A 57,460-nucleotide genomic window follows, 5' to 3' on the forward strand; every position below is an offset into this window, starting at 1 on the left:
AGAATAGGTCGGCCAGTTCCCGTTTCCGAAGAGGCCAGCGATGCTCGAGATGTTGATGATGGTTCCCCCGTCGTGTTCGACCATTCGTTGAGCGGCGATCTGGGAGCCGAAGTAGGCTCCTTCGAGATTGACAGTCATCAACTGTCCATAGTCCTCTTTGGTGACTTCGAGGAAATCATCGGGGTGCCAGATCCCGGCGTTGTTGACCATTACGTCGATACCACCGAACTCGTCGGCGGTGTCTACTGCCGTTTCGAGGTCCGTTCTGTTCGTGACGTCACAGTTTACGAACGTCGACCGCGTGTCTGTCTCCTGTTCGATCTGTTCGTGCGTAGGGGTCCCCCCTTCCTTTGGCTCTTGTTGAATGTCTGCGACAATGATGGAGTGCGCCCCGTGGTTAGCGAACTCACGGGCGATGCCCCGGCCGATCCCTGAACTTCCGCCGGTTATGACGGCTGTCTGGCCGTCGAGTAATGCCATGTTGGAACACCGTAGTACAATTGGCGACGAGGGAGGTTAAATTCAGGCGGCCGGTTCCCGAGTACTCACATAAACATCCTGTCTTCGGGGTTCTCCTTGGTCGAGAGTGACCGTTCACCGTCGTCGAGGGGTTCTATCCGTTTTATCGTTATGAGGACTCGCAGTCGTGGTGGTCTCCCCCAACGTCTGCTGGGGAGCGTCACGAACTACGTCGTCACGCACGCTGCTGTCCCCGTTCACGTTGTGCCAACAGCCGATCAAAAGACATGATTTCGTTGGACGAATGACGATTCATTGATTCAAGAGGACACCCTCCTGGGGGGAACGAAGTAGGCCAGGTAGGTCACATTGCAGTGCTAGACTCCTTTCTGGAGGTCATCTCGTCGGGGACGAGTCGATAGAACTCGAATGGAACGTCCTTCACGGGGCGACCGAAGATGTCCACGAGCGGGATATGGACCCGTCGAAGTCCTTCGAGCGAATCCGTTGCGACCGACGCTTCGGTGGTCTCTTTCAATTGCCCTTTGGCGATGACGCTCTGCCAGTTCTCGTCTTGTTGTCCGTAGACCACGAACGTAACGTGACTGCCGGCTACATCTCCCTTGTCACTATCGGGGCCGACGGCGAGCCTGAAGTAAAAGGTCGTATCGGACTTATCGTAGCCGTAGGAGACGGGGACGGAACGCGGCGATTCGTCGTCCGAACTTGGAAAGGAGATGACGCCGGTGCCGCCGGTACCGAGGAACGCGTTGCGCTCTTCGGCGTCCATCGCTGTCGGTTCTGTATCACGCATGGTGGATACTACGAGAGACGTCGGGATAAGTTCCCCCCTGAAATAATACGGACCAGCGGATCTTCGACGTACAACTCGTTGCGTATTCGCCGAGAACGAATGTCGAAATAAGTAAGTACGCTGACGAGTAGGACGCGGATTTGAGCGTCATTGGGGACAGGGTATGACTGGAATCGAGAAGGGGCTCTTGGGTGGCGTTACCGAGCAGGTACTCCACCAGAGTGACATCCCGGTGTTCGTTGTCCGGGGTGAAGATGCAGTTTCCGAGAAGAATGAGGGGTATTCCCGGGATCTCATTCCGACGGATGGGAGCGAAAACGCGGAAGCAGCTACCCCGCAGGGAGTAACTTATCGATATCAGCTTCGGTCATTCCGCTGGTGTATACGTATTCAACGTGCTCCATAGGGAACTCCACGTGATGAAAACTCAAATAGACTCCTCGGTTATGAGAATCGACTGCGGGATTGGTCCTCTATAATACGCTCGAGAGTGAGTATCCAATCGTGGTCGACGATCCGCACAGCCAGTCGGCCGATTCAGTCTTGTCAGCCTATGACACGTCTGCTGATGGATTGGCTACTGGGGAGGCCAAGCAGCAACTCGTGGAGTACGGCGAGAACGAGGTCGTCCAGGTGAGCGAGCGCACTCGACTATCTATCCTCGCCGCGCAGTTCGACAGCGTCCTCATCTGGGTGCTGGTTGCTGCGGCTTTCCTCTCGGTCTGGGCCGGCCATACCATCGATGCTGTCCTCATCATCGTCATCGTCATCGCCAACGGGATCTTTGGCTTCGTCCAGGACTACCGCGCCGAACAGAGCCTCGAAGCGCTCCGGGAATTGACTGCTCCGAGGGCGACCGTCCGGCGGGATGGGATGACGGCAGAGATCGACGCGACCGAACTCGTCCCCGGTGACGTTGTTGAACTAGAAAGCGGAGACGTCGTGCCTGCCGATGGGCGGCTCCTCGAAGAGACGGATCTAGAGGTCGATGAGGCCGCTCTCACGGGCGAGAGTGTGCCCGTTTCGAAGTCCACGGAACCGGTCGATCCCAATGCACCGCTTGCGGAGCACACCAGTATGGTGTACAAGGGAACGAACGTCACCCGCGGGAGGGGTGTCGCAGTCTTGTCCACAACCGGAATGGACACTGAGGTCGGCGCGATTGCCCGGGAACTGGCAGCCACCGAGGAGACGCGAACACCCCTCCAACAGGAATTGGACCAGCTCGGCCGTCGGCTCGGCCTCGGCGTGCTGGTGCTGGCTGCGCTCGTTGTTCCACTGTTGTTGCTTCGCGATACGCCAATAATTCAAGCCGGTCTTACCGCGGTGTCGCTTGCGGTTGCCGCCGTTCCGGAGGGGCTGCCGGCTGTCGTGACGCTGACGCTCGCCCTCGGGGTGCGGACCATGGCGGAGGAAAGCGCCCTCGTCCGAAGACTACCGGCCGTTGAGGCGCTAGGTGCCGTCGACGTTATCTGCACAGACAAGACGGGGACGCTCACCGAGGGGCGGATGACCGTCAGCAAAGTGTGGGTGAACGACACCGTTGTCGCTCTCGACGAGACCGAGGATGAGTTACTGGACGAGCGGGTAGAGCTGCTGTTACAGGCTGGCGCGCTCTGCAACGACGCGACCCGAGACGAGGGCGACCCCACCGAAAAGGCGTTGGTCAAGGCGGCTGAAGATCACGGATTCGATGTCGAGGCGTTACGCGAAAAACAGCCCCGCACTGATGAGATTCCTTTCTCCTCCGAAACAAAGTGGATGGGGACTGTTCACGACAACCAGGGGTATGTGAAGGGGGCACCGGACGTCGTTCTCTCGAAATCTTCGTGCGTGCTGACGGCGGACGGAACGGTTGCTCTCACGGCGGAAGCAGCCGACTGCGTTCGAGAACAGGTTCGGACGTTCGCCGACGACGCGCTCCGCGTGCTGGCCATCGCATACGCGGAAGATCCGGCCGATATCGAGAGCGACCTCGTGTTCGTCGGACTGGTCGGTATGATCGATCCGCCGCGAGAGGAAGTTGCTGACGCCCTCACGGCGACCGCGCGCGCCGGCATCGACGTGAAAATGGTAACCGGTGACAACGTTCGAACTGCCGCCGCTATCGCATCGTCGCTCGGGATGGGCCGGGAGGTGATGGAGGGACGTGAGATCGAAGCGATGGATGACGGCACGCTCCGCGAACGTGTTGAAGCGGTCGACGTGTTTGCCCGCACGTCTCCCGAACACAAGGTGCGCATTCTGCGTGCGCTCCAGGCGAACGGGCACGTCGTCGCGATGACGGGCGACGGCGTCAACGACGCACCGGCGTTGAAGAACGCCGACATCGGCGTCGCGATGGGCGTGCGCGGAACTGACGTGGCCAAACACGCGAGCGACGTGGTACTACTGGACGACAACTACGCGACCATCGAGCGAGCTGTCGAGCGCGGGCGAGCGATCTTTGACAACGTCTGGAAGTTCGTCGCCTACCTGCTCAGTGCGAATATCGCTGAAGTCGCAATCGTGTTTCTCGCGTCACTCTTTGGCTACCTCGTGTTACCAGCTGTCCAGTTGTTATGGATCAATCTGCTCACCGACGGATTACCGGCGTTGGCACTGGGTGCAGATCCACAGAGCGGCGACATAATGGAGCGACCGCCGCGTGATCAAGACCGAGGTATCGTCGATCGCCGAATGCTCGGGCTCGTCGGGGGAACCGGTACAGTATCGACGGTAGTCATGCTCGGGTTGATGTTCTCCACCCTTGATGGGGCGGTCGCCATCACGCCGTACGCGATGACGATGGTGTTCACGGGATTTGTCGCCCTCGAGTTCGAGAAGTTGTACGTCATCCGCTGGCTCCGAGAAACGCCGACGTTCTCAAATCCGTGGCTCGCACTCGCGGTCGGGGTATCGTTGGTGCTGCAGTTGGCCGTCCTGTATACCCCGCTCAATCAGTACTTTGGAACGGTTCCGCTGGAACTCGCTGACTGGATACTTATTGGTACTGTACTTGTCGCCGCGCTTCCCGGATACTTCGTCGTCGTCACCGCGATTAGACAGTATCTCCCTCTGACGTCGACCAACTGTGAATCACCTGATTAGCTGATTGAAAGCGGTAAGCACCCTTCCTCAAGGAGCCGCCGAAGGCGGCGAGTAGGCAGGGGTAGTTCACAGGATCTCTCGATGCATGGTTCGTATATCGACGGGCAGATGCCGACACGCGATTTTTAGGGTGAACCCCCCTTTATTGAGACATGGCTACAGTCCGCCGGCTCGTCATCGATGTATTGAAACCACATGACCCGCCTCTGCTGGAATTCACAGACCAGGTCGCGGAAACAGAGAGTGTCGAGGGAGTGACGTCGTCTCTCATCGAACTGGACCAGGAGGTCCAGAATATCAAGCTCACATTCGAGGGGAAAGACATCGATTTCGCGGCGATCGAAGAGACGATCGAAAACCTCGGTGGGTCGGTCCACTCCGTGGATCAAGTTGCCTGTGGTGAATATGTCGTTACGGATCGGCGCACGTTACAGGATGCCTGACTACCAGTGACGTCGATTCGACAGCTCCTGAGGCGTCTCCTCGGGAAAGAGGATGTCCTCGCGATCTCACGTCGCTACTTCATCTCGAACGGGTTCGACGGCACGCTCACGAGTATCGGGATCATTGTCGGCGCCGTCCTTTCGGGAGTACCCGACGGGCTCACCGTCATCAAGATCGGGCTGGGTGCGGCGGTCGGTCTCGGGACATCCGCAGTCTGGAGCGTCTGGGAGATTGAGCGTGCCGAAACCCGAGCTGAAATCAAACGTATCGAACGAGCGATGCTCACGGACCTCGACGATACCCGCATTCAACGGGAACAGAGTGGTGCCCGCCTCATGCACGCCATAGCGAGCGGGTCAGGACCACTTATCGGGATTCTCATCCCGTTAAGCCCGTTCGTTGTCGAGGGGGCCGTTCTCACGATGCAAGAGGCCGCGCTCGTCGCGGTCGGCTTAGGAATTAGCGTGTTAGGCGTATTTGGGGCGTACATGGGCTCGATTTCGGGACAGCGCTGGTACGTTGCCGCCGCTCGGATGGGACTCGCCGGACTGGTCGTTGCAGTCATCAATTTCTTTCTTCCGGGGTAAGAAACCTCAGTCCACCTGCTTTACCCAATCGTCCCTTCCAAACGGGCACCTGCTGTTTTATTCACGCTCCTACTATAGTACCACATGATCTCACGAATTCTCGTCCCAATGGATGGTTCAGAAATGGCCCACGAAGCACTTGAATACGCTCTTGAGAACCATCCTGACGCGGAGATCACTGTCTTGCACGTTGTGGGTGAACCGTCGCCCATGTGGGGTGAAGCAACGGGGCTTGCGCTCGAGGATGATCTTGAACAGGCGGCAGAGGACCTCGCAGAATCGGTATTCTCTTCCGCCCGAGAACTTGCAGCAGATTACAATGGCGAGATCGATACTGAGGTTCGCCTCGGGATGCCAGTCCGAGCGATTCTGAACAGAGCCGACGACTTCGACCTGATCGTAATCGGGAGCCACGGCGGATCGGTGGCCGATCGACTGTTCGTCGGCAATGTTGCACAGAAAGTTTTCCGTCGGTCGCCCGTCCCTGTAGTAGTCGTTCGGTAGATAACTCCGTTACTGACTACCTGAACTGTGTCTCTTTCCCGCCTTATGCTCGCTTACCCAGTTACTCGAACGAGACGAATACTGCGTTTTTTCGCCGACGAATGGCTGGATGGGCGCCGTACTCGGCATCGATTCGTGAACCGCCTGTAACCTCCTCGGCGGACCCATGGGAGGCCGCCCGGGGTTACCGGAACTGTTCATTGCGATTATTGGCGGTGCTCTATACGGTGTGATCGGCGGAGCAATCACGGCAGTCATTTATAACGCTGTAGCAGGGGTAGCGGGTGGCATCGAACTCCAAGTATCGTGTTGCTACAGGCATCAAGCTTCGACTAGTACCTTGACTAGATCTCTATACGTCTTGGTACTCTTAGAATCCAACTCGATCAAAGTGTATGTATTCTAATAGCACTGGTCTGCTAAGAGCTCTTATCAATATGGAGTCGATTCATCTACTTGATGGGGAATAAACTGACCATCCGTACTTTTGAACCCTCGGACGTTTCCCGAATCCTCGACCTACACGAGAACGCGATGCGCGATATCGGGGCGTACGTTGAAGGCGTGCCCGAAGAAGATTTGAACGCCATTGAGAGTACATATCTACAGAACGGCGCATTTCTCATTGGAGAATACGACGGGGAGATCGTGGCGATGGGCGGAATAAGACCGGTTGAAGGCCATCTCACAGAGATGCTGGAAGAATTTGACGAACAAACAGCAGAACTCAAACGACTACGCGTAGATCCATCGGTGCAGGGGAAGGGGTTCGGCCAAAAGATTCTGAACGAACTCGAACAGTGTGCTCAAAAACGGGGATTCTCAGAGATTGCTCTCGATACTACGAATAAGCAACCCCGTGCTCGCCAATTATTCGAAAGTAGTGGATACGAATTGGAGATCAAGACGGATGTCGAAGCATTTTCCGAACCAATGACCGTATTCGTTTACCGAAAAACTCCGCTAATGGGGTAGGAGATAGAACTCACAGTGATAATGGGGAGTAAATGAAAGACCACAAGATGGGCTGGGACTAGATGGTATTCATAACCAACTAATGGCGGGCTGAACTGAAATGGCTCGACTAGATTTCTTACCTGAAGCGAGAGATATCACTACGAAAGAGTTGGTGTCTACCTTCCAGACACTGGCAAACCAAACACGTGTTGAAGCGCTCTGGGCAATCTGGGCCACAGAAAAGGATGTAGAGCCGTTTTCCGAAATCAAGGACGGCGTATCCGCGAGGGATAGCGGAAATATAAATTACCACCTTGATCGCCTTGAGGGGGAGCTCATCACGCATACCCCAGATAGGGGGTATTCCCTCCAACCACCAGCATACTTCATAATAAACATCGCAATGTGTGCAACTTCTTCAGGTTTGCCGAATCGGCCCACAGGAGTTACGTCCTCCCCGAACGGGGGGTCACGTAGCATATCAGTGTCAATAGCCCCAGGCGAAATCGCGTTCACCGTAATTCCATGTTTGACTGCTGATTGGGCATAGAAGCGGGTCAGCCCAATGAGACCTGCTTTTGACGCTGCAGAGTGTGGACCTACATATCCCCCATTTCGGGCTGAAATAGACGAAATATTCAGGATACGCCCCCATCCTTTGTCCTTCATTTCTGGTATACACGCCTCAATCGGAAACCTGTCCTCTTGCTAGAGTCATGAATTCTTCACTGCTGATGCTCCGGATGCCGAGGTAATTGAAGAGGTGGGTATGGGGCATCCATGATTTCCCGGTATCATAGACAGTGGTGTCGAGTCCGTTCTTTCGGTGAACAGTGCTGCACTGAGTCCTGCTGGGCCACCGCCGACCACGATTACGTCACTCATTCGATCATTCACTGCCACTGATTTGAACTTAGTTCCCTCCGAAACCGCAGTTTAGTAGAATATTTATTAGCTCTGAACGCCCACCACATTGACCAAGCTAATTAATATAAAATTATAAACCAAAAAGAATTATAGTGGGGATACTTCCGTTCTGGGCGACTCTCCATTTTTGATGACTGCGATCGTAGCAATAGACGGAGGACAGAAGATGACGTATTACCACCAGACCGCTTCCGCCCACCACATCAAAGTTACCGGCGCAGAGACCTCCACGGAAGTGCTACCAAACGATGACCAGTTCCGACTGCTTTCCGAGCTACGTAACTAATCATGCTATCAGGATTGATCGCCGCAAATCAAACTGAACGATGAACCACTCATTCAACGACATAGATCGCACACACAATGTCACTACAACCGTCTGAAACCGAGCAGGTAGAATCACTCCTGACTGATTGGCTGCGTCGACACAGTATACCTGGAGCCAGTATCACCATATTTGATTCCGACTCGGAGCAATACGCAAACGGGGTTGGTGTGAGAAACCTAGAAACCACAAAACCCGCCACCCCAGATACGTTGTACGCGATGGGGTCTGTGACAAAGCCCATCACCGCCCTAGCCGTATTCCAATTGGTGGAGAACGGGGAACTGTCGCTCTCCGACGCGGTCAATGACTATGTGGAACATTTCTCTAACGTGTCTGGGCCCGCAATCACGGTTGGTGAATTACTCTCTCATACATCTGGGATGCCAACAACTGGTCCCGACCGCGCTCTCATCAATCAAGCAACCAAAGGAGTGCCTGCTGGGGTCGCTACTGAAGAGGACAGAGTCCGGTATCTTGAGCAAGCAAGCGAATACCGGGTCTCCGACGAAGAGCGATTTTTCTACAATAATACGGGCTATAATGTCCTCGGGAGAGTGATAGAGGAAGTTGCCGGTCGTTCCTTTTCAACGTATGTTGATGAGGAGATCTTCCGACCGCTGAATATGGAGCGGGCCACGTTCAACGAGGACACATTCAGTGACGCCGATGAAAAAGCGCTTGGCTATCAGATAACAGAAAGTGGGGCCACCCCGGCACCACTGCCGTTCGAGGAACTCCTGATTCCATCCACTGGATTGATCGCATCTACACGTGATATCGCCCGGTTTATGCAGGAGATGATACGTGGAGGAGGTGATGTTTTCGAGGGTACCACTCCAGAATTGGTAGATCAGATGCAGGCAGAACAAGCGATCAAACAGACGTTCCTAGATGGCACTAAACGTAGGTATGGACATGGTTGGATGCGTCAGTCACTCGGTGGGGATGAGGTTGTCGGACACGGGGGTGGAATCAGTGGCTCTACAGCCTTCGCGGGATATCTGACTGAAGCCGAGGTTGGCCTCGCAATTGCATGTAATGCTTCGCCAGAAACCCACCCGACGGATATTGGGTTAGCTATTCTGGCATTGCTATCCGGGTACTCTCGGACGAAAGTCCCTATATTTGCACTTCGAGAGAAATGCCAGGCTGTGACTGGACGTTACGAATCCTTCCAAAATAGATTTACTACGATTGTTGACCTTGCGGACGGCGGAATCTCTCTCCACACGCCTGAACAAAGTAAAGAAGAGGGAATCCGAGCATTCCCGCACCATCTTGATCCGGGGGAACACAGCTTCTATACAGTCACGAATGATGGGTCGAAAAGAGACATCGAATTTGATCTCGATTCTGACCCGGCGAACATGTACTTCAGACGGGGCCGTTTGAAACGAGTTGTCCGGTAGTGGAAAAATATTCAAACCGCTAAAAAGTCGTGTGTAAAATGTTAGATAACCGGGGTTTTTCACCGTGGAATTGGCTTTCCGTCTATTGAATCCACGGGCTGCGTAGGGGTCGTCATTTAGAATGGCCAGTGTGAGTCAGAGCGTAGTGTGACCTCCAGAGTGATTCTCTAAGCAACCTCGTGTCAAGAAGATTATTCCGCTGTACGACAGTCTTCGATATCTGCGATCAGGGCTTCAGCTTGTGCTTCTGCCGTTTCGGAGTTCCCCTCCGGGGTATCCGTTTTTCCATTCGAATCGAGGTTGGGAGTACCTGCTCCCAGCCCTCCTCGGCGTAGCTGTCGTCGGGTGCTGACTCGAAGAATTGAACGAGTGAATCGAAGGACTCGAGCCGGAACCGTAGCTCACTGGCTCGGCGTGGGTGGACGAGTCGCCGCGACGGAGTGCCAGCTGGACACCACTGGAGAACACACGATTCACCGCCAGAAAGTATCCCATCGGCTGTTTGGCGCTAGTGTTCGAACAGCGTTGCGTTAATCTGCGAGCGTGCACGCTGCAGTGTAGCGAGAGGATCTGCACCCGGTGTAGCTGCTGTCCCGTTAGCGTCGTCTACAGCCTCAAAAAGCCGATGGAGGCGAGCGTCGATGTCTCGAAGCGTCGTGTCCCCGATCGGAGAGTACGTCGCTGATCCGGTCAGCAACTTTCGCGGTCTGTCCCTCGCCCGTACCGAAAACGATCAGGAATGATGCCATGTCCGAGAGTTCGACTGGCCAGGGCAAAACAGTGCCGTCTGTCACATTCACAACACTACTATGGTGGGACAGAGGACGATCAAGTGTCTACTGAGTAGTATAACGATAATGGCGCCGGCAACAGAGAAATCCCGTCGAAAGACGTAGGTTATGGGTGATGGAATACCCGCTGCTCGTATACGACGACGACTGCGGCGTGTGCACTCGTGCAGCGGTGTTCATCGAAAGGCGGTCAGACGTAGACGTCGTCGGGTTTTCCGAACTGACGTCTGAGCTACGGAGCCGCCTCCCGGAGGACTTCGAACGCTGTGCTCACTTCATTACCGCTGATAGCGTCAACTCCTGTGGGGAAGCGATGGAGCGCGCCTACGAACGGACGGGGCTGCCACCATCTGGACTGTTGCCGCTGTTCAGGCGTATCCCGGGATACGGGTTTCTCCGCGAGTGCGTGTACCAAATCGTCGCCGGGCACCGTCCATTGATCAGCCGATTGCTACCGTAATCGAGAGTCGCACTGTTCCGTGTATCGTCTTGTAGAGCGGGGGCGAGTAGTTGGGGGTGTTGGCGTCACTGGCCTCATCTGGAGGGTCTGGCATGCGCCGCATATTCTCCAGGGTCACAACTTCCGAGAGATCCGATAGCGAGCGTCGTGACCATGACTATGTGGACCGTCATCGCGTCGCCGGATCTGTACAGAATACTGGGCGCATGAACTGTACCACTCGTGAATCCTCCCCCGAATTTTAGCCCTCAGGCGAAATATTGTGGATCGATACCATGCTTGAGAACAATGTTGCGATCGTCACCGGTGGTTCCACAGGGATCGGAAAGGCAACTGCTGCCAAATACCGGGAGAATGGTGCCCAGGTCGTTATCGCAAACCGCTCGGCCGAGACAGGTCAAGAAACAGCTGAGGAACTCGGCTGTGACTTCACCCAGTGCGACGTCGCGGAGTACGAACAGGTCAAAGCGCTCGTCGAGGCAACCGTTGAGAAGTACGGCAAATTAGACGCGATGGTGAATAATGCGGGGATCGGCCGAGTCGGGACCCTCGAGGATATGTCACACGATGATTGGCACGACGTAATGCGCATTAATTTGAACGGCGTCATGCACGGGACGCGAGCCGCGTTGCCGCACCTGAAGGAGTCCGAAGGAAGCGTCATCAACATCGCGTCCATCTATGGTCTCGTCGCTGGCCCGGCAGCGACGGCCTACGCGACGGCGAAAGGCGGTATCGTCAACTTCACGCGGTCGGTTGCAGTCGACTACGCCAAGCAGAACGTGCGAGTCAACAGCATCTGTCCGGGCTTCGTCGAAACACCGATGACTGAACCCGCCTTCGGAGAGGAAGAGTTCTACGAGTACGTTCACGGGCAGACCCCGATGGGGCGGGTCGCTCAACCAGAAGAGATAGCCGGCCTCGCAATGTTCCTCGCCTCCGATGAGGCCTCCTACATAACGGGAGCGAACGTCCCTGTTGACGGTGGGTGGACAGCACAGTAAGGGAGCGCCCAAATAGCATTCGGACCGGGTCCGCTGTGAACGGCTTCGAGGGCAAGCCCCGATTCCCCCGCAGAACTGACGCTCTAGCCGACGAGGAATAAGTCGAGAAATATCCGGATGATAGAGAGAAAGATCGCCGCCTCGACGGCGATCGGGATTGCGGTTACAGACGAATCAATGAGTGAGCCTATCAGACCCGATATCGCTAGTTCGAAGACTGCATTTTAGAACGTGAGTACGACGATAAGCCCCGGAAATACCGCCATCACGGTCCCGACGATGTCTTCCAGTTACTACTTGGTGGGCGGGGGTGTGATAGTATGCGATACTTCTACGATGCTCTCCCTGTATCCACTTCATTCAACTATTTGACCGGATCGTCAGTCGTTTGAAACTCGGGGAAGCCGCGGTCCGGAGACATCGACGCAGAAGCATTCGTCACTGACCCGGGAACAGCAGCAACCGTCCGACCACGAAGACAAAGTACAGTCCCAGCAGATAGCCGCCCTCAGTCCGCGTGAGTTCTCCGTCATTCACGTACAGTGTCCACCCGAGCAACCCAGCACCAGTCACGAGCTTGAAGGGCAGGTCCCAGAGGACGATCGCCGGTGGGACGTAATAGGTGGAGATTGCACCACCGATGCCAATGCCGAGGAGGGGATTGACGATGTTGCTCCCGACGAGCGTTCCGAGTGCGACGTTGGGCGACCGTCGACGGATCGCGTCCATGACGATCGTTAACTCCGGGAGTGCGGCAGCCACGCCGATGGTAACGATCCCGACCATGGATCCGCCGAGGGCAAGCATATCGATGACCGCCTCGATGACCGAAAGCATGAGCGAGGCAGACAGTAGAACGAGGACGAGCAGACTGATTGCGATGACGGCATCTCGACGAGGATTGACGCTCGGCGGCTCTCGAAGCGTCTGGGTCCGCTCCCGACGGATGACTCTCACTCCGACGTAGACCACGTAAAGAGTTACCAGCAGGAGCCCGTCCAGCCGACTGATCGTCCCATCCCAGGCGAGAGCCATAGTCACGACGAACACGCCCAGCATGGGCAGGTAGCTCTCGCGGACGAATGTCTCAGTGAGATCGAGGCTGCCGTACCCGATGAGGAGAATTCCGACGAGGAGGAGCTGCTGGACGGTCGAAGAGCCGGTGTTCCCGCCGATGACGACGGCAGACGTGGTTTGGTAATCCAGGGCACCGGAGAGGATACCCAGTGATGCGATGAAGTGGGAGCCGATCTCCGGCAAGCTCGTTCCCACAGCGAGAATCGTCAGTCCGACGAGCGCCTCCTCAACGTCGTAGTACTCGGCGAGCGCCAGCAGCCGGTCGATAGCACGACTCGCCGCAGTCACGAGCGTGTACAGTGCGACTGCGCCGATAGAGACCAGGGTCAACAACTCACCCGAAACCGGCATGTCAACGCTCGGCCAGCCACGTATCGTCCCACTGTCGTTCGTAGTCAGGGTCGAACTGCTCGGCGGTCCAGACAGGGCAGTTTTCGCACTCCCAGATCCTCCAGACGGACCCGTCCCGGGTCACGACGCCGACTGACGCCCAGGCATGGCGGTCGCATGTTGCCTCCTCGGGCATGGGTATACAGTCGGCAAACAGCGAGAAAAACGTTCACAATTCACTACAGTTTTCTGAACCGAACGGGAAGACGCGATGACTTACTTGAGGGGGGCTCTTCCACTGACGTCATCAATCGGACCGCTTTACAACGAGAACTGGGACATTGGCGGTCCGCAACACGGTGGAAGCAACGCTGCCGATAAGCTGGCGCTTGAGATTCGAACGGCCGTGCGAACCCATGACGATGAGATCGATATCGTTCTCATCGACGTATTCACGGATACCGGCAGCGACCCCCTCAAACGATTTCGTCCGTTTGACGGCAGTCTCCACAGTCACCTCTGGAGCAGACTCCTCGATCTTGTTCGCAACGCTATCTACGGCCTCTTGGCCTCTTGCGTCGAGGCGTTCGAGAAATTGCTTTTCGAGTCCCCCTGCGTTAAATTCACCTCCTGCAGCCTGCAGATCTACCACGTTCAACACGTGAACGTCTGAACCGTCGCGCTGCGCAAACGCTATCCCATGGGGGATCGCCACTTCGGCGTTTTCGCTACCATCGGTGGTAATAAGGACGCGTGAATACTCGGCATCTGTTTCGTCGTCACTGCTTGGGATGACGAGCACTGGGCAGTCACTCCGGTGGAGGACCTGCTCGGTAACACCGCCCAGGAGACGCCGACCGAGTCCGGTCAATCCCTGTCTCCCGACGACGATGAGACCAGCGTTCTGCTCGGTTGCACACTCGCAAATCTGACTCGTGGGCCTGCCTTCGGCCAGTTCAGTGGTCACAGACAGCCCGAGATCGGATGCGAGGTCCTCGATTTCTGTGACGGCTTCCTTCGCCCGTTCGCGCAACCGGGTTTTCTCGGCAGCCGATTCCGTGAGTCGGAGTGCCTTCTGGTTGATTACGGAGAGAACGGTGACGCTCGCGCCGAACGCTTGGGCAATTTTGAGCCCGCGTCTCGCTGCTCGCCTCGCTTCTTCACTCCCGTCTACAGCGATTATAATCCGGTCATACATCATAGATGGGATTTTGGGGGCTACTCTATTCATCGTTTGGTAGAGTGACCGGACCGGGCTAGATGTTATCAGACCCTGTCCCGTAGTCCCACAGGAAGATCAATGAACTTCGATGAATTCACCGGACAGATACAGCATCGGCTCGAACTCCCCAGGACAGGTGAGGCAGTTCGTGCGATCCGTGCGACGTTGATGACGCTCGGGCAGCGAATACCAGAGGGAAATGCCCAGGATCTCGCTGCATCCCTTCCGATGGAGATCAAGTGGTACCTGACCGGAGCGGTTCACGAGCACGGCCAGCGGTTCGACTGGCAGGAGTTCGTCTCGCGGGTCAGCGATATAGAAGGCGCTGAGAGACCCGACGCGGCCTACCACGCGCAGGTCATCGTCGACCTAGTGGCGTCCCAGGTTCCCGACTCCGACTTCCAGCAACTCCGCGACCAGCTTCCGGAGAGCCAGAACGACGAGAACTGGCGCAAACTCTTCGAGGTCGTCGACGCAGGCGGTTGGGAGGAGGGAGAAGGGGCACAGCCAGATGGAGGAACCCCGCTAGGAAACAGTAGCGAAGGCGAGTGAGAATCGAACAGAAGAGGAAACAGAGTTTGGACGATGAATGGACAGCCGTTCGATAAACAGGTTTCTCACCGGGCTTCTACGGGTAAACGAGCGCTGTTTCCCGAAGTGAAATCACCGCCTTTCAGAGCTACTCTGGTTGTCGGACCGTCATCACGGGTACTGGTGAGGTACGGACTGTTTTCTCGGCGACGCTCCCGAGGAGATATCGCTCGATGCCGCTCCGCCCGTGAGTCCCCATCACGACGAGATCGACGTCGTGCTCGTCTACGTACGTGCGGATCTCCCGGTAGGGACTTCCGTGTTCGACGGCCGTTTCGACCGCGGAAACGGACGCCGCCGTCGCTCTCTTCTCGACGATGTCAACCGCCGTTCGCGCTTGTTCTTCGAACGCGTCGAGCACTCCTGCAGAACGCATGTCGATCCCCAGTCCCATCGTGTCGACGAACGAATTTGGGACTGATGCCCAGCCCTGCTATTTTCCCGTCGAGAAACGATCCCCCTGTCAGGACAGACCGCTAGGACGGGTAACTTCTCAAATCGCTCACTCACCCGGTGTGAGCACTCTCACGGACAAACAGATAGACTGAAAGAAGGACGAACACTGAAGCGATGACGCCCGTGAGGAGTCCAACTACGAAGCGCTGCATGCCACCGAAAAACCAGATCGAACCGAGGTATATCGCGAACCCCGCGCCGAGAAGATAGAGAATCGGACGCCAATATGATGTGAAGTAGACGACAGGCCAGGCGAGAAGAGCGAGGCCGATGAGGATGAATTGCGTCGCTTGCTCTTCAGAAACGGACGGCACGAGGATGCCGAGGGCTAGATGGACGCCTGCGAGTATGATCGCCGTGAGCAAATGTGTCCAATTGAGTACGTCTATTTGACACCGTGATTCGACCACCATTCGAGTCCGGATCCCTGCCTGTCGCTACGTCGTCCAGACAGGAAAACTCTGAGTTGAGCAGTACACGTGTAGTCCGCAACCGATCGGTAGCGAAGCGAGAGAGAGCCTATACAAGATGATAGATATGCCCAGAACGACGAGATCGACACATCATGGGAAGCCACGACCGGGAGGACGATTTCCCGCTCCCTAAGGGAAATGTGTCAAGGCTGTCATGCGACGGCCGCCCGCTCTCGCCTCCTTCGTCCGGTGGCTACACTTCTTTACGGCTCGTGACTTCCGTGGGATCGAGACAGAAGAACTCGAACGTCACTTCTCGCAACGGTCGGTCGAAGACGTCGACGTATGGAATCATCACCCGCTCTAGTCCTTCGAGTGTCTGATTCGTTATCGCTTCATCTGTCGTTCGCTGGAGGCAGCCTTTTGCGACGACGCTCCGTCAGCCGTCGTCGGTTTCGCCGTATGTGACGAAGGACACAGCGCGATCAGGCAATGTCCTTCTCTGACCTCCGTCCCCAGTCGCAAGTCGAAAGTAGAACATTGACTCGGCTGCGTTATACCCGTAGGATACGGGCACGGCGTACGGAAACTCGCTGTCTTCCTGTGAGAGCGAGATAACACCCGTCCCGCCAGATCCGAGAAAGTTGTCGCGCTCGTCAGCACTCATCTCGACCTGATCCTCGTCCTCCATGTCAACACTCACGTAACCGGGCCGGAAAAAGTCATCTCCGGTCCAGTAAAGTTCACGACGCTCCCGGAATTCAACTCGGTCCCGTATTTGACGATACTGTGTCGTCTCAGCGTGTGGCTGACCCCACAGCTATTTCTCCGTTTCTACGGAATTAGACGGCATGAACGAACCGTTATTCGGCTATCTCGTGCCAGAGACGGTGGGGCTGTTCACCGACCGGTACGAGTTGACGATGCTACGTGGCTACCGGGACGCTGAGCACACGCCCGAGGCGGCATTCTCCTTGTATTTCCGGAGTCTTCCCCGAGATCGAGGTTACGTAATCGCCGCCGGCCTCGAACAGGCGATAGCATATATTCGCGGCCTATCGTTCGGAGAACGGGTGCTCTCCCATCTCCGCGAGGAAGGATTTCCCGAGCCATTTCTGGACTATCTCACGGAATTCGAATTCACTGGCGACATTCGTGCGGTTCCGGAGGGCACGGCAGTATTCCCGAACGAACCCATGCTCGAGGTCACTGCGCCGATAGACCAGGCGCAGCTGTTCGAGACGCTCCTGATCAACCAGATCGGATTTCAGAGCCTGATCGCGACGAAGGCAGCCAGAATGCGTGACGTCGTCCGCCGGTATGGCGACGATCAGACGCTGGTCGATTTTGGCGGGCGACGGGCACATGGAACAGACGCCGGACTCAAGGCTGCCCGAGCAGCCTACGTCGGCGGCGCCGACGGTACGTCGAATGAGGCCGCCGGTGAAGCCTTCGACCTCCCGGTCTCCGGGACGATGGCTCACTCGTGGATACAGAGTTACCCGAGCGAGCGAGAATCTTTCGAGGCGTTCGTAAATGTCTACGGCGAGGACTCTGTCCTGCTCGTCGACACGTACGATACAGTCGTCGGTGCCCGGACTGCCCTCGAAGTTGCCCGGGATACTGGCGTCGACATCGAGGGAATCCGCCTCGACTCGGGCGATCTCGTGGCTCTCTCGAAGGAGGTCCGCCAGTTCCTGCCCGACGAGATGGCTGTGTTCGTCTCTTCGGGCGTCGATGAGTACTTCCTTCGAGAGTTCTTCGAAGCGGGGGGCGTCGCTGACGGCTTCGGGCCAGGGACGGCATTAACGACGAGCGCGGATGCGCCGACGCTCAATCCGGTATACAAACTGGTCGCCGTCGGAGACGACGGTGAGATGGAACCCAGTATGAAACTCTCTAAGGGGAAGGTGTCGTATCCGGGTACGAAGCGCATTCAGCGGTTCGAAAGCAACGACGGGTTCGATCGAGACGTACTGGCCCTGGCTGATGAAGATGTCGGAGGACGGGACGTACTCGTCGACATTTTGCGTGACGGTGATCTCGTCTATAAGTTCCCGAGTCTCGAGGACATTCGACAGCGAACGCTTGAAACCCTCGACCGGCTACCGAAGTCAGTCCGCGCTATCGAAGCCCCGGCCGAGTACCCGGTCGATATCAGCGACGAACTCGAGACAGTGACCGAGAAGCGACGGTTGGAACTCCGTCGAGAAATGGGGATATAACCGATATCCGTCGTTTTGATCACCAGATATCGTCTTTGTCTACAGCGAGAGGGCCCGTATCGCCCGGCGTTCATTCGACAGAAATCGGAAGTACCGGATCGGAAACCGGTCAACTGACAGGCCCGACCCAGAATCGATATGACTCCTGCACGAAGCCGTACCTTATTAGTAATATACACAAGAGTTGTCCTCACCGGTAAGCTCGAATTGTGAAATCGAAGTATCGGGACGGCAACGTGAGAATAGACATTCTGTCAGTTGGTCAATAGTCGTGGCGTCTGCTCTTTTCGGGTTCGATTACAACGATAAGTATGTAATTCCGGTCGGTAGTGTCGCCGATACGTTCAACCAGACCGGGAAAAGTAGGATTCACCCGAGGACGTAATCGAGTCGCGGGTAGCGCTCGAGGAGCGTCTCACCGCCGACGTCGATGTTCTCGAGGTACTGGTCGAGGCCGAGGATCCGGCCGGCGCCGAAGGCGGCGACGGCGAGGAACACCAGCATGTAGGCGAAGTCGCCGTTGATCAGGCCGTGTTCGACGCTCCAGTTCCCGAAGTAGAACAGGAGCATCATGAGCGCGCCGAAGAACGCCGCCAGCCGGACGACGGCGCCCACCAGCAGGGCGAGCCCGATCAGGAGCTCGCCCCACGGGACGGCGACGTTCACGATCTCGACGAACCACGGCGTCGCAGCCATCCACGCGAACACACCTTCAAGGGGGTTGCCGTTGGTCGCCGCGACGTTGGCGAGGTAGCCCTGAGCCGACCAGCCCGCTTCGAGCACCTTCTCGAGGCCAGCGTACAGGAACGCCCAACCCATCATGAGCCGCAACGCGAGGACGAACCACACGCTCAGTCCGTGCGCGCGTCTCTGGACGGTGACTGATCTTGCTCTCGAACACGTTGGGGCCGACTGTTGTCTTTTGTGTAGCCATCTTACTCACATGTAGAGAGAGGCGCCGCGAGATGATATACTAGATAGGCAATTCTCTGCATCAGGGAATCCGGAGTTCCTACCGACGGGGACGAGGGAGACGACGCGTCGTTTCTCGTGTACGTCGACCCAGTGACGCAGCGTGTGAGCGTCATCTGACGGTGATACGATCGGTCGGCGCTATTAATAGTATACCTCCCGACAGACGAGCCATAAGTAAACTCCGACGGATCGTCCTCGACGTGTTGAAACCGCACGACCCGCCGCTACTGGAGTTTTCGGAGCGTATCGCGAACGTCGAAAGTGTCGACGGCGTCACGGCGTCGCTCATCGAACTTGACCAGGAAGTCCAGAACGTTAAACTCACTATCGAAGGAGATACCCTGGAGTACCCCACCCTCGAAGAGGCGATAGAGGAACTCGGTGGGACCGTCCACTCCGTCGATCAGGTGGCCTACGGCGAGTACGTCGTTGAGGAGCAGCGAACGCTCCAAGACGACTGAGTCCGTGCCCTCGAAACGCCGCCTCTTGCGGACGCTGCTCGGTCGTGAGGACGTCGTCTCGATCTCCCGTCGCTACTTCGTCTCCAACGGGTTCGACGGGACGCTGACGAGCATCGGCGTCATCGTCGGCGCAGTTTTGTCTGGCGTTCCCGATGGTGCGACGGTCATTGCGATCGGTCTCGGTGCCGCCGTCGGCCTGGGTACGTCAGCGGTCTGGAGCGTCTGGGAGATAGAGCGTGCCGAGACCAGAGCCGAGATACTCTGGATAGAGCAGGCGATGCTCACCGACCTGGACGACACGCGCGTCCAGCGCGAGCAACGAGGTGCGCGATTTGTCCACGCAACCGCAAGTGGCCTCGGCCCCCTCATCGGGATTCTGATCCCGCTTACGCCGTTTCTGTTCGAGGGGCCTCTCCTGTCGATGGCTGAGGCGGGCGTCGTCGGCGTCGGACTCGGGATTGGTATCCTGGCCGTGTTCGGTACATACATGGGATCCATCTCGGGTCAGCGGTGGTACGTGTCGGCAATTCGAATGGCGCTGGCGGGGCTCGTCGTTGCCGTCATCAACCTCTTCTTACCCGGGTGACTGTCGCCGGTTCAAGGGAGGACCGACGATCCATTATACGGATCGCTGTAGCGATTTACCGGGACGACCCCACACGTTCGTGGGCGGATCCGAAACAGACCGACAGCAATCCGTATCAGTCGACCTGTGCATCCGGTGAATCGCTCTCCCGTTGTGGTGGTGTCGTTGCACGCTCGGTAGTTGCGTGACGCCTGATGAGCCATCCGACGAGCAGCAGAGCTGGCGTGCCAAGCAGAAGCACGGCGCCCAACAGTCCCCAGTCAGCGACGCCGAGCGGAACGGTCCCGAAGTACTCGTTGAGCGGCGTGTACAGGACCGCCAGCTGGAGCAGGAGTGACGCCGCGACGGCGACGGCCAGCCACGGGTTCGTCAGCGCGGGCGTCGCTCTCATCCACCGGACCACGTACAGCTTGATGAACTCGAAGACGACCAGCCCGGTGAACACCATCGTCATCGTATAAGCCGTGACACTAGCGGCGCCGTCGAGCGTGTAGAACATCAGTCCGAGCAGGAGGACGGTCGCGATGAGTCCGGCCCCACCGATGAATCCGAGCATATCTCGGTCGATGATTCCCGTTGCCTGTTCCCGGGGTTTTCGGTTCATCACGTCCCCACCGGGGTCGGTCCCGAGCGCCAGTGCCGGCAGGCCGTCGGTTAGCAGATTGATCCACAGCAACTGAACTGCGGGTAGGATGAGATACCCGAAGAGCGACGCGAGAAAGACTATTGCCACCTCGGCGGCGTTCGCACTTAGCAAGTAGGCGACGAACTTCCAGATGTTGTCGAAGATGGTCCGGCCCCGCCGAATGGCGGTCCGTATCGACGTGTAGTTGTCGTCGAGCAGGACGATGTCACTCGCCTGTTTGGCGACGTCGGTCCCGCGGATACCCATGGCGATGCCGACGTCGGCGTTTTACAGCGCTGGCGCGTCGTTGACGCCGTCGCCAGTCATGGCGACCGCGGCACCGTTGGCCTGTAACGCTTGCAGGATCCGGACTTTGTGAGTCGGTTCGGCGCGTGCGTACACGTCGACCTCCTCGACGCGTTCCCAGAGCGTTTCGTCGTCGAGTTCCTCGACCTCCCGGCCGGTGAGAACATCCGACTCGATGCCGATGTCGGCAGCGATGGCTCTCGCAGTCGCGACGTTGTCCCCGGTGATCATCTTCACCTCGATACCTGCTCGATACGTGTCGGCGATGGCGTCCCGGACCTCGGGACGCGGCGGGTCGAGCAGCCCCTGCAGCCCGACGAACACGAGATTTTCCTCGGGGCCACCGTCGTCTGAGCGGTCCTTGTAGGCGAACCCGAGGACTCGAAGCGCGTCCTCGGCAAACGACTCTACCTGCGCATCGATGTCTGCCCGCGCTTTCTCGTCCAGATCCACTGGACCGTCGGGGCCGAGCACCCGCGACGAGCGTTCGAGGACGACCGCCGGCGCGCCCTTCACGTACACCACGTCGTCGTGGATCGTCGCCATCCGCTTGCGCTCGGAGGAGAACGGGACCTCGTCGCGACGTGCCCGTCGCTCACGCAGCGCCTCGACGTCGATCCCCTGGTCGGCCGCAGCCGTGACGAGCGCGCGCTCGGTCGGGTCGCCCTCCCCGGTGGTCGCGTCGTTACAGAGGGCACCGATCTCGAACAACAGGTCGAGTTGGTCTGTGACGTCTCCGTCGGCTCCAACCCCATCGTCACCGCCGACGTCAACGACGGTATCGGACACCCACGCCGTCTGCACACGCATCTCGCCCTCGGTCAGCGTCCCCGTCTTGTCGGTACAGACGACGTCGACGGCACCCAGCGCCTCGACGGCCGGCAGCGTCCGGACGAGCGCGTTCTCGTCGGCCATCCGCCGGACGCCGAGCGCGAGCGTCAGGGTGACGACTGCCGGGAGCCCTTCGGGGACAGCCGCCACTGCGAGCGAGACGGCGGTCAACCCCGCTTGAACCACGCCCCGGCCCTCGATGAGAAGCAGTGGAACGATCAGCGCCGACAGGGCGACGACACCGATCCCGAGACGCCGACCCAGCCGGTCCAGGTCGCGCTGGAGCGGCGTCCGCGGGTCCTCGACACCGATCAGCGCCGTCGCAATCTCGCCCATCTCAGTGTCCATTCCCGTCTCGGCGACGACAGCGACGCCGCGACCGCGAGTGACGTTCGTTCCTTTGTAGACCACGTTCTCTCGCTCGGCGAGCGGCGTCTGCGCTCCGACTGTCCCAGTGGTCTTTTCGACGGGAACGCTCTCGCCTGTGAGTGGGGCTTCGTCGACCTCGAGATTCTGGGACTCGATGAGTCGACCGTCCGCAGGGACGACGTCGCCCTGTCCCAAGAGCACGACGTCCCCCGAAACGAGGTCGGTCGCGTCGACTTCCTGTTCGGTGCCGTCGCGCCGGACAGTGACGGTTGGAGATGCCATGTCGCGGAGCGCTTCGAGGCTCTGCTCGGCGCGGTACTCCTGGACGAACCCGAAGACACCGTTGAGGAGCAGGATGATACCGATGAGTACCGCGTCGACCACGTGACCGATCACGAACGAGAGGGTGGCCGCGACGAGCAACACCCAGATGAGCGCACTCTTGAACTGTGCCATAAAGATTCGAAGTGGTCCGCGCCCGCTGTCGCCAGTGATCTCGTTCGGACCGACTTCTTCGCGACGCTTCTTGACCGTCTCAGGGTCCAGCCCGTCCGGTCTTGTATCGAGTTCGTGGAAGACTTCTTCGACAGTCAGGGTGTACCAGTCCATGTCTCGACTATCGGGAGCGCTCATCGCTTAGCCACCCCAGAGCGATGTCGTGAACGGCACTGACAACGCACAGGCGACCGGCACTCGTCTATCATCTTCCGGCGGGAGACGAACAGTTGTTTCTTCCCCATACGTATCGCCTCTGGTTGGATTCGTATCGACCAGCGGTACCCAGAACTTGGCTGGCACGGCGCGTCACTGTTCTGGGGTCGCTGGCAGCGCTAGCACTGGGATGTCAGAGACACGGACGATCTTTTCCGCGACGCTACCGAGCAGGTATCTGTCGAGACCGGTCCGGCCGTGGGTGCCCATGACAATCAGGTCGACGTCGTGGTCGTCGGCGTAATCGACAATCCCGCTTGCCGGGGTTCCACTACTGACTGACGCCTCGACGGACTCCAGGTCGGCCTCGCTGGCGCGTTCGACGACGTCGTCCACGGCTCGCTGACCCGCCTCTTCTAGGGCGTCGAGTACTGCGGTGGCGTCGACGTCGGCCCAGACTCCGGTAAGGTCGACGACGTGGAGGACATGCAATGCGGCGTCGGTCCGACTGGCGAGTTCGATCCCGTGATCCGCTGCGGCGTACGCCGGTTCGCTCCCGTCGGTCGGCACGAGTATCGTGTCGAACTCGGAGTCAAGCGCCATCCCCTCGTGGACGGTGAGGACGGGGACCGGAGAGAGGCGGAGCGTGCGTTCCGTCGTGCTTCCGAGCACGAGTTCGTGAAATCCGGTCCGTCCGTGCGTTCCCATGACGACGAGATCGATACCGTTCTCGTCGAGGTAGTCGACTATCGCCTGGTGGATCGGTCTCGTCGCTTCGATGACCTCGGTCGCAGTCGACACGCCGATGTCGTCAGCCCGGTCCGCGATAGTCGCCAACAGTGATTCGGCGCGGGCTTCGAGTTCCGCACGCGTCTCTGTATCGACTTCGGAGGGGAGTTCTTCGAGGTCAAGGACGTGGACCGCGTGTATTGTTGCGTCGAACCGTCGCGCGAGCGTCAGCGCTGTCTCGGCGGCTGCTTCGGACGCCTCACTTCCGTCCGTCGGGACGAGAATTCTGTCGTACATCTGGGATCGTGACGAGCTACGTCCTAGAGGAGTGTCAAACCGGGCGGTCGTTCTCACTCACGGGGAACGAATGGATTAGGTACTCCGTTTCGGCGCGCCGGGGAACTGTGTCCGTCATTTGATTATGTCGACCTTCGATGTGCCACAGTCAGGTTGTAGTTCGAGCTATGTAAACTCAGTTAGCAACGGCGATCAGGATCAACAGGCCCAGAAGGGTTTTTATAACAAGGCTGGCTGTGACTGCTATCTGGCTCGACCGCACGCTTGCCCGACGAAGTCAATTTAGCCCTGTGGACGTCAATCAGTTACCGCCACACCACCGAATGCAGCGAAGCCAGTTACGACGAGATCGACCTCCTCGTGTTCTTCGTCACGACGGGGGCGGTCGTCTGTGGCCGCACCGAAGACAGGGAGAACGTCGACCTGTACTCGCCACTCGCGCGGGACGAGGATGTCTACACCCCCGAAAAGCGCCATTGCGTTGATCCGGGCTGGTCGCTCGGTGATCCGGGCGTCACGGAGGTCGAGCTCGTAGCCGCCGAACACGGCCGACACGTCGCCACCCGAGAACGCGGTGGCCGTCGAACGTTGATTTTGTCCCCCGAAGATGGCGACACCGTCGATCCATCCGGTGTCTATCCGCTCGGGCGCCGTTCGTAGACGTCCGAGCAGGATGGAGAGGCCGAAGAGAATGACGAGTACTGGCCAGAACGAGATCAGATCTGCATCGGTGAGTACGTCCAAGACGGCGAGTTGCCATGCGACGGCGACAGCGATTACGATGATCGGTCCGACGATATTCCGGAAATCGCTAACGAGCAGCGCGTACAACCCCAGGAGAACGAACAACGACGGGACATACTGCAAGAACGTCCCGGTCTCTGCCAGCCCGATGCTATCGAGCAATAGCAAGACACCGATCAGGACGACGATCCCGCCGAGAAGGGCCTGTGTCGAGATTATCTTCGAATCCGTCATACCAGTGTGACATGAACCTCCAGTATATAATTATGATCAGCATATTGTGAGAGACGGCACCAGGACGCTCGTGCTACCTGCACGACCCTGAGAGAGTAGTTGTGGAGTCAATTTCGTTGCTATGACGAAGTCACTGTTACTCTATCTCACCACCTACAGAGGTGATTTCTCCCGAGAGTTTGTTAATAAACGACCACCGGACCTCGTACCCAGTCTATTAGTGTCTGAGCAATGCTTTGTGGAAAACTACGCAGGAAAGTGATCTCCAACAACCTCGCGAATTATCCTGGCTTCAGAGGCTCAAACTCGGCACGGAACGATGTTATCCGAAGAGAACGTGTACAGTAACGGGTATGGCGACAGGAACAGCGGATGCAACGATCGAGAGTATCATTTCCACAGAGATCCCGACGTGCCAGCCGAAAGATACCCCTCCAGCTGTTCTCGATTCTCTCATCGGTCGGACGTGGGAAAGCGTAGATTCGATCTACGTTCTCGACGGAGACGTACTCGTCGGTCGGCTGAACATCACCGAGCTCTTCGGAGCGGCGGACACCACGCCTATGTCTCGATTGATGGAACCAGCGAGTGCTCGGTTGCATCCGGGCACCGATCGGGAGCACGCCGTGGCCCTCGCGATTCAGAAAGACCGAGCCGAGATACCAGTCGTCGGCAGCGACGGACGATTCGTCGGTGCCGTAACCGCCCAGGCGATCATCGACACGATGCACAGGGAACACCTGGAGGATGTCCTCCTTCGGGCTGGAGTTCGGAAGACTGGATTTCGGGCCGTAGACCCCGCATCCACCCGCGTGCGAGGTGCCTTCCGGAGCAGAGCCCCGTGGCTATTGTTCGGTCTCATTGCTGGATTATTCCTCAGCGTGATTACGAGTCAATTCGAAGCGACCATGCGGGAGACTATCGCGCTCGCCTTTTTTCCACCGGTCATCGCGTACGTTGCTGATTCGGTAGGGACCCAGTCCGAGGCGATCGCGATCAGGGCGTTCGCCATCACAGACGTCGATTACGGCGCATACCTCAAACAGGAACTCATCGTCGGCATCGCCATCGGCATCATGATCGGGATACTCGGGGGAATGGGTGGAATTCTCATCGCGAATTCGGCACCGATTGGCGTCATCGTGGGACTCTCCTTGTTCGTCTCTAGCGCCGTCGCAACTGTCCTCGCATCGCTTATCCCGATCGGATTCATCTACTTGGACATTGATCCTGCACTCGGCAGCGGTCCGTTAGCCACCGCTCTCCAAGACGCGATTAGCATCGTCATCTACTTCCTGTTTGCACTCTTCTTGCTTTGACCCGGATTCCAGAGGTGAACGAGCAGGCGTAAGTTCCGAACTGACGCGGCCACCGGAAGTTCGTCGGGATCTAGTCTCCAGTGAAACCGATGAGGAGCGAGTACCCGGCTACCTTTGCAAACGTGGGTAGGGAATCTCACGCTCTGCCATCAGGGTTCTTCTTCGAGGGCGTTCTGGAGAACAGGCTCGATACTGACGGTTGCCGCGTCGTTCGGGATCGTATTCGTGAGGTAGAGCGCGTCGTACTTGTCTCGAACCCGTTCTACACCTTTGTCGAGTACGCCGTGGACTGCTGCTGCCTGTACTGTTGCCGCGCCCTGGGCCATCAGTCGTTCGTAGGCTTCGACCATTGTTCCACCCGTCGAGATGAGGTCATCAAAGACGAGGACGTTCTTTCTCTCGACGTCGAGGTCACCTACCAACTCGACGTCGTACGCGCTCTCGCGGGTTTTCTCGAAACTCGGAACTCCGAATCGCTTGACTGCACCGAGATCTGGACCGACTACGACGTAGTCAGCCATGGTTACGTGTTCCTGTATGAGTGGAAACGCGCGAAGTACCTCTATGGGAAAATCGTCCATCCAGTCGCGGTGGCCGAAATGTGGATCCACGGTGTAGACGCGGTCAACTCCGTACCACTGGGTGATCGTCTGGAGGAGTGTCTTGGCATGGTTTACTGTACCCTCGTAGAACGCCGCGTCCTGCCGGCTATATGGTGCGTACGGGAGGACCAGCTCGATAGAACAGTTTTCGTCATTTAGGAGCGACAGTAAACCGTAGAGATATGCAAGTCCACGATTCGGAGCGGGCTGCCCGGAGTGTACGACGGAGACGGAGTCGACTGAATCTATCGATTCAAACTGAACGTATACTTCGTCGTCCGGAAAGAGACGACTCTGATTCTGCGGATGTCCCGACAGCTGACGTGCTTCGATGGTGAAATGCTCTGCACTGGGTGTTACGATCGTTTCCATCGGAATCTATCGATAATTGTGGGCCGTGAATAGGGCACGAACTCGGACCGTGTGAACGTTGCTACCGAGTCACTACCACTCATTGTGCTGTTGAATACCGGTTCGAAGACGGATGGTCGATTGTGTGTGGACCTATAACACACACTACCGTAGACTCCGATATGCCGACTGAACCGTCGTTCGAGGTCATCCCATCCACAGACGTACAGCCCGGTGAGCGACTCCTATTCGGCGTCTCGCACCTCGGTATGGCCGGCGTGACCGCAGCTGCCTACCTCGTCCGTAACATGGATTTTGAGACACTTGGCTACGTAGATACGCACGGCTTTCCGGCGATCGCTCCCTTCGAGGCCGGGGAGCCGCGCCATCCATTGCGTCTCTATACATCCGAACAGTCCGGCTTCACAGTGTTCGTCGGGGAGTCGTTCATCCCGGTCGGTGCCGCCGAAGCGTTCGTCGACGGGTTTCTTGAGTGGATTCGGGAGTCGTCCGTCGAGGAAGTCGTCGTACTGTACGGCGTCCCGTACCCACACGCGCCAGAACAGCATCGCGTGTTCTACACGGCAACTCCTGAGTTCCGGGAATCGACTCTCACGGATGCGGCCATCGATCCACTTGCTGGCGGTTTTCTGGACGGTATCGTTGCCGAGTTTGTCCTTCGTTCACTCAAGGGAGAAGCACCGCCGACTGGCGTTTTTATCACGCCGTCGCATCCGCCGGGACCTGATCTGGATGCGGCACTGTTACTCCTTCAAGCCGTCGAGGAAATCTACGATTTCGATATCGACGAAAAGGACCTCGAAGCCCAAGCCGAGGAACTGAAACAGTTTTTCAGTGAACTCGCAAGTCGGATGGACGCACAGGCTCAGGGAGAACGGTCACTCTCGGCCAGGGAGTATCCGGAAGACAGTATGTACATGTGATGGTTCCCAGTTCGAAGCAGCATCGTTGGGTGAGGCGTCGCAACGGTGATGTTGACTACCTACTTGCTGATCGCGGACGTACTACTGTACGGAACGACGATCGTTGTATTCACGACTATCACGAGCTTGTGTGAAATCACGGGAGTATCTCAACCTCCAGTGACGGCCGACCACGATGTCATCGACGGTGCGCCCGCGACGCGGTTCGACCAGCGGTTGAAAGAGCTTGTCGAAGGAACGCATGGAATCGAACCTCCGTCCAACTCGTATCCCTGTTCCGTTTTTCCGATACCTGTTGCTGTGGTTCAGAAATATGATCGCTCCTGCAGCACGCGCGACTTTCCTCGTAGGCTGTGTTTGAGCGTACCCGTTGACGGTCACCGTTCCCTTTGCAGTCGGTCGCGTCGTTCTTGGAACTCCTCGTCGGAGAGTTCCCCGCAAGCGTATGCGAGGCGTAGTTCTTCGTGTGCGGGGTCAGCAGTCTCACTGGGGGCGCGTCGAAGTGCCCTGTAGACGAGGTACCCGAGAGCTGCGACCACCAATAGAACGGCCAGCCACATGAGTAGCCACATCCACGCCGCTCCCGTGCCTTGCCCCATCCCGCCGTTCCACATATGTCCCCATCCCCATATTCCCAATAGCGGCATCATGAAGACCATCATGAGGGCTGGGAGGAGTACAATCGCAGCGACGACGATAAGGAGTATCCGGAGGAACGAATCTCCGCTGGTGGCCGTGCGTCGGAAACGAGAAGGACGTCGACTGCTCCATAGTCGAGGGCGGTTTGCGTTTCATCAGCTCCGTAGGAGACATCTCCACCCTGTCCCAGCGCTGTGAAGGTTCGTCCCCCGGGAGGGGTGCGGGGCGATCCAGTCGCGGTCGCCCCGTGAGGTGGTTTCTCGATGGGACACCGCGCTCTCGTTGCGTACGAATGCACAGACGGACAGTACACGCTCCACTACAGCCACTGGGGCGCAGCGAACCTGAATCTCAAGCACCGAATCTCGGCTGAGTCGCCGTTCGGTAGCGACGACACCGACTCCAAGTGGGCGAAACAGCTACTGGCAGAACTGGCCGATGGCCTCGAGGCAGATGCGGTCGATGGCTACCTCGCCGGCGAGGATCGACCGTTGACGGTCGTCGAGCCGAAGCCCCGCGCTACCGGGCTCACCCTCGACGAGATCGTTGCTGACTACCTCGACTATCTCTACCACGAGGCGTTTTCACGCCGTCGACGGCGAGGCAGTACCTGAAACGGAAGCTGGCCGAGCGTGTCGGAGACCAACAGGAGCTGCTCATTCCGACCGGGGAATCACCCTTCGAGAAGGCGAGTAACAGCCAGTCGTAGGTGATTTGTTAAGAGGCAGAGCGCGAGTTTTACACCTCTTCGCATGACGTTATTTTCGACCCAAGAAGAGAGAATAGGTTCTCAGAGTATCTGTGAATCAAGTACTCGAATTTCTCAGTGTACCCTCCCGTTACTTCACACATTCCCGTTCTCGTCCCATTTGAGTTCGAACTCAATACTCAACTCTCCGGACCCAGTCCGTTGGCCCTTCGCGTTCGGCTTTACCTTGAACATCGGACGGGCTACCGCATCGACGATCTCCGAAAGAGTGTATAGTGGAGGGGCACACTGCACACACTAATTAGCCAGTCCCGGCTCGGACCACCTTGAGATGTAGGGAGACAGAATATAGAGAGGGGCTTCTGAATATGATTTAGACCTCTTCCAAGGGTTGCATCCCCATGAGTGACCGAGATACCCATCTCCATGAACCCGTATCTGGCACGGACGTACAGCAAAGCGTCGTCACATCACAATGTGATCAGATTGACTGTGAATCCGCAATTCACACAATCGCTACCACTGTCGCAAAAGCGACTGGAAAGGATCCCACCGAAATTCCCCCGCTCTACAACGCAATCGATGTCGATGCCCTTGCTGATCTCTTCGGGACAAATCCTACGAACCCACATCGACTTCCCACCGGTACTGTCAACTTCCAATACGTGGGGTGTGCCGTCACGGTCTTCGCTGATGGGGAGGTGATCGTGAGGCGATCGGAGCAATAGCAAATGCCGGATTCGGTGGTCGGTGATCAACCAGATCTGTGTACGGAATTAGTGCCCGGCCTCGGGGCCATTGAACATAACCGTGAGCAGTTTTCGCTCAGCGGCTTGAATATGCTCAGAAAACGTGGCTGACGTGATATCGAATTCTTCGGCGATGTCTTCGCCAGTGCATTCGCGTGGCCACTCGTAATATCCTCCTTCGAACGCAGCTTTGAGGATCTCACGTTGCCGGTCCGTGAGATGTTTCTGGAGCACTCGGCGGAACTCCGCGTCTGGAAATCGAGGTGCGATACCGTCTTTCTCTTTCTTTGAGAGCAGCGATGTATCTGGATGTTCTTCGAGAAACGTCTCGATGACTTCGGATGGGTTTTCCTCGGCAGGGATTTCGGCAACGAGCCGACCTCGACCATCTATTCCTTGCACTTGGCGCGGGAGCCCTCCAAGTTCGGTGAGTCGATACGCAGGACAATCGCCTGAAACGAGAAACTCCAGACTGCCGCCTTCTTCATACTTAGCAAGGATCGTGATGTCTATAGACTCCATCTCCGTCGCATATGCTGCCACTCGCTCCGGTTTGACGTTGCTGACGTGGAAATATTCGGCATACCGTCCATCGGTACGAGGAAGCATCTCGGCAAGATCTAACTGGCACGATTCGTTCTTCGAGATATCCACGAATGGATACCGAGAGTCTTCAAAGGAAAACTCGACTTCACACACTGGATTGGCTGAAGGTTCGTGCAGAGACATGGGTGTCTGAATTTCTCTAGGTTGGGTGAAAGGCTTTTTGGCAGGTGTTATCAGGCCTCAATCACCTCTGGTGCTATCGAAACCGGGAGTACCGCGTCAATGCAGTACCACTCTGATAGTCACGGAATCCACCCTCGGAAAGAAACTGGCTGCCGTATCTCGGGGATGAGCATCCCTTGACAGTTAGGGGAAATCGGTATTCCCTGAGATGAGACACACTGACTATGAGCGATGTCTCGGATGATACACCCAGCGTGATTGTGAATGAAAATACGGACACTGTGCACAAACGAAGGAGGGGGAACTCCGGGTTCCACACGCATTGTGGCGTCACGCGCCACCTTGCACGAGCGAAGTTACACAATCCCCCCATAGAACAAGCGGTCGCCAACGCTGCGATTAGCAAATGCGGACGGTGCTTTCAGGATGGAGGCGGCTATTGACAAAACGGTCCCAAATGCATATATCCCTCTCGAAGAATGTCTTTTCAGCCATGGATGATTCTATCACTATTCTCCACGCCGAGGACGAACCAGGGTTAGCCGAATTGACGAGTGAATTTCTCCAGCGGCAGGCTGAACGATTCGATATCCACCATGCTACGAATGCGGATGAAGGAGAAGCACTACTCGATGACCTCGACATCGACTGCGTCGTGTCTGACCACGACATGCCTGGCCGGAATGGACTGGAGTTTCTCAAATCAGTCCGAGAAAACTATCCTGATCTTCCCTTCATCCTCTTTACCGGGAAAGGGTCCGAAGAAGTTGCGAGCGAGGCGATCTCCGCGGGAGTCACCGATTATTTACAAAAGGAAGGTGGGTCTGACCAGTATACGATTCTCGCTAACCGGATAACAAACGCTGTCGAGCTCCGACACGCCGAAGAACAAGCTGAGCGAACGTTGACCCAACTTGAGGCGATTACAGAGAACTCCGCTGATGCTATCGTCATCATCGATTCAGATAGCCGAATCCACTTTGCGAATCAAGCTGTTACCGATTTCTTCGGCTACAACCCCACTGAACTGGAAGGCGAACCGCTCACCACAATTATGCCCGAGCGGCTTCGAGAGCAGCACCTTGAGGCGCTCAACCAGTATCTCGAAACGGGTGAGAAAACAGTTAGCTGGTCGAACGTGGAGTTCACCGGATTACACGAGGATGGTTCTGAAATGCCACTCTCCGTCTCGTTCGGAGAGTTCCAGCAGAGTAACGATCGGCGGTTTGTCGGCATCATACGGGATATCTCGGAGCAAAGACAACGCGAGCAAGCGCTACGGGAGAAACAGGCCGAATTGCGTAAATACGAATTGACAGTCGAGAACTCGATCGATCATCTGGCGGCGTGCGATACTGACTACGACCTCCTCTTTGCGAACGAACAGTACCAGAACTTCCACGGAATCGACTCGATCGATGTGTCCAAAACATCACTCCCTGGGTTGCTGGGTGATGAATGGGACCGAACGGTGAAGGCTCACGTCGACCGATCCTTGGAGGGTGAAATCGTCCGGTACGAAATGGAGCGGCCCATATCCAATGGCGATGTACAGACTCTCGATATTCGGTATTATCCGCTCCGGGAAGATGATGGAACGGTCATTGGGGTGGTCGCTGCGATGCGGGATCTAACGAACGTATTGGAAGAAAAGCGCGAGCGTGAGAAAATCATCGAGCGGGTCACCGATGCGATCGTGGAAGTAGACGAGAACTGGCGCTTTACACTCGTCAACCAGCAGGCTGAAGCACTCTACGACATGAACGAGGAGTACCTCCTCGGCCGGGACTTCTGGAACGTGTTCACGGAAGCCAGGGGAACTCGCTTCGAAGAAGAGTATCGAGCCGTCATGGAGACGCGAGAGTCAACCACGTTCGTCGAACATTTCAGTCAGCTCGATGGGTGGTTTGACATCACGGTGTTCCCAAAGGACGACGGGGGACTCGCGTTCTACTTTGTCGAGGTTACTGAACAGCGCCAGCGCCAAGACGAACTCGAACAATCGAACGTGTTGCTCTCCACCTTGTTCAATACGCTTCCGGCCGGGGTGCTTGCCGAAGACGAGAGTCGAAATGTCCTCGCCGTCAACGGACGACTATTCGACCTGTTTGGCCTTCCGGGCACCCCTGAGAACGCGATTGGGGCGGATTGTGAAAGAATAGCCGAGCAGGTCAGTGAGGAATTCGTCGATCCTTCGGGCTTCGTAGAACGGATCGACGGGCTGGTTTCTGCGCGCGAATCGGAGAATAACGAGCAATTAGCGCTGCAGGATGGCCAAACCTTCGAACGCGACTACCGCCCAATCGAGCTTCCGGATGGGCAGGGGCATCTATGGTTGTATCGGGATATTACTGACGGAACGAATCTACAACGGCAGCTCAAAGACTTGAATCGGGTCACACAGGAATTAATGAGCGCAGATACGCAGGACGAAGTGGTCAAGATTGGTGTGGAGACGACCCGAGACCTTCTCGGGATGGATGCGAATTCGATCCACCTGTACGATACGGGGAATGAGGAACTCATTCCAGCGGTGGCCACCGAGACCGTTTACGATCTCGTCGGCGAACCACCGACATTTAGTGACGGTGATAGCATCGCCTGGCGCGTCTATCAGCGTGGAGAACCACTGGCAGTAAATGATGTTCATGAGGATCCAGACCGCCATACTCCAGACACGCCAATTCGGAGCGAACTCTTTCTGCCACTCGGCGACTACGGTATTTTGCTCGCCGGGTCAACGTCACCCGAGGCGTTCGACGACCAGGACGTCCTCTTGGGAGAGATTCTGGCCGGTGGACTGACGACTGCACTGGAGCAGATAGAACAGACTGAACAGCTTCGTGATCGTGAACGTGAACTCACGAACAAAAATGACCGACTTGAAGAGTTCGCCAGCATCGTCAGTCACGATCTTCGGAATCCACTCAACGTTGCTGAGGGCCGACTAGAACTGGCCCAAACGGAGTGTGACAGCGAACATTTAGACAGCGTACAGCAAGCCCACGAGCGCATGCGGGCACTCATTGATGATCTCTTGACGTTAGCTCGTGATGGTAAGTCGGAAATGGATATTGAACCAGTCGCACTCAAACCACTGGTAGAGGGATGCTGGACGAACATACAAGCCGACGCGGCCACACTGGTCATCGATACTGAACAAACCGTCAAGGGTTCTGCGAGACGGTTGAAACAACTGTTTGAGAACCTGATGCGGAACGCCATCGAACACGGTGGGGAGGACGTGACCGTAACGGTCGGAGCAATGGACGATGGATTCTACGTCGAAGATGATGGCTCTGGAATCCCTGCCGATGAGCGTGACGGCATCTTCGAAGCGGGGTACTCAACGAATGAAGGAGGCACTGGGTTCGGACTGAGCATCGTCAAGCAAATTGTTGAAGCCCATAACGGGCAGATCGAAATTACAGACAGGACCGCGGGTGGGGCCCGATTCGATATCACCGGCGTTGAAACCGTTGTTGAATAGAGCATCTATTTTGAGGAGTTCTCTACTGAGAAGATATTGCGAAGCTGCTGTAAAGACAGTCCACATCTTGCATTCAATCTCTGCCGGTCGGTGAGGTATTTTACAAGCTGATCTGTATGTTTCCTGTACTGACTGATTCGAGAATCTCGAACACAGGTAATATGAACTGTTTTCTGATACTCTCAGCAGCTGCTGTTTTTCAGGGGCCGGAATGGGTGAGCCCCACTGTAGGCTCGTGATTCGATGACCTCAGAGGACGACCCGTTTCACGACTGCGAGTTGGGTCCCGAGGCAATCCTCGGGACACGGACCTTCGAAGACGTCCTGTTCACCGACGAGACGGAAACCCCGGTAAACGTGCTAACCGGCGAGACGCCCGCACATTCGCAGGTCACTGTCGAGGAGGCGAAGGCGTTCGCTGCGAGTATTGATACGGAAACACCGCAGGTCGCGCTTCCGGCCGCTGTGGAGACACAGATCGAAACCCAGAGCAAGCCCTACACCTCCGCAGCGTTCTTCCATTTCAAGGCGACCGGGTCGCTCGAACGGCACCGTGCCTACCACGCCGCATACAACTCGGACGCGTTCAGCGTCGACTTCGAAGCGGACTACGAGTCGGGCGACCTGACGATCACCGTCGAGCGGATAGGCGACTCCTGAACGCAATCGCCCGAATCGAGTTTTTTGAGCGCCGGCGATGGGTGCCGGCGCACCGAGCAGATAGAGCCGAGCAGAGGCCGGTGAGTCGGCGCTCCGAGGTGAACCAGATGCATATGGTCATTTACACGCTGGTTGAAGCACCGACACAGCACGACGCCCTGGTTGAGGGGAAAGCAGTCTTCGACCGGCCCGGCGGAGCGAACCCCCACGGCTGCGCCGTGTTTGACTACTACGTGACGTTCGACGAAGACGAGACGACGGTGGCCGGGAAGGCCCGTTGGGGTGACTTGCCGACGGCGGCGGATATTAACTCAGAGGAGGGCGGTCAGCTTCTCGATCGAGCCTGGAACGCCACAAAGGAAGAGTTCCAGCGGAATCTCGACCGCGTGAAGGAGGCGCTCAACGAGCTCAGCGATGAGGACCTTATGCGTGATGAGAACCTCGCCCGACACGCGTTCCATCAGGTCGGCGCCTACGAGGGGCCATCAGTACCGATGTACGACCAGCACGCGATGGGGATTCGCCACCGCGATCAGCTCGATCGTGTCCTCGAGGAAGAGGAAGACAGCCAGACGCTCTGGATCGTCCCCGCAGACATTCACTTCTGACAGACGATGTCACGAATCACCAACTGGTCCCGGGAAAGTCGTACACCAACACTCGCGTATCGAAACACCGGGACTGGAGCGCGAGCCGTTCTATACCGGGCTCCGGACTCATACCGGTACAAGTGGCGCGGGGTGATTTTCGTCGACGGCTACCCGATCTGGTCGGGAGGCTTCGAGACGAAAGAGGCGACAACGCTCCGGGATGCGCTTCGAGAGTGGCCAGCGCCCGAACTGAACTGTCCGGAGTGTCCGAACGACGACGTCCTCGTCGGTGAGAAGACATCTGATGGAGCGAAGGTACAGCGCTGGTACAGACTGCCCGGACTGTGGGTACGAAGCCCCCTCGCGCATCGTCTACGGCCCTGAACGCTGAGAACATACACACTTATGGTGTTTTTCGGCCGGGCGGAGAGAGTGACCCGGTCGAACCGGGTCGGCCCAACAATGAGTCTCGAAGTATTCGACCGACACAGTGAGGCACTGTTCGAGTTCCTCTGGTGCCCCGTCTGGGCAGGAGGTCTTCACTCACATCCCCTTCGAGGGAGTGTTCTGCAAGAACTGTAACACGCAGGTCGTCCTCCGAGAGTCACGAGAAACCGTGGCTACGAGGAGGCTGTGCTCGCGTGCTTCGACACCGGCTCGACGTGGAACCTTCACGTCGACGAGAAGCTCCGTCGCGACCTACCTGACGGCTCGGCACGGGTGAAAGTCCTCGGCGCACCGGGGGCCTACAAAGTCGACTGGTGGAGTCCAGCACCTGGAGAGGACTGGGAGCCGGTCGAGCGCGGAGAGTTCGACGACGTCAAGGAGCCTAAGGAGGTCTCCCACCTAGCGTAACGAGAAAATTTTCGTTGTGAGATTGAGAGGACCACTTATCGGAGTAGGGGGTGTAAGTGGGAGTGTATGCCTGAAGACGTCCTGTTCAAATCCGAGAGTACCCAGAACCGAGACGAAATCGCGTCGTACCTCCGGAACGTCGCCGAAACGCTCGAGCAAGGAGATTCAATCACCCTGAGGGCGGGGGAAGAGTCCGTCACGATGGACCCCCCGGAGCGTCCGGCATTCGAAGTCAAAGCCGAACGGGAAGGGCCGGCCGATGGCCCCGGTGAGCTAAGCATCGAATTCGAACTCGAATGGGATGAGAACAGTAAGAGTGCTGAAGGGGGCTCAGATAGTCTCGAGATCGAGTAAACACAGGAAGACCAACGCAACCGGCTACGACCGATCGTGGACGGTGATAACCGGCACAGGTGCTGATCGGACCGTCTTTTCCGCGACACTCCCGAGGAGAACTCGATCGACGCCACGGCGGCCACTAGCCCCCATCACGACGGCATGGACCTCATTCGTTTCAATATGTTCACGGATCACTTCCGCAGGCGACCCATGTTCGACGTACGTTTGGACGTATGCCAGATCGTGTTCATCGGCTTCCGGGGCCACCTCCTCGACAGCCTCTACTGCAGGTCGCTCGAGTTCGTCATCTGAAAGCACAGAGCGCACGTCAGGGCCCAGAGATGTATCATCCACGACAGAAAGAATGTGGACAGTGGCGTCGAGTGTCGCTGCAAGTGTCAGCCCATGCTTGGCGGCAGCAGTCGAAGCAGGACTCCCATCGGTCGGGATAAGAATATTCTCGTACGGGAATGCTAGCTGTTCATCAGATTGCATTCGAGCGGTCAGAACGGGGACATCGGACAAGCGCACCACTTTCTCCGTGACGCTTCCGAGGAGATAGCGTGAGATGCCGGTCCGGCCGTGGGTGGGCAAGACGATTAGGTCGTGGTCGTATCGCTCGGCGTAATCGACAATTGTTGGTGCTGGGCTGCCCTGAACGACGTCGGTACCGTGCTCCACATCGAGGGATTCGAGTGTCTCTGCGACGTCCGCGACGATCGTCTCTCCCTCCCGTTCCAGTGCGTCAACGACGTTCCCATTGACAACAGTGACGCTGTCTCGAGTTGTATCGGCGACGAACAGCACTTCGATCGTCGCCTCAGTCCACTGCGCGAGCTCGGCCACATGATGGACGATTTTGGCTGCGTGTTCGCTGCCGTCAACCGGGAGCAGAATCGAATCGTACATGTCACTACCGGCCGCTACGGTGAACAATCACAAAGGAGTTCCCACGCCACGTACCTTCCCAGTGACCGACAGACATCACCTGTGTTCGGCAACAGAGCGGCGAGAATCGTTCTACGATGTAGTCCCCACTGGGGACCCATACACAGTTGATTCAGTGAGGAGTGGACTCTCCAATCTCGAACTGCCGACTTCGCCACGTCTCCAGCAACTCTCAATGGAGCTCCGGACTCTCGACGTGTTCATTACGCCCTATCATCGCCGTAGCTCGAGTACGTCGACCGGCTCGCGAGCTGCTGGTAGTCGACGTCCGGCCACCGACTCAGCGAGAAGTCGTCGACGCCGGCTACGGCTTCGGCGCCATCCTCATCGGCGTGACCGCCGACCTCATCTCGACGACCGCTGCGTTCTACCTCGTGGCCGCGGCGACGTTCGTCTCGGGCACCATCACGCTCGTCTGGATGCGAGAGACCCACCCCGAACTCAGGGCGAACGCAAGGGATGACCCGCAGGTGACGGCGCCGTCCCGCGACGGCTGAGCCGAGAAGGGACACGTCAGGTGATGACCAAAACATCCTTCAGACGACTACGGGTACTATTGTATACCAATGGATGAGGAGGACAAGAGCGTAACACGGCGAGCACTCCTTGCCGGTAGCGTGACACTCGCGTTCGGCGGCGGCGTCGCCTATCTGGCGACCGATTCAGGTGGCTCCGAGGATGACTACCGGCCCGCGTCGTTCTACACGAGCGATAAGACAACTGACTTCGGCAACGGCGTCGACCTCACCGGCCGGCCGATCGTTGGCGAGCGCGACGTGCCCCTCGACATCTACTACTGGACGGACTATCTCTGTCCGTTCTGTGAGGAGTTCGAGACGAAAACGCTCCCGGAGGTCGGACGTAACTACCTCGACACCGGGGACGCTAGGCTCGTGATGCTTGGCTATCCTAACATCGGCGAGTACTCCGAACAAGCGGCTGTGTGGGGGCGCTGCGTCTGGGCGCAAGTCGCCGAGTCCGACCCGATGGCGTTCTGGAACTGGAACGGCGCCGCCTTCGATGCACAGGTAGCCGGCGGCAACGACTGGGCCGACGAGGAGACGTTCCGCGAGATCACCGAACAGACGTCAGGGGTCAACCTGGATAGCGTTGAGGAGTGCAGGGAGTCCCGGGGTGAGGCAATTCGGAGGAACCTCGACGCCGACGTCGATGTCGCACTCTCCGCCGGTATTCAGGGGACGCCCGGATTCGTCATCTACGACCGAGAGAGCGGTGCGGCCGGGAAGTTGGTCGGTGCCCATCCGTACGAAAACTTCGCGGACGCACTCGACCAGGTGGATGAAGCGTGACCGACCCACGAAACCGGGGACAACGATGAACGATCGACTAGCCGACGTGCGTGCGTGGAGCCGTGACCTCCGCGACGCACTCGCGTACCCGCTCACGTCGAATCGGCGACTGCTGATGGCTGGAATAGCCACAAGTCTCACCTACGTCGTCCTGGTGTTGAGCACGTTCCCGCAGTTCTCGATGCAGGTGCTGTCGAGAGACGTCACCGATCTCGGGTTCGCCGTCGCGACGCTCACCCGAGAGACGTACCTGAGTACGGGGTGGCTCGGCCTCGGACTCGTCACCGCGTACGCGCTCCTGACCGGCGTTGCACTGGTCAGTACCGTCACACTCGTTCGACGTGCCCGCCGTCAGAGTGCGTCCACAATCGTCGGCATCATCCCCGGCCTGCTCGCCGCGGGCTGTGCGAGCTGTGGCGCGGGCGTCCTCGGCGCGCTCGGCTTCGTCAGTGCGATGGCGATGCTTCCTTTCGAGGGGAACCTCCTCCGTCTCGGCGGTATCGTCCTGCTCGCATACTTCCTCGGGCAAACCGGTGACCCGCGAACCTGCACTATCTAACCATGCACAATATCACGCCACGGACCATGAATGCGTACGAATCCCGCAGAACAGCTCCTGGCGACAGACTAACGAGAGAGGTGTGAGTGATGAGCACGTTCCGAAGCCGATTGCTCAAGAGTGTGGGCGTTGCCGTCGGGTCGTTCCTGCTATTCGGCGTTGTAACCGGGCTCCTGCCGAACCCAATCTACGTTCGAATGGTTCCTCGCACGCCCCTCGATTATCTGTTCCTTGTGGCAACGTCCGCGTTCGCCGGCGCGTTCGTCTACCAGCAGTCGGTCGTCGAGGAACCGCTTGGTGACCGATTCGCGGCCGGCGGACTCATGGGCGGCTTCCTGGCGTTCGGTTGCCCTATCTGTAACGCAGTACTGCTCGCGCTGTTCAGTTCCTCTGCGCTCATGACGTACTTCGAGCCGCTGCGACCACTGCTCGGGGCGGTGAGCGTCGCGTTCTTCGCTGGCCTGCTCTACTACCAGCACCGGCGGAACTGCGCGACATGTTAGGCCGCCCCGTCATGCGGAACCGTGTTCTCATGAGTGTGACGCGAGCGGACGCCCGTCGAGCGCAGTCGGCCGAAACTCCCGCAGGGGGTTCTAGATACTGTCGAGGCGACCGTCGGTTATACCACCAGCAGACCGTTGGGAAAGCCGAGACCAGAGTTCATCATGTTCCGCGTGCTAATTGTAGACATGGAGGTGTTCGACTTTCTGGTCATCGGGTCGGGGTCGGGTCTCGACGTAGCGAACGTGGCAGTCAATCACGGACAGTCCGTTGCCGTGGTCGAGAAGGGACCACTAGGCGGAACCTGCCTCAACCGTGGCTGCATCCCCTCGAAGATGCTACTGTATCACGCTGATGTCCTCGAAACCATCGACCGTGCCGACCAATTCCACATTTCCGCGAACGTAACCGACATCGCGTTTAGCGACATCGTTCAAGAAGTCAACACGGACGTCGAAAGCGACGCAGAGTCGATTCGCCGCGGACTACGCTCGTCTCCACAACACGAGTTGTTCGAGGGTGAAGCACACTTCGTCGACAAGCGGACAGTCGAGGTTTCGGGCGGTGACGACGACGGTGCTCGCCTCCGCGGAGAGACGGTGCTCATCGCCGCCGGGTCGCGACCAGCGATACCAGACATTGATGGCATCGAGGACGTCGACTATCTCACGAGTCGGGGAGCACTCCAACTAGAGGAGCCGCCAGATCACCTCATCATCGTTGGGGGTGGTTACATCGCAGCGGAACTCGGCCATTTCTTTGGGACGTTCGGCAGCGATGTGACGATTATCGGTCGGCGGCCATCTCTTCTCCCCGAAGCCGACGAGGAGGTCGCCGAGGCGTTCACTGAACGATACGCCGACCGGTTCAATGTCCATACCAGGTACGAAGCTACTGCCGTTTCCGAGTCAGACGGCAATGTGACCGTGGAGGCCATGCCATTCGAATACGGCGACGACGCCGGCGTGACGGGCGGTGATGACGACTCCATTGCGGTAACAGGTGATTCGCTACTCATCGCTGCCGGACGGACCCCGAACTCCGACACCCTACACCTAGATGCGACCGACGTAGAGACTGACAGTCGTGGATTCATCGAAACCGACGAGTATCTCCAGACGACCGCTGACGGTATTTGGGCACTCGGAGACATCGTCGGTGAGTACCTCCTGAAACATAGCGCCAACCACGAAGCCCAGACGGTTGCCCGGAACCTCTTTGGCGAGCACCGCCAGCCGGTCGACTACGCCGCGATGCCGTTTGCCGTCTTTGCGTCTCCTGAGGTTGCCGGCGTCGGTCGACACGAACAAGAGCTCCGAACCGCTGACCGTGAGTACGCGACCAATACCTACGAATATGAGGATACAGCCCGCGGTGATGCAATGAATGCCGAGGGATTCGTGAAAGTGATCATCGATTTAGATGGTGAAATCCTCGGCTGTCACATCATCGGCCCGAACGCTTCGACGCTGATTCAGGAGGTTGTCATCGCGATGAAAGCTGGATCCGGGACAGTTCGGGATATCCGTGAGTCGATCCACATTCACCCGGCTCTTCCTGAGGTGGTCCAACGGGCGTTTTCTGGCCAGTTCTCCCGTCCGGGTCATAGCCACCATCACCACCACTAGATGCGACAGGACAGATAGCGATGACTTTCAGATGGGGATTACGGCCCAGCTGTGTCGATTGATCAGGCCGTTCGCTTCCAAAGATCGCACGGGCCATATGCAGCAAATTTGCTGTTCTTCGAGAAAATATCAATCAATATATTTAGATCTATTAACCTTGAGTAGATTCGCCAGAGCGCACTGATGGGATGAAAGCCTGCCCAGTCCCCAAAGATCGACCGCCGCGGACCGAGTGAGGCGTGGTCGAAAAGACTGCCGCGACAGCGATGAGCGTAAAGCCCAGTTGTCCGAGAAGTGGTTCCGCAGCGATTGCCAGCGCCGTCTCGGAATGAGAGCAGACAGTCGAAGAAGCGCTTCGAGAGGAGCGGCGTGACCGACGCGACTGCCGATCGAGAGGCCGAACAGGCGAGCGTCGATGGTGATGCTGACACCACAGCACTCGTTCAAGCCGTCGAAGACGCTGGATACACGGCATACGCCTGAAGCACTGTAGTCACACGTCACACCTGACTCCCTGTCCCCTACATCCATCACGATCCGACGCATACTCTCAGAGACACCGTTGAGCTATGGAGGACCACGAACACTCAGACGACGGCGACCACACCCATCACGATCACTCCGACCCCGGCGCGAGTGACGAACCGAATGAGATAGCCGACGACCGGGATGTCGACCGGGTCGAACAGGGAATACTCGAGGAGGAAGGGGAAGACGCCGAAAAAGCCGAAGAGGAGATCCACGAACGAACCGAGCACGAGATGGGTCACGGAGACGGTCACGACGGCCACGGCGGGATGCACGAGGGGCACGAGCAGATGTTCCGTCGGCGTTTCTTCGTCTCGACGCTTCTCTCCATCCCGGTCCTTCTGTACAGCGAAACCCTTCAGGGGTGGCTTGGATTTACGGTGCCGGCGTTCCCGGGCAGCGAGTGGATAAACCCCGTCTTCGCTGTGATTGTCTTCGCCTACGGGGGCGTGCCGTTCCTCCGGATGGCTCGTCCAGAATTAGAGGATCGCTCTCCAGGAATGATGACGCTCATCTCGATGGCGATCACGGTCGCATTCGTCTACAGCCTCGTGAGCGTCGTCTTCCCGACGACGTCTGCCTTCTTCTGGGAGTTGGTGACGCTGGTCGACATCATGCTGCTGGGCCACTGGATCGAAATGCGCTCCGTGCGCCGAGCGTCGAGCGCACTCGACGAGTTGGCGAAGCTCATGCCCGACACGGCGGAGCGGATCACTGAAAGTGGGGATGCCGAGGAGGTACCGGTGAGCGAGCTGTCGGAGGGCGATCTCGTCCTCGTTCGGCCCGGCGCAAGTGTCCCGGCTGACGGCGTCATCGAGGAAGGTGACTCCGATGTGGACGAGTCGATGATCACCGGCGAGTCCAGACCTGTCACAAAAGATCCCGGCGACGAGGTCATCGGCGGTACGGTCAACGGCGACGGAAGTCTTCGTGTTCGGATCGGTGCCACAGGTGACGAGACGACGCTGGCAGGCATCATGCGCCTAGTCGAAGAGGCCCAGGAGAGTAAGTCGAAGACGCAGGTCCTCGCCGACCGCGCCGCGGGCTGGCTGTTCTACGTCGCCGTGGCGGCCGCAGCCGTGACCGCTGTCGCATGGACTGTCGCAGTCTCGTTCGATGCAGAGGTAATCGAGCGCGTCGTGACCGTTCTGGTTATAGCGTGCCCCCACGCACTCGGGCTTGCGATCCCGCTTGTCGTTGCGATCAACACGTCGCTTGCGGCCCGGAACGGCATGCTCGTCCGAGACCGGATCGCCATGGAGGAGGCACGTAATCTTGACGCGATCATCTTCGACAAGACCGGGACGCTCACCGAAGGCGAACACGGCGTGGTCGGGACGGTGACCGTCGACGGTGTCGACGAGGACGAGGCCCTGGCGCTGGCCGCCGCCGTCGAAAGTGACTCCGAGCACATGATCGCGCGGGCGATCCGGCAGGCGGCCGACGAGTGGGGGATCGACGCGCCCGATGCTGATGACTTCGAGGCGATGAAAGGGCGGGGCGTCCGGGCGATGATAGACGATGACGAGATATACGTCGGCGGTCCGAACCTCCTGAATCACCTCGACAGCGACGTTCCGGCTACGCTCCAGACCTTTGCCAAAGAGGCCGGTGAGAACGCACAGACGGTCGTGTACCTGGTTCGTGAGGGTGAACTGATCGCCGCGTTCGCTATGGCGGACGTGATCCGCGAAGAGAGTTACCGGGTCGTCGACGCGCTCCACGAACTCGGCATCGAAGTGGCGATGCTGACTGGCGATTCCCAGGACGTGGCCGACGCGGTGGCCGACGAGTTGGGCATCGACACGGTGTTCGCCGAGGTGCTGCCCGAGGATAAGGACGGGAAGGTTCAGGAACTCCAGAATCAGGGAAAACTCGTCGCGATGGTCGGCGACGGCGTCAACGACGCGCCGGCGCTGGCTCGGGCGGACGTCGGCATCGCCATCGGGAGCGGGACCGACGTCGCCGTCCAGTCCGCAGACGTCATTCTCGTCCAGAACAACCCCATGGACGTCGTCCGCCTCGTTAAACTGAGCAAGGCGAGTTACCGGAAAATGCAGGAGAACATCGTTTGGGCCGCTGGCTACAACGTCTTCGCCATCCCGCTGGCAGCCGGCGTCCTTGCGCCGATCGGGGTTCTGCTGTCGCCTGCAGTGGGTGCACTCCTGATGTCGCTAAGCACGGTGATCGTCGCGATTAACGCGCAATTGCTCCGGCGCGTCGATCTGTCGTTCCCAAACCTCCCAGAAGTATCACCACCTACTGATGCGCAAACTGCAGACTGAGATTTCCCCTTCTGCTCACGTCAGGAAGGATGCTTTTTCGCGGACACCGGTTTCTGGGCGCAAGATACCGTTTTAAGTACTCACAATCGGCTAGCCGGAGCACCGTCCATCGTGAAGAGAGTCAGTTAGTCGGCAGCCTGCTCAGCTTGGCGGTTCTTTTCAACCTCTAATGGGTCTGCTGTCGATGTCGCTGTAACCAGTCGCAGGAACTGTCCCGCGTTCGTGAGAAGGCAGTTCCGGGCGCTGAAGGACGGTTAGAGATATGGTCGATAAGGGTGTGTTCACCCAGTCGGCGGCTCTCCGGTACTTCAAGCAGACGCTCGGTGAGGGGTCGGGAAGCGCCAGGAGTTGCGTATCCCGAGCGGCGTGTCAGCGGTAATGCCAGGCAAGCGGACGTAGCGATACAGTCGTGAGAAGCGTGTGCCGGCTGCTACGCCGTTTCGTCTCGAATGACCATCACCTTCACACGCCGAACGCCGTCGAAGTCCCGGAGTCGGTAGGTGAGGTCACGAACCCGCTCAGCTGACCCGCGACAGAAGAGCGACTCGAGACACCACTCCCCTTGGTGCGTGTGGCTCGTGTTGAGAATCACGTCCTGGTAGTCGTGTTGGACGGCGTGGAGTTCCTGGATAACGTTGTGGTGTCGATAATCGAATCCGACGAGTGCGACGATCTCGCCAGACGTGTTCTCGAGCCGAGAGTGGGCCTCGATATATTCGAGCATCGCCTCCCGAACGGCTCGGGAGCGATTCTCGAGTCCCTCGTCCTGCCAGACGCGATCGAACTCTGCGACGACCTCGTCAGGAATGTTGAAACTCGTTCGCATATGTTCTACCTCGCCGCCAGTCCACAATAGTCCCCCGTCCCGTATGACGAATCCCCGGGTTCGGTATTAACAACCGTTATGCACCTCGTTAGTCGAGTATCTCCTACGATGTTACACGGTGAAGCGCTCGGGCTCCTGATCGGGGCAGTTCTCCTCGGTGCAGTCCACGGAATCGAGCCGGGCCACGGCTGGCCCGTGGCCGCATCGTATGCTCTCGATCAGACGAACAAGTGGGTCTACGGGTTTGCGGCGAGTTTCATTCTCGGCCTGGGCCACCTCATCAGTAGTATAGCGATGGTGGCGGTGTTTTTCTACGCGAAGGGATACTTCAATCTCACACAGGTCAACGAACCGATCCCAATCGATCTGTTCTTGACGACGATCTTCATTGGCGGGCCGGTTAGTCTCGTCGCTGGCGTGTTGCTGATCGCGCTCGGAATCCGCGAATACGTCCACGGTCACTCACACGGCACCCACGGTGAGGACCACGAACATAACAACGACCACGATCACGATCACTCGCACGAGCACGATCATTCGCATACCCACGGAGAAAGTGGCCTTCTCACCCGAGTGAAGGGCGTGATTCCGTTCGTTGGAGGTCACTCCCATTCACACGACGACGTTAATCAGGCTGCGGAACGTGGGCTCTTCGGCATCGCATGGTTCGCGTTCGTACTTGGGTTCGCCCACGAGGAAGAGTTCGAGATCATCGCGCTGTGTACCGGGTCGAACTACTGTCTCGAACTGATGAGCGCCTACGCAATCACCGTCATCATCGGCATCGTCGGGCTGACGATGCTGTTGATCACCGGCTATCAGCATTACGAAGAGAAACTCGAACGGTACACCCCGTACCTGCCGGCGTTCTCTGCGGCCGTACTCATCATTATGGGCCTCGGATTTATCATCGGATTGTTCTGACTGTTCCCGGTAAGAAGATCGCTATTCCGCAGGCAGACATTCAGTCTGCTCCCTCGAAACCACCAAACACCCGACTCATCAACGCTGGTATTGCCACGGTTCACGACATGGAGACGCTCCGAGCCTGCGTCGCCTACGAGAACGCGAATCAGCAGTGCATCCAGATCCTCCACCCGCTTGAAAACGGGCCAGCGAAATCCGCTCCCAGGACGACTGACGGAACATTCGGGGATGTCTGTCGGAGCCTTAGTAGATGAAAGATCGAATGATTGATCCGTCGTATTAGAGATTAGAATATTATAGTTCAGACTATTATAGTCTAGTTCCTAACTTCGGAGCACATATGTATCTCCCGCACGATCAGGAGGTATGGACCAGTTCGTCGATCGTATCGAGGAACTCGATCGGTTGCAGACCCTCTATGAGAGTGACACTGCAGAACTCGCAATCATCTATGGCCGCCGCCAGATCGGCAAGAGCGAACTCGTCCGCCGATCGATTGCCGACCGCGATGATGCCGTGTACTATCAGGCAGTCCAAGGAACAGCGACGACACAGCTCAGGCGGTTCGTCGAGGCCGCAGCGACGACCTATCCAGACATCACGGCCGTCAAAGAAGAGTGGGAACCGCTCTTAACGTACCTCACCGACAGAAACGCCGTCATCGTCATCGACGAATTCCCGTACCTCATCGGATCGAACGAGGGGCTTCCCTCGGTCATCCAACACCTGTGGGATACAGCTGTCGGCGAGAGTCAGGCAACACTCGTACTCACAGGCTCTGCAATCGGCATGATTCATACCCACGTCCTCGATGGCGGTGCGCCACTCTACGGCCGGGTATCCCAGACACCGAATGGCCGCCTCGAACTCACCCAGTTGCCGTTTCGCTCCATCCAAGAGTTCGTGCCGACGTACGATCCCGAAGAACGGGTGTTCGTCTATGGCGTCTTCGGCGGCACACCCCGATATCTCAGCCCTCTCGATCCATCACAGAGCCTCGGAGCAAACATCACGCGGCTGCTGTGCGACCCGGATGGCCCACTCCACGACGAGCCCGAAACCGTCCTCCAGATGGAGCTCAACGAGGTGAACACGTATTTTTCGGTTCTGGAGTCGATAGCCAGTGGGAACCGCAGTCGAAACGAGATCGCTCAGGGAGCCGGCATCGAGAGCACCAACACGTCGTACTACTTCGACCGGCTAGACACCCTCCAGATCATCGAGAAACATCATCCGGCACTCGCCGATCCGGCGCGTAGCAAGCGGACGCGGTACCAGATTCGAGATCCCGTATTCCGGTTTTACTTCCGGTATCTCTACGGCCGCGGGGGACAGTACGAACTCTACGGCGAGAACGCCTACGCGGATCTCATCGAACCGGAATTGCCCGACTTCGTCAGTGAAACGTTCGAATCGCTCTGTCACCAGGCGGTGCCGGCGCTCTATGCAGACTACCAGCTCACACAGATGCCAAGCCAGTGGTGGTACAAGGGCCAGGAGGTAGATGTCGTCGCACCAACCGATGAGTCAACGCTGATCGCTGGCGAAGCGAAATTTACCAACACTCCCCTCGGCTATGACGTGCTCGCGGACCTCGAAGACGACGTGGAGCAAATCGATTGGACACCCACCGGAGATGGAGATCCAACGTATGAATTCGCCTTGTTCAGCCGCTCTGGGTTCAAACGCTCCGTCGAGGAAGCTGCAGGCGAGCGTGATGATCTCCGCCTATTCGATCTCTCCGATATCGTTGCCGTTCTCGAGAGTGGAACCACCCTTAATGCCGGAGGGTAACAGCCAGGGATAATTGTTCGCCGCAAAGGGGTGCGGGGGAATCGAACGTACCCCCAGAGGTGAACCAGATGAAAGACTCCAACGAGACGACAGCATATCGAATAATGATCACTCTCGATAGCGCCGAGCTACCACCCGTACTGAAGTGAGATCTGCGAGGTATCCGTGCTGAGCCGACAACGTAGCAACCCCCACAGGGACCCAGCCTGATTAACCAACATAACCCTATACGGTAGCAACCGGTGTTGGTTAACGGCTAGCCGCCGGTAGCAGTTTTTCTCCCCCAGAAGAGGGTGCGAACTGGGCCGGTTGCTCACACAGTCAGACTACGCAGAGGTGGCGAACGTCTCACCGGTAACCGTCCGAACTCACCGAGAGGCGCTGGACGAACTGGCTGTCTAACGACGCTCGTCCTGTTGGTTTGCGTGTCTGTAGAGAAATTGGCGTGAGAGTCAGCCTTTAAACCGAAGATGAAGCATGCTGCTATAGAGCCGCAAGTTTCAATCCCGGAGTGGGTTTCTACCGCCTTGCGACGCTGAAGTCGATTGATTCGACGGACGCGCTCGGATTGTTTCAATCCCGATGTGGGTTTCTACCGCCTTGCGACTGTGGCGGTAGGAGCCGCGAAGCGGCGACCATACACAGTTTCAATCCCGATGTGGGTTTCTACCGCCTTGCGACACACTGACGACGAGGAGGACGAAGACGAAGAACTCGTGTTTCAATCCCGATGTGGGTTTCTACCCCCTTGTGACGGAGCGATTTACGCGACCGAGAAAGGAAAACGCTAGTTTCAATCCCGATGTGGGTTTCTACCGCCTTGCGACGTCACATCCTGGCCGCTATTGTCAACCCGAATCTGTTTCAATCCCGATGTGGGTTTCTACCGCCTTGCGACGCTCGTCCGGAACACTCCGGGCGGGATGAAGACGCTGTTTCAATCCCGATGTGGGTTTCTACCGCCTTGCGACCGAACTGTGCATGGGGAGCGGCCACACAAAAACGGGGTTTCAATCCCGATGTGGGTTTCTACCGCCTTGCGACAACTCATGTCGTCGTCTATCCATCCAACGAGGTGCAGTTTCAATCCCGATGTGGGTTTCTACCGCCTTGCGACACCCGAACCACGAGCACGGCCCGCCGAACGCCATGTTTCAATCCCGATGTGGGTTTCTACCGCCTTGCGACCGACGGCTCTCCCTCGCGGGACGCCTCTCCGCTAAAAACGTTTCAATCCCGATGTGGGTTTCTACCGCCTTGCGACCTCCGGGGAGCTACGCGGCCTGCACGGTCGAGTTGTTTCAATCCCGATGTGGGTTTCTACCGCCTTGCGACCAGGCACAGCAGCAGTCCGTGAGCGCCGGAGAGAGCGTGTTTCAATCCCGATGTGGGTTTCTACCGCCTTGCGACCACCATCCAGCCGGGAGAGGAAAGGGCCATCGTCCGGGTTTCAATCCCGATGTGGGTTTCTACCGCCTTGCGACAACTCCTCGTCGACGTCGACGTCGTCCGTCATCTCCCCGTTTCAATCCCGATGTGGGTTTCTACCGCCTTGCGACCCGTCCGGAATCTCGCGGATCCCCAGCACGAACTCGAGTTTCAATCCCGATGTGGGTTTCTACCGCCTTGCGACACTTCAAAGACGACATGCGGCTGAACGAGGGGGAGAGAGTTTCAATCCCGATGTGGGTTTCTACCGCCTTGCGACGTTCTCGGAGGTCGGGCTTTTGCGCCCGGTAGAACCGTTTCAATCCCGATGTGGGTTTCTACCGCCTTGCGACCTACAAACGGTCCCTGAACTCGGACCTCATATCCGGAGTTTCAATCCCGATGTGGGTTTCTACCGCCTTGCGACCGACGACCTCCGACCGGGACAGTCCGTTCAGGATCGTTTCAATCCCGATGTGGGTTTCTACCGCCTTGCGACCGGTCGAGGCGTCGATTATCCCGGAGTCCCTGACTATGTTTCAATCCCGATGTGGGTTTCTACCGCCTTGCGACCGCAGTTGGCGAGCCGGACGCCGCCGTGGCCGAGGAGTTTCAATCCCGATGTGGGTTTCTACCGCCTTGCGACAGGGGGTGTAATTTGCTTGAGCCGGTCCATAAACCTTTCTCCACCTACGAGGGCGTCGCTCGCTCTCGTGGACCCCCGCTGTACACAGCTTTGAAAAAGGTCGACGAAGGTTGACGTCAGATGACGTTCGATTGCTCGTCCGGTGGTTCGCTCCCGATATCTGTCGTCGCCTCTTGGCAGGCTTCGCAGAGCCGATACAGCCGGATTCGATCACCGTCCGCCGGTTCGATGTGTCCTTCGAGTTCATCTTCGAGTTCGACCCGCTCGCTCTTCGACACGTTGAGTTCGAAGACGCTGTACTGTCGCCACGCTCCATATCGTTCTAGCGTCCGGTACACGCGCCGACGATTCGTGTCGTCGCTGACGTCGTACGTCACTGCGAGTCTCATCGCGATACCTCCAGCGCGTGGTAGTCATCGAGCTCACCCGTGATCGCTTTCCGCAGGAGGATCACTTGCTGTCGGATCGCCTTTCGGCGACTCACGCGGTACTCGAAGTGCGGGTGTGTCAACTCTTCGTCCATGTAGCCGTCGAACTTGTTCAAGTACGCCTGAAAGCCGTCGTCGGTGAGTCGGTTATCGTTTCCGAACTGATCGTGCGTGATCGTCCCACGGTTGATTAGGCGCGTGACGAATGCGTCACAGAACAGCGGCCGAAACTCCTCTTGGAGGTCGAGCGCGAGCGATGGTCGTCCGTGCCGATCGGCGTGGAGTACGCCCAGAAAGGGGTCGAGGTTGTAGCAGCGTAGCGCGCTCAACACCTCGTTCTTCATCATCACATAGGTCAGCGACAGCAGCGAGTTGATGTGGTCTTCGGGCGGTCGTTTGCTGCGCGTTTCGAACGTCCAGCCGTCGACGAGCGTCTCGTCGAGTCGGCCGAAGTACCGTTCTGCGGCCTCGCCCTCTATCCCGCGAAGATCGTCCTTGTTCGACGCGTTCGAAACGCGTTCACCGAGATCCTTGAGGACGGTCGTCCCTCGGACGCCTTTCCGCGAGAGGATCGTCCGCGCGTTCCGGATCTTCGCCGCGATCATCGCCTTCGCGATCGCCAGCTCGTCGCAGTCCTCGAGCGCGTACTGCGCCCGGCGGACTTCGGCGATCGTGTTACGCTCCGGGACAAAGCTCCCCCGATACTTCCCGTTCTGTGTGAAGTAGTTGAGCACGATCCCGTGCTCGTTCGCCGTCGCAACGAACGGCGTCGAGAAGTTCACGCCACCGAAGACGTTGATCGTGTCGAGCTTCTCGACGGGGAACGATCCGAGTTCGCCGTCGTCACCGTCCACATCGTAGATGACGACTTGACCGCCGTCGATACGCACCTGCGAACCCTGCGTCGTGACGTAGATGACCGAGTCCTCGAACATCCCTTCGCTTGCCTTCATACGTATTCCTCCCACTCTGGACTCGGCATGCGGCCGGGTTCAAGCTCCAACGTCTCCTTGGGGAGACAGTACGTTCGAACCGAACATGCGGTACACTTTTGCGGATTATCCGTTATCGATGGAACATCGTCTGGAGACATTGAACGCATCTCCTCAACCCGTTCGCGAACCGCGTCCCGGTGATCCTCGGTAATTCGTACGTGCATGCGCTGATCAGTCTCATAGAGGTAAATCGCCCCCTCTCGAACCGGCTCTCCCAGATGCGATTCCAGTAGGAGACAGTACCCAGCGAGCTGGAGTTCGTCGCTCCAGTAGTAGTCTCCTCCTTCTGCGCGTTTACGCTCGATCGGGATCAGGTCGTCATGGAGTTCAAGGATGTCTATCCTCCCTTTAAGTCCAAGATTCTCGTCTTCGAGGTAGAGTTCGTCGACCCACCCCCCGCGCTCCGACTTCGAGTCGTGGAGAGATGTCCCCTCAGTACGCTCGTAGTTGTCTCCCTGCGTGTCAAAGAAGTGGAGATACCAGTAGCGACGAGGGCAGTAACTGTACTGATTCAGGTCGGAGACGTTGATCAGTTCCTCGGTCATATTTGGCGGCGCTCGACGTCTACGGACGTGACCCCATCCTGTTGGATATATGCGACGTACTGGCCGTATCGGACTTCGATCGGCACCACCGCCTTCGGTAGCGAGAGAGCGGAGAAAAACTGGCGGAGTACACCTTCGTCGACTTCTGTCTCGGAGAGGTCTGACTCCTCGATCTCCGGGTAGATCCACCGGGAGAACATCTCCTCGATCTCGCTGTTGGAACCACTGTAGTCACGCGGTCGATTATTGTAGCCGGGGAATCGAGCGGTGATCGCGACCGGTTGCTCCGAGTTTCGACGCTCGACGACGAGTGTCCCGTCAGACTCGATATTCTCGATGTCATAGTATCGAAGCGTCGTCAAGAGGTCGTATGACGTGAGCGCCTCTCTGTCACCCCGTGGATACCGAATGTCAACCGGTAACGAGCGGCCACGGAGGCTCTCGAAGGTCCCAAAGCAGTGTCGTGCGAAGTCGAGTATCTTCCGGGTGGAACTGTTCTGCATGATTGGGGACCCGAACTCGCCGGCACTCTCTAAGGTCGAGTCAACGGCGCGGAAGAACGCGCGCCACTTTCCGTACTCGGAGACCGACTCGAAGTCCTCGAACAGTTCCGGTCCAAACCACTCGTCGTCGGCCATCCGAGAGTGAATCGCGTACGCCCCACGCATCCCGACGAGACTTCGGAGGGTCGCGATCTCCTCGTCTCGGCTTCGATGCGCTCCGAGCGCGTCGTAAACCGAGTCGACAAAGTCGAGATAGCTCATTTCGTCCGGCCACGCCATATCGTCGAGGCCGAACAGGTGGACGATTGCTTCGTGCTCCCGGCCGGCACGTCCGAACCGCTGGAGGAACGCGCTCGGCGTTGCCGGAGTCTCCATGAACAGCGTCTGAATGTCGTAGTCCAATCCGACTTCGCCCTTGCTTGTCGTGTTGAGAACGAAGAAATTCCCGGACTCGAGATCCGCGTCCGGATCGTTCGTGTCGAACCCGTTGTCCTTCACGGCGTGTTCGAATACTTCGGAGAACTCCTCAGCAAGGTACGCGTGGAAGTCGTTGCTCGCGGCAACGCTGTTGAATACGAGCGCGACCTGCGGTTCGTCAGGGTCGTTGGCGTCGTTGACAAGTTCTTGGAGACGCCCCGCGACGGCTTCCCGCTCCTCGCCGATCGTACGCACCTCGTGTCTGTCCACGGTCACCGGCTGGCGGAACTGATCGCCGTCAGAGACGTACTCGGCGGTGACGTCCCGGACTGGGATCGAGAGCTCGTCTTCGACGAATTCGACGAACGACTCGTTCGGCGTTGCGGACGCGAGGAGGATGTTCGTTTCGCGTCGGTCGTGCATGACGTGCATCTGCAGGAGGAGCCCGCTTGCGGCGATATCGTCGTAGAAGTGAAACTCGTCGTAGACAACTGCCTCGAAACGGTTGAAGAACGCCATCGGCTTCGTCGAACCCTGATACATGTTCTGAATGATCGCCTGCAGGATATCGGGGTTTGTGACGACAACATCGTGGCCTTCGAAGCGGTCGGCATGCTGTAGGAGGTTCTCGACGCGTTCGTCTCCGTGACCGGTGAGCGTATCGGCGTTGAGCGGTTCAGCGCTGACGTCCTCCCACTTGCGGAACCGTTCGAGCTGTTGGTCAAGGAGTGCGTTCGTTGGGTAGACGACGAGCGTCAGGGCGTTTTCCTCAACCACCTCGTAGAACGTTGCGGTCTTCCCCGCTCCGGTCGGTGCTCGGAGGACGCCGACCGGTTCCGCGGCGTCGTCGTGCGCCCACTCGGCGATGCGGTTCTGGAACGCCCGGGCGTGGTCGAAGTCCCGTTCAGCGAACCCCTCTGCGGGCGGTTCGGTCGCAAGAGCGGCGCTCTGCACACGCATCTAGCTCACCTCCGGGATGATTGTCTCACGTGCGTACTTCGGATCAACGCCGACGAAGTGCTGGAGTCGAGGGTCGTTACCGCGCTTGAACGAGTCGCTCCGCTCCAAGAGTTCGCTTAGCGTCTCGGTCGGGAGGTCGTAGACTTCCTCAAGGAGAAACTCGTTCAGCACGAGCTGGTTGAGGTCGGTTTTGCTCGCGCGGAACTCCCCTGTTTGTCCGATACCCATTCGAAACGACGGCCGCTCTGGAAGCGGTTCGTCACTCCAGACGGTGAATTCAAAGGTTGATCCGGGCGAGAGGCCGTGATATCGGCGGATGGTCTGCCAGCCGGCACCCGAGCGTTCGAGAACCTCCGGGACTGACTTCCCACCGGTCACCTGTTCGGCAACGTCCGGATCCGCCGTCGTGAAATGCCGTTCGGAGCGGTAGTCGGTACTCCGGAACGTCCGTTCATCGGCCTTGACAGCGACTGGACGCATGTCGCTCACGAACAGCGGTAGCTCGCGGAGGTGATCGTACGAGGGAGATGTCGCGTCGTCGCCAACGAGCGCGTACCGCTTCTCGAGCCCGCAGTACCGGTAGCCGATCGCGTGCATAAGTGCGGTCGCGGATAGCATCGGCTGGGTCCGTACGGATCTCCCCTCCGCGCTCGAGTAGAACAGCGGAGCGTACAGCTGTGCCTCGTACGTCTGCTCAATCATCGGAACTGAACACGTCCGTCGCCGCTTCGGTGAGACGACCGAATTCCTCTAGGAGGATCTCGTCGGCGTCGTCAGTCTCCCGCGACGCAACGGCCCGTATCTCCTCGTACCACTCAGGGAATGCGTCCGCACCGTCGAAGTCGCCGTAAACCTCCCAATCGGTTCGGCGGACGTCCTCGACATATTCAGCAATACTGTCCCCGACCGCGTCGTCCTCCTCGTGGTATTCCATCAGGAGCTCCCCCGTCGAGAGCGATGTGTCGTGATCGCCGAGGATAACGCCACGGATCGAGTTGCGGACATTACGCCCGGTCCGCGTCTCGCGGGCTCCGTACCGTCCCGTGTTGAGAACGTTGTGGAGCGCGTAGAGGAGCATCGGACCCGTCGCGGCTTCGAGCGTGATGAAGTGGACGAGCGAGTTCCCTGGTTGGACTTTGACGTAGTCGAACAGCGCTTCGGACTGTTCGTTCTCGTCGGTACGCATCGTCCCGGACTCGTACACCGCGTTCCGGGTCTCCTTGTTCATCAGGTCGTACTCGTCGGTCGTGTACGTGTAGCCCTCGATGACGCGGGACTTGATCGCGAAGTCCTGGTCGCCGGTGCCGGCGAGGCCGTACGTGATCGTTCCGACGTTGATCGATTCGTCGAGCGTCGCGGGTTCGTTATACGTGTATTCGTCGCCGACGAGTTCGTCGTCGAGCGACCGGAGCAGGTCGAGACCGCTGAGCCGCTCCTTGCTCGTGAACTTCTCGCCGTTCACCTGTGCGTGCAACTGGTCACCGAACTGCTGGGTCTCCGCACGGTCGTTGTTGGAGTTGCGGAACAGCGTCGGTTCGGTGATCTCGCGTTCGACGACGAGCGTGACGCTCGGCTTCTCCGTGCGGTAGATTTCGAACGAGTCGACGAGGCCGGTTTCGGGGTACGTGAGAGTCATTGTGGATCAGTTAAGGGGATTAGTTATCGGACGATTCGGTGTCGTCGTCCTCGTACAGAACCTGCTCGTAGGCGTACAGGTACGAGTTGACGAGCGCGTTCTCCCAGTCGGAGAGTTTCTTGAGTGAGTCGAGATCGTTCTCGACGAGATACGCCTGTAGGGCGTCAACGAACGCCTCCGCCTCTTCTACGGTAACGTATCCGGCGTAGTCTTCGCGGTCCGCCGCGTCGTACACTTGTGCCGCTACGTGTTCGCGTAGGTCGTCATCGGACATCCGCTGGTTCTTCCCGCTGAGGAACGCGTCGATCGCCTCGCGGAAGATCTTCGTCTTCTTGTACTTGCTGTCGTACTGTTCACCGAAGAGATCGACTCCTCGTTCGGCGACGGTTTTCATGTCCATGAGTTGGTCCGTGTGGTAGGTTTCGAGATACGACTCAAGGTCGGAGAGGTGAGTCGCGTTCTCGTGGTTCTGTACGGCGAAGTTAGCGAGGTGGTGAAACGTGTCTCGGTCGAGTTGGAGATAGGAATTCCGCATCCCCGCTTCCTGTCCGACGGTAGCGATGATCTTGCAAAGCGCGAGCGCACGTCGGAGGTGCGACTGCTCGTGTCCGTCGTCACGGTCGGCGAACGGCGGGAGCGGTCCGAACCGATCGGCTACATCCAGTTCGAGCAGTTCCTGCTGGCGGATCGCGTCCTCGTCGACGAACGCCGCATTAGAGCTCTCGAAGCGCGTGAACGGGCGGCCGAGGACGATCTTCATGCCGGCGTCCTGTGCCGCCTGCATTAGCTGTCGGACGGTGACCATCCGGTGGTTTTTTTCGCCCATCGCGGGATGTCCACCGAAATTGAACGGCTGGATATAGTACTGGGGTTTGAGAAGATTCGTTTCTACCTCCATGTCGCTGAGGTCGATCGTCTCGCCCTGCTGGAGGCCGACGCGTCCACCACGGAGACGGATGTCCCCCAGGAACTCGTCGAAGTAGTAGTACGCAACGCCGACGTTCGAGTTCAGGTTGACGTCGGCGCGTTCGCACGTGTCCGCGAGGAGCGCGTACTCGAGGTTACATACCTCGCAGATCTTCTTGTACTCGCCGTGGGGTGGGACACGTTTCGAGAACTCATATGATCGATACACTGCACTTTGCCCCTTCTGGTACTTGGTTTCAGTTTGCTTTCCACAGAGATAGCACATCTCGGATTTATCTGGAATCTCTACATTGCTCTTTATCTCGAACAGGGCGCTAACAGATTCGAGTATTGCGTCTACTGACGGCTTAAGATCTTCTTTCAGTTCCGGCACATACTTTTTCTGAAGCCAATCAAGATCTTCTGAAAACTCTTGGTAGCTTCTCGCCAATTCTGTTATGAACTCTAGTTTTATCTTTTGGCCTTTTGTACTCTTTCCGCCCTCAATAGAGTCGTACACCTCATCGTATCTGTCTTGTAAATTTCTATTATCGAAATCATCGACTCCATCAACGTATATTGCTTTGATGAGGGCTGGAAGGTATTCCTCAAAGCCCTTTGGGATTCTTTCAAGTGGTTCGATACCTCCTGCATCGGATTTGAGTAGATCGACGGTTTGACGACGAATCTGTTCGATTTTCTCTTCGACTGGCAGACTCAATTCGCCGAGAATATCGTAATTAAAACTATTCCACCCCAACTTACAGGAGAATGAGTATGGGCCATTGTCAGTAAGATTCTGCTTGACCCTCTCGTAT

At 57.8% G+C, this 57,460-nt stretch carries 51 protein-coding genes, 13 pseudogenes and 1 CRISPR repeat array (2 of these 65 cut by a window edge); of the genes and pseudogenes, 35 read left to right on the forward strand and 29 right to left on the reverse strand.

From position 1 onward, the window contains the following. Window positions 1-480, reverse strand: the 5' portion of a protein-coding gene (locus tag SM753_RS17140; protein WP_323192556.1) for an SDR family oxidoreductase. It extends 288 nt beyond the left edge of the window; only the first 480 of its 768 coding nucleotides appear in the window; the start codon lies at window positions 478-480; the stop codon falls past the left edge of the window. Window positions 481-630: 150 nt separating this feature from the next. Here SM753_RS17140 and SM753_RS21415 point away from each other — a divergent pair, with 150 nt between their 5' ends. Further along, window positions 631-750, forward strand: a complete 120-nt coding sequence (locus SM753_RS21415; RefSeq protein ID WP_369335372.1) for a universal stress protein — start codon at window positions 631-633, stop codon at window positions 748-750. A gap of 73 nt (window positions 751-823) precedes the next feature. Here SM753_RS21415 and SM753_RS17145 read toward each other — a convergent pair whose 3' ends face one another. Beyond that, the gene (locus SM753_RS17145; protein ID WP_323192557.1) at window positions 824-1,273 is read right to left on the reverse strand and encodes a pyridoxamine 5'-phosphate oxidase family protein; all 450 of its coding nucleotides are present in this window, start codon (window positions 1,271-1,273) and stop codon (window positions 824-826) included. A 504-nt stretch (window positions 1,274-1,777) separates the two neighbouring features. Between SM753_RS17145 and SM753_RS17150 the strand changes: the two genes are divergently transcribed. The 5 genes from SM753_RS17150 (at window position 1,778) to SM753_RS17170 (ending at window position 6,873) form a co-directional block, all read left to right on the forward strand. Beyond that, the gene (locus SM753_RS17150; RefSeq protein ID WP_323192558.1) at window positions 1,778-4,363 is read left to right on the forward strand and encodes a calcium-translocating P-type ATPase, PMCA-type; all 2,586 of its coding nucleotides are present in this window, start codon (window positions 1,778-1,780) and stop codon (window positions 4,361-4,363) included. Window positions 4,364-4,515: 152 nt separating this feature from the next. Further along, window positions 4,516-4,806 (forward strand): DUF211 domain-containing protein, encoded by a 291-nt coding sequence (locus SM753_RS17155; RefSeq protein WP_323192559.1) that lies wholly within the window; start codon window positions 4,516-4,518, stop codon window positions 4,804-4,806. A 6-nt stretch (window positions 4,807-4,812) separates the two neighbouring features. After that, window positions 4,813-5,394 carry a VIT1/CCC1 transporter family protein gene (locus tag SM753_RS17160; RefSeq protein WP_138798992.1) on the forward strand — a complete coding sequence of 194 codons (582 nt, stop codon included), beginning with the start codon at window positions 4,813-4,815 and terminating at the stop codon, window positions 5,392-5,394. Between the two features lie 84 nt (window positions 5,395-5,478). After that, window positions 5,479-5,898 (forward strand): universal stress protein, encoded by a 420-nt coding sequence (locus tag SM753_RS17165; RefSeq protein WP_323192560.1) that lies wholly within the window; start codon window positions 5,479-5,481, stop codon window positions 5,896-5,898. A 459-nt stretch (window positions 5,899-6,357) separates the two neighbouring features. After that, entirely contained in the window at window positions 6,358-6,873 is a 516-nt protein-coding gene (locus SM753_RS17170; protein ID WP_323192561.1) for a GNAT family N-acetyltransferase, read from the forward strand. Between the two features lie 288 nt (window positions 6,874-7,161). Here the strand turns inward: SM753_RS17170 and SM753_RS21420 are convergent, their stop codons facing one another. Then, window positions 7,162-7,545: an SDR family NAD(P)-dependent oxidoreductase gene (locus SM753_RS21420; protein ID WP_369335377.1), complete on the reverse strand. Its 384-nt coding sequence runs from the start codon at window positions 7,543-7,545 to the stop codon at window positions 7,162-7,164. Further along, window positions 7,544-7,740 (reverse strand): annotated as a pseudogene (locus tag SM753_RS17175) (FAD-binding protein); the annotation flags it as partial. The gene SM753_RS21420 and the pseudogene SM753_RS17175, both read right to left, overlap by 2 nt. Before the next feature lie 405 nt (window positions 7,741-8,145). Here SM753_RS17175 and SM753_RS17180 point away from each other — a divergent pair. Next, a complete protein-coding gene (locus SM753_RS17180; protein WP_323192562.1) occupies window positions 8,146-9,519 on the forward strand; it encodes a serine hydrolase domain-containing protein in 1,374 nt (457 codons plus the stop codon). 647 nt (window positions 9,520-10,166) lie between these two features. Here SM753_RS17180 and SM753_RS21425 read toward each other — a convergent pair. Beyond that, window positions 10,167-10,268: pseudogene (locus SM753_RS21425) on the reverse strand (protoporphyrinogen oxidase); the annotation flags it as partial. A gap of 157 nt (window positions 10,269-10,425) precedes the next feature. On the opposite strand from SM753_RS21425, the gene SM753_RS17185 reads away from it, so the two are divergent. After that, the gene (locus SM753_RS17185; RefSeq protein WP_323192563.1) at window positions 10,426-10,770 is read left to right on the forward strand and encodes a DUF393 domain-containing protein; all 345 of its coding nucleotides are present in this window, start codon (window positions 10,426-10,428) and stop codon (window positions 10,768-10,770) included. Window positions 10,771-11,045: 275 nt separating this feature from the next. Beyond that, complete coding sequence (locus SM753_RS17190) at window positions 11,046-11,774, forward strand: SDR family oxidoreductase (RefSeq protein WP_323192564.1); 729 nt, start codon at window positions 11,046-11,048, stop codon at window positions 11,772-11,774. Between the two features lie 438 nt (window positions 11,775-12,212). Here SM753_RS17190 and SM753_RS17195 read toward each other — a convergent pair whose 3' ends face one another. From SM753_RS17195 to SM753_RS17205, 3 genes are all read right to left on the reverse strand, one after another. Then, the gene (locus tag SM753_RS17195) at window positions 12,213-13,202 is read right to left on the reverse strand and encodes a hypothetical protein (RefSeq protein WP_323192565.1); all 990 of its coding nucleotides are present in this window, start codon (window positions 13,200-13,202) and stop codon (window positions 12,213-12,215) included. Window position 13,203: 1 nt separating this feature from the next. Further along, entirely contained in the window at window positions 13,204-13,377 is a 174-nt protein-coding gene (locus tag SM753_RS17200; RefSeq protein ID WP_323192566.1) for a hypothetical protein, read from the reverse strand. Window positions 13,378-13,488: 111 nt separating this feature from the next. After that, a complete protein-coding gene (locus tag SM753_RS17205; protein WP_369335378.1) occupies window positions 13,489-14,379 on the reverse strand; it encodes a universal stress protein in 891 nt (296 codons plus the stop codon). A gap of 102 nt (window positions 14,380-14,481) precedes the next feature. Here SM753_RS17205 and SM753_RS17210 point away from each other — a divergent pair, with 102 nt between their 5' ends. Then, a complete protein-coding gene (locus SM753_RS17210; RefSeq protein WP_323192568.1) occupies window positions 14,482-14,955 on the forward strand; it encodes a DUF2267 domain-containing protein in 474 nt (157 codons plus the stop codon). A gap of 127 nt (window positions 14,956-15,082) precedes the next feature. Here the strand turns inward: SM753_RS17210 and SM753_RS17215 are convergent, their stop codons facing one another. The 3 genes and pseudogenes from SM753_RS17215 to SM753_RS21430 form a co-directional block, all read right to left on the reverse strand. Beyond that, on the reverse strand, window positions 15,083-15,388 hold the full coding sequence (locus SM753_RS17215; protein WP_323192569.1) for a universal stress protein: 306 nt from the start codon (window positions 15,386-15,388) through the stop codon (window positions 15,083-15,085). A 112-nt stretch (window positions 15,389-15,500) separates the two neighbouring features. Then, window positions 15,501-15,863 (reverse strand): hypothetical protein, encoded by a 363-nt coding sequence (locus SM753_RS17220; RefSeq protein ID WP_323192570.1) that lies wholly within the window; start codon window positions 15,861-15,863, stop codon window positions 15,501-15,503. Window positions 15,864-16,116: 253 nt separating this feature from the next. Next, window positions 16,117-16,554 (reverse strand): annotated as a pseudogene (locus SM753_RS21430) (pyridoxamine 5'-phosphate oxidase family protein). Between the two features lie 160 nt (window positions 16,555-16,714). Here SM753_RS21430 and SM753_RS17230 point away from each other — a divergent pair. Next, window positions 16,715-18,088 carry a nicotinate phosphoribosyltransferase gene (locus SM753_RS17230; protein ID WP_323192572.1) on the forward strand — a complete coding sequence of 458 codons (1,374 nt, stop codon included), beginning with the start codon at window positions 16,715-16,717 and terminating at the stop codon, window positions 18,086-18,088. A 369-nt stretch (window positions 18,089-18,457) separates the two neighbouring features. Here SM753_RS17230 and SM753_RS17235 read toward each other — a convergent pair. Further along, window positions 18,458-19,022 (reverse strand): annotated as a pseudogene (locus tag SM753_RS17235) (DoxX family protein). Between the two features lie 211 nt (window positions 19,023-19,233). On the opposite strand from SM753_RS17235, the gene SM753_RS17240 reads away from it, so the two are divergent. Further along, window positions 19,234-19,524, forward strand: a complete 291-nt coding sequence (locus SM753_RS17240) for a DUF211 domain-containing protein (RefSeq protein WP_369335379.1) — start codon at window positions 19,234-19,236, stop codon at window positions 19,522-19,524. Between the two features lie 4 nt (window positions 19,525-19,528). Then, window positions 19,529-20,110 carry a VIT1/CCC1 transporter family protein gene (locus SM753_RS17245; protein WP_323192574.1) on the forward strand — a complete coding sequence of 194 codons (582 nt, stop codon included), beginning with the start codon at window positions 19,529-19,531 and terminating at the stop codon, window positions 20,108-20,110. 115 nt (window positions 20,111-20,225) lie between these two features. Here SM753_RS17245 and SM753_RS17250 read toward each other — a convergent pair. The 3 genes and pseudogenes from SM753_RS17250 to SM753_RS17260 all read right to left on the reverse strand — a co-directional run bounded on the left by SM753_RS17250 (window position 20,226) and on the right by SM753_RS17260 (window position 24,896). Then, window positions 20,226-22,850 (reverse strand): annotated as a pseudogene (locus tag SM753_RS17250) (cation-translocating P-type ATPase). A 195-nt stretch (window positions 22,851-23,045) separates the two neighbouring features. After that, complete coding sequence (locus SM753_RS17255; RefSeq protein WP_323192575.1) at window positions 23,046-23,918, reverse strand: universal stress protein; 873 nt, start codon at window positions 23,916-23,918, stop codon at window positions 23,046-23,048. A 297-nt stretch (window positions 23,919-24,215) separates the two neighbouring features. Further along, the gene (locus SM753_RS17260; protein WP_323192576.1) at window positions 24,216-24,896 is read right to left on the reverse strand and encodes a LiaF domain-containing protein; all 681 of its coding nucleotides are present in this window, start codon (window positions 24,894-24,896) and stop codon (window positions 24,216-24,218) included. 353 nt (window positions 24,897-25,249) lie between these two features. Here SM753_RS17260 and SM753_RS17265 point away from each other — a divergent pair, with 353 nt between their 5' ends. Further along, complete coding sequence (locus SM753_RS17265) at window positions 25,250-26,215, forward strand: magnesium transporter (protein WP_323192577.1); 966 nt, start codon at window positions 25,250-25,252, stop codon at window positions 26,213-26,215. Between the two features lie 149 nt (window positions 26,216-26,364). On the opposite strand, the gene prs is transcribed toward SM753_RS17265, so the two are convergent. Further along, window positions 26,365-27,189, reverse strand: a complete 825-nt coding sequence (prs, locus tag SM753_RS17270) for a ribose-phosphate diphosphokinase (RefSeq protein WP_323192578.1) — start codon at window positions 27,187-27,189, stop codon at window positions 26,365-26,367. 161 nt (window positions 27,190-27,350) lie between these two features. On the opposite strand from prs, the gene SM753_RS17275 reads away from it, so the two are divergent. Then, a complete protein-coding gene (locus SM753_RS17275) occupies window positions 27,351-28,112 on the forward strand; it encodes a PAC2 family protein (protein ID WP_323192579.1) in 762 nt (253 codons plus the stop codon). A 159-nt stretch (window positions 28,113-28,271) separates the two neighbouring features. Beyond that, window positions 28,272-28,364: pseudogene (locus tag SM753_RS21435) on the forward strand (dehydrogenase); the annotation flags it as partial. 125 nt (window positions 28,365-28,489) lie between these two features. On the opposite strand, the gene SM753_RS17280 reads toward SM753_RS21435, so the two are convergent. Beyond that, window positions 28,490-28,819 carry an SHOCT domain-containing protein gene (locus tag SM753_RS17280; protein ID WP_369335380.1) on the reverse strand — a complete coding sequence of 110 codons (330 nt, stop codon included), beginning with the start codon at window positions 28,817-28,819 and terminating at the stop codon, window positions 28,490-28,492. A gap of 195 nt (window positions 28,820-29,014) precedes the next feature. On the opposite strand from SM753_RS17280, the pseudogene SM753_RS17285 reads away from it, so the two are divergent. Then, window positions 29,015-29,460, forward strand: a pseudogene (locus SM753_RS17285) (DUF6735 family protein). A 135-nt stretch (window positions 29,461-29,595) separates the two neighbouring features. Here SM753_RS17285 and SM753_RS17290 read toward each other — a convergent pair. Then, a complete protein-coding gene (locus tag SM753_RS17290; RefSeq protein ID WP_369335373.1) occupies window positions 29,596-29,754 on the reverse strand; it encodes an amphi-Trp domain-containing protein in 159 nt (52 codons plus the stop codon). A 107-nt stretch (window positions 29,755-29,861) separates the two neighbouring features. Here SM753_RS17290 and SM753_RS17295 point away from each other — a divergent pair, with 107 nt between their 5' ends. Then, window positions 29,862-30,188: a HalOD1 output domain-containing protein gene (locus tag SM753_RS17295; protein WP_323192583.1), complete on the forward strand. Its 327-nt coding sequence runs from the start codon at window positions 29,862-29,864 to the stop codon at window positions 30,186-30,188. A gap of 48 nt (window positions 30,189-30,236) precedes the next feature. Here the strand turns inward: SM753_RS17295 and SM753_RS17300 are convergent, their stop codons facing one another. Next, window positions 30,237-30,938: a bacterio-opsin activator domain-containing protein gene (locus tag SM753_RS17300; protein WP_323192584.1), complete on the reverse strand. Its 702-nt coding sequence runs from the start codon at window positions 30,936-30,938 to the stop codon at window positions 30,237-30,239. Window positions 30,939-31,431: 493 nt separating this feature from the next. Here SM753_RS17300 and SM753_RS17305 point away from each other — a divergent pair, with 493 nt between their 5' ends. The 6 genes and pseudogenes from SM753_RS17305 (at window position 31,432) to SM753_RS17330 (ending at window position 36,887) form a co-directional block, all read left to right on the forward strand. Beyond that, window positions 31,432-34,428 carry a PAS domain S-box protein gene (locus SM753_RS17305; protein WP_323192585.1) on the forward strand — a complete coding sequence of 999 codons (2,997 nt, stop codon included), beginning with the start codon at window positions 31,432-31,434 and terminating at the stop codon, window positions 34,426-34,428. A gap of 243 nt (window positions 34,429-34,671) precedes the next feature. Next, window positions 34,672-35,088, forward strand: coding sequence for a hypothetical protein (locus tag SM753_RS17310; RefSeq protein ID WP_323192586.1), 417 nt, complete (start codon window positions 34,672-34,674; stop codon window positions 35,086-35,088). A 107-nt stretch (window positions 35,089-35,195) separates the two neighbouring features. Next, complete coding sequence (locus SM753_RS17315) at window positions 35,196-35,696, forward strand: hypothetical protein (protein ID WP_323192587.1); 501 nt, start codon at window positions 35,196-35,198, stop codon at window positions 35,694-35,696. A 6-nt stretch (window positions 35,697-35,702) separates the two neighbouring features. After that, window positions 35,703-36,069, forward strand: a pseudogene (locus tag SM753_RS17320) (hypothetical protein). Between the two features lie 71 nt (window positions 36,070-36,140). Continuing rightward, a pseudogene (locus tag SM753_RS17325) lies at window positions 36,141-36,533 on the forward strand (hypothetical protein). Window positions 36,534-36,599: 66 nt separating this feature from the next. After that, window positions 36,600-36,887: an amphi-Trp domain-containing protein gene (locus SM753_RS17330; RefSeq protein ID WP_138799036.1), complete on the forward strand. Its 288-nt coding sequence runs from the start codon at window positions 36,600-36,602 to the stop codon at window positions 36,885-36,887. 24 nt (window positions 36,888-36,911) lie between these two features. Here SM753_RS17330 and SM753_RS17335 read toward each other — a convergent pair whose 3' ends face one another. After that, window positions 36,912-37,781 (reverse strand): universal stress protein, encoded by an 870-nt coding sequence (locus tag SM753_RS17335; protein WP_323192588.1) that lies wholly within the window; start codon window positions 37,779-37,781, stop codon window positions 36,912-36,914. A 371-nt stretch (window positions 37,782-38,152) separates the two neighbouring features. Between SM753_RS17335 and SM753_RS17340 the strand changes: the two genes are divergently transcribed. The 7 genes and pseudogenes from SM753_RS17340 to SM753_RS17370 all read left to right on the forward strand — a co-directional run bounded on the left by SM753_RS17340 (window position 38,153) and on the right by SM753_RS17370 (window position 44,631). Then, entirely contained in the window at window positions 38,153-38,317 is a 165-nt protein-coding gene (locus tag SM753_RS17340; protein ID WP_323192589.1) for a hypothetical protein, read from the forward strand. A 69-nt stretch (window positions 38,318-38,386) separates the two neighbouring features. Further along, complete coding sequence (locus tag SM753_RS17345; RefSeq protein WP_323192590.1) at window positions 38,387-39,130, forward strand: thioredoxin domain-containing protein; 744 nt, start codon at window positions 38,387-38,389, stop codon at window positions 39,128-39,130. 25 nt (window positions 39,131-39,155) lie between these two features. Next, window positions 39,156-39,689: a hypothetical protein gene (locus SM753_RS17350; RefSeq protein WP_323192591.1), complete on the forward strand. Its 534-nt coding sequence runs from the start codon at window positions 39,156-39,158 to the stop codon at window positions 39,687-39,689. A gap of 89 nt (window positions 39,690-39,778) precedes the next feature. After that, window positions 39,779-40,192 (forward strand): hypothetical protein, encoded by a 414-nt coding sequence (locus tag SM753_RS17355; protein WP_323192592.1) that lies wholly within the window; start codon window positions 39,779-39,781, stop codon window positions 40,190-40,192. 186 nt (window positions 40,193-40,378) lie between these two features. Next, window positions 40,379-41,818, forward strand: a complete 1,440-nt coding sequence (locus SM753_RS17360) for a dihydrolipoyl dehydrogenase (protein WP_323192593.1) — start codon at window positions 40,379-40,381, stop codon at window positions 41,816-41,818. 366 nt (window positions 41,819-42,184) lie between these two features. Next, window positions 42,185-42,301: pseudogene (locus SM753_RS17365) on the forward strand (heavy metal-associated domain-containing protein); the annotation flags it as partial. Window positions 42,302-42,615: 314 nt separating this feature from the next. Further along, window positions 42,616-44,631: a copper-translocating P-type ATPase gene (locus tag SM753_RS17370; RefSeq protein ID WP_323192647.1), complete on the forward strand. Its 2,016-nt coding sequence runs from the start codon at window positions 42,616-42,618 to the stop codon at window positions 44,629-44,631. A 125-nt stretch (window positions 44,632-44,756) separates the two neighbouring features. On the opposite strand, the pseudogene SM753_RS21440 reads toward SM753_RS17370, so the two are convergent. Continuing rightward, window positions 44,757-44,873, reverse strand: a pseudogene (locus SM753_RS21440) (XRE family transcriptional regulator); the annotation flags it as partial. 188 nt (window positions 44,874-45,061) lie between these two features. Continuing rightward, window positions 45,062-45,457: a CopG family ribbon-helix-helix protein gene (locus SM753_RS17375; protein WP_135536841.1), complete on the reverse strand. Its 396-nt coding sequence runs from the start codon at window positions 45,455-45,457 to the stop codon at window positions 45,062-45,064. Window positions 45,458-45,565: 108 nt separating this feature from the next. Between SM753_RS17375 and SM753_RS17380 the strand changes: the two genes are divergently transcribed. The 4 genes and pseudogenes from SM753_RS17380 to SM753_RS21445 form a co-directional block, all read left to right on the forward strand. Further along, window positions 45,566-46,381 (forward strand): hypothetical protein, encoded by an 816-nt coding sequence (locus SM753_RS17380; RefSeq protein WP_323192594.1) that lies wholly within the window; start codon window positions 45,566-45,568, stop codon window positions 46,379-46,381. A gap of 17 nt (window positions 46,382-46,398) precedes the next feature. Continuing rightward, a pseudogene (locus tag SM753_RS21280) lies at window positions 46,399-46,598 on the forward strand (hypothetical protein). Between the two features lie 152 nt (window positions 46,599-46,750). After that, window positions 46,751-48,178 carry an ATP-binding protein gene (locus tag SM753_RS17385; protein WP_323192595.1) on the forward strand — a complete coding sequence of 476 codons (1,428 nt, stop codon included), beginning with the start codon at window positions 46,751-46,753 and terminating at the stop codon, window positions 48,176-48,178. A 297-nt stretch (window positions 48,179-48,475) separates the two neighbouring features. Continuing rightward, a pseudogene (locus SM753_RS21445) lies at window positions 48,476-48,580 on the forward strand (transcription initiation factor IIB family protein); the annotation flags it as partial. Between the two features lie 95 nt (window positions 48,581-48,675). Next, a CRISPR array of direct repeats spans window positions 48,676-50,252; the repeat unit is 37 nt; unit sequence GTTTCAATCCCGATGTGGGTTTCTACCGCCTTGCGAC. A gap of 116 nt (window positions 50,253-50,368) precedes the next feature. On the opposite strand, the gene cas2 reads toward SM753_RS21445, so the two are convergent. The 7 genes in view from cas2 to SM753_RS17420 are tightly spaced (at most 19 nt apart) and all read right to left on the reverse strand, a layout consistent with a single transcriptional unit that may run on beyond the window. Further along, complete coding sequence (gene cas2 / locus SM753_RS17390) at window positions 50,369-50,641, reverse strand: CRISPR-associated endonuclease Cas2 (protein WP_138799065.1); 273 nt, start codon at window positions 50,639-50,641, stop codon at window positions 50,369-50,371. Continuing rightward, entirely contained in the window at window positions 50,638-51,633 is a 996-nt protein-coding gene (cas1, locus tag SM753_RS17395) for a CRISPR-associated endonuclease Cas1 (RefSeq protein ID WP_323192596.1), read from the reverse strand. Before cas1 ends, cas2 begins: the two co-directional genes overlap by 4 nt. Beyond that, window positions 51,630-52,220: a CRISPR-associated protein Cas4 gene (cas4, locus tag SM753_RS17400; RefSeq protein ID WP_323192597.1), complete on the reverse strand. Its 591-nt coding sequence runs from the start codon at window positions 52,218-52,220 to the stop codon at window positions 51,630-51,632. The genes cas1 and cas4 overlap by 4 nt, the downstream gene beginning before the upstream one ends. Then, window positions 52,217-54,100, reverse strand: coding sequence for a type I-D CRISPR-associated helicase Cas3' (cas3, locus tag SM753_RS17405; RefSeq protein WP_323192598.1), 1,884 nt, complete (start codon window positions 54,098-54,100; stop codon window positions 52,217-52,219). Before cas3 ends, cas4 begins: the two co-directional genes overlap by 4 nt. Continuing rightward, complete coding sequence (locus SM753_RS17410; RefSeq protein ID WP_323192599.1) at window positions 54,101-54,802, reverse strand: hypothetical protein; 702 nt, start codon at window positions 54,800-54,802, stop codon at window positions 54,101-54,103. Beyond that, window positions 54,795-55,736 carry a type I-D CRISPR-associated protein Cas7/Csc2 gene (cas7d, locus tag SM753_RS17415; protein WP_323192600.1) on the reverse strand — a complete coding sequence of 314 codons (942 nt, stop codon included), beginning with the start codon at window positions 55,734-55,736 and terminating at the stop codon, window positions 54,795-54,797. Before cas7d ends, SM753_RS17410 begins: the two co-directional genes overlap by 8 nt. 19 nt (window positions 55,737-55,755) lie before the next feature. Next, window positions 55,756-57,460: the 3' portion of a hypothetical protein gene (locus tag SM753_RS17420; protein WP_323192601.1), read on the reverse strand. 776 nt of this gene lie beyond the right edge of the window; the window shows 1,705 of its 2,481 coding nt (coding positions 777-2,481); the start codon falls outside the window, past its right edge; the stop codon is at window positions 55,756-55,758.

This window comes from Halostella sp. PRR32 (assembly GCF_034808085.1).
Taxonomy (GTDB): domain Archaea; phylum Halobacteriota; class Halobacteria; order Halobacteriales; family Natronoarchaeaceae; genus Halostella; species Halostella pelagica.

Coding starts and splice junctions, on each gene's coding strand:
- SM753_RS21415 (WP_369335372.1), top strand. CDS start 631: ATGAGGACTCGCAGTCGTGGTGGTCTCCCCCAACGTCTGCTGGGGAGC.
- SM753_RS17145 (WP_323192557.1), bottom strand. CDS start 1,273: ATGCGTGATACAGAACCGACAGCGATGGACGCCGAAGAGCGCAACGCG.
- SM753_RS17155 (WP_323192559.1), top strand. CDS start 4,516: ATGGCTACAGTCCGCCGGCTCGTCATCGATGTATTGAAACCACATGAC.
- SM753_RS17165 (WP_323192560.1), top strand. CDS start 5,479: ATGATCTCACGAATTCTCGTCCCAATGGATGGTTCAGAAATGGCCCAC.
- SM753_RS17170 (WP_323192561.1), top strand. CDS start 6,358: ATGGGGAATAAACTGACCATCCGTACTTTTGAACCCTCGGACGTTTCC.
- SM753_RS17180 (WP_323192562.1), top strand. CDS start 8,146: ATGTCACTACAACCGTCTGAAACCGAGCAGGTAGAATCACTCCTGACT.
- SM753_RS17185 (WP_323192563.1), top strand. CDS start 10,426: ATGGAATACCCGCTGCTCGTATACGACGACGACTGCGGCGTGTGCACT.
- SM753_RS17190 (WP_323192564.1), top strand. CDS start 11,046: ATGCTTGAGAACAATGTTGCGATCGTCACCGGTGGTTCCACAGGGATC.
- SM753_RS17195 (WP_323192565.1), bottom strand. CDS start 13,202: ATGCCGGTTTCGGGTGAGTTGTTGACCCTGGTCTCTATCGGCGCAGTC.
- SM753_RS17200 (WP_323192566.1), bottom strand. CDS start 13,377: ATGCCCGAGGAGGCAACATGCGACCGCCATGCCTGGGCGTCAGTCGGC.
- SM753_RS17205 (WP_369335378.1), bottom strand. CDS start 14,379: ATGTATGACCGGATTATAATCGCTGTAGACGGGAGTGAAGAAGCGAGG.
- SM753_RS17210 (WP_323192568.1), top strand. CDS start 14,482: ATGAACTTCGATGAATTCACCGGACAGATACAGCATCGGCTCGAACTC.
- SM753_RS17215 (WP_323192569.1), bottom strand. CDS start 15,388: ATGGGACTGGGGATCGACATGCGTTCTGCAGGAGTGCTCGACGCGTTC.
- SM753_RS17220 (WP_323192570.1), bottom strand. CDS start 15,863: ATGGTGGTCGAATCACGGTGTCAAATAGACGTACTCAATTGGACACAT.
- SM753_RS17230 (WP_323192572.1), top strand. CDS start 16,715: ATGAACGAACCGTTATTCGGCTATCTCGTGCCAGAGACGGTGGGGCTG.
- SM753_RS17255 (WP_323192575.1), bottom strand. CDS start 23,918: ATGTACGACAGAATTCTCGTCCCGACGGACGGAAGTGAGGCGTCCGAA.
- SM753_RS17260 (WP_323192576.1), bottom strand. CDS start 24,896: ATGACGGATTCGAAGATAATCTCGACACAGGCCCTTCTCGGCGGGATC.
- SM753_RS17265 (WP_323192577.1), top strand. CDS start 25,250: ATGGCGACAGGAACAGCGGATGCAACGATCGAGAGTATCATTTCCACA.
- prs (WP_323192578.1), bottom strand. CDS start 27,189: ATGGAAACGATCGTAACACCCAGTGCAGAGCATTTCACCATCGAAGCA.
- SM753_RS17275 (WP_323192579.1), top strand. CDS start 27,351: ATGCCGACTGAACCGTCGTTCGAGGTCATCCCATCCACAGACGTACAG.
- SM753_RS17295 (WP_323192583.1), top strand. CDS start 29,862: ATGAGTGACCGAGATACCCATCTCCATGAACCCGTATCTGGCACGGAC.
- SM753_RS17300 (WP_323192584.1), bottom strand. CDS start 30,938: ATGTCTCTGCACGAACCTTCAGCCAATCCAGTGTGTGAAGTCGAGTTT.
- SM753_RS17305 (WP_323192585.1), top strand. CDS start 31,432: ATGGATGATTCTATCACTATTCTCCACGCCGAGGACGAACCAGGGTTA.
- SM753_RS17310 (WP_323192586.1), top strand. CDS start 34,672: ATGACCTCAGAGGACGACCCGTTTCACGACTGCGAGTTGGGTCCCGAG.
- SM753_RS17315 (WP_323192587.1), top strand. CDS start 35,196: ATGCATATGGTCATTTACACGCTGGTTGAAGCACCGACACAGCACGAC.
- SM753_RS17330 (WP_138799036.1), top strand. CDS start 36,600: ATGCCTGAAGACGTCCTGTTCAAATCCGAGAGTACCCAGAACCGAGAC.
- SM753_RS17335 (WP_323192588.1), bottom strand. CDS start 37,781: ATGTACGATTCGATTCTGCTCCCGGTTGACGGCAGCGAACACGCAGCC.
- SM753_RS17345 (WP_323192590.1), top strand. CDS start 38,387: ATGGATGAGGAGGACAAGAGCGTAACACGGCGAGCACTCCTTGCCGGT.
- SM753_RS17350 (WP_323192591.1), top strand. CDS start 39,156: ATGAACGATCGACTAGCCGACGTGCGTGCGTGGAGCCGTGACCTCCGC.
- SM753_RS17355 (WP_323192592.1), top strand. CDS start 39,779: ATGAGCACGTTCCGAAGCCGATTGCTCAAGAGTGTGGGCGTTGCCGTC.
- SM753_RS17360 (WP_323192593.1), top strand. CDS start 40,379: ATGGAGGTGTTCGACTTTCTGGTCATCGGGTCGGGGTCGGGTCTCGAC.
- SM753_RS17370 (WP_323192647.1), top strand. CDS start 42,616: ATGCACGAGGGGCACGAGCAGATGTTCCGTCGGCGTTTCTTCGTCTCG.
- SM753_RS17375 (WP_135536841.1), bottom strand. CDS start 45,457: ATGCGAACGAGTTTCAACATTCCTGACGAGGTCGTCGCAGAGTTCGAT.
- SM753_RS17380 (WP_323192594.1), top strand. CDS start 45,566: ATGTTACACGGTGAAGCGCTCGGGCTCCTGATCGGGGCAGTTCTCCTC.
- SM753_RS17385 (WP_323192595.1), top strand. CDS start 46,751: ATGGACCAGTTCGTCGATCGTATCGAGGAACTCGATCGGTTGCAGACC.
- cas2 (WP_138799065.1), bottom strand. CDS start 50,641: ATGAGACTCGCAGTGACGTACGACGTCAGCGACGACACGAATCGTCGG.
- cas1 (WP_323192596.1), bottom strand. CDS start 51,633: ATGAAGGCAAGCGAAGGGATGTTCGAGGACTCGGTCATCTACGTCACG.
- cas4 (WP_323192597.1), bottom strand. CDS start 52,220: ATGACCGAGGAACTGATCAACGTCTCCGACCTGAATCAGTACAGTTAC.
- cas3 (WP_323192598.1), bottom strand. CDS start 54,100: ATGCGTGTGCAGAGCGCCGCTCTTGCGACCGAACCGCCCGCAGAGGGG.
- SM753_RS17410 (WP_323192599.1), bottom strand. CDS start 54,802: ATGATTGAGCAGACGTACGAGGCACAGCTGTACGCTCCGCTGTTCTAC.
- cas7d (WP_323192600.1), bottom strand. CDS start 55,736: ATGACTCTCACGTACCCCGAAACCGGCCTCGTCGACTCGTTCGAAATC.